48 protein-coding genes (1 of these 48 running past the window's edge) are annotated in these 57,671 nt (G+C 40.4%); 22 read left to right on the top strand and 26 right to left on the bottom strand.

Annotated features, from left to right (window positions below):
- Both flgG and flgF read right to left on the bottom strand, forming a co-directional pair.
- On the bottom strand, nt 1–470 hold the 5' portion of the coding sequence (gene flgG, locus MSI_RS07475) for a flagellar basal-body rod protein FlgG (protein ID WP_009105404.1). It extends 325 nt beyond the left edge of the window; only the first 470 of its 795 coding nucleotides appear in the window; the start codon lies at nt 468–470; its stop codon lies off the left edge, out of view.
- 12 nt (nt 471–482) lie between these two features.
- The gene (gene flgF, locus MSI_RS07470) at nt 483–1,286 is read right to left on the bottom strand and encodes a flagellar basal-body rod protein FlgF (protein ID WP_009105402.1); all 804 of its coding nucleotides are present in this window, start codon (nt 1,284–1,286) and stop codon (nt 483–485) included.
- A gap of 570 nt (nt 1,287–1,856) precedes the next feature.
- On the opposite strand from flgF, the gene MSI_RS13995 reads away from it, so the two are divergent.
- Genes MSI_RS13995 through MSI_RS07450 form a run of 4 tightly spaced genes read left to right on the top strand, consistent with a single transcriptional unit; the run spans nt 1,857 to nt 6,863 of the window.
- On the top strand, nt 1,857–3,488 hold the full coding sequence (locus MSI_RS13995; RefSeq protein WP_009105400.1) for a hypothetical protein: 1,632 nt from the start codon (nt 1,857–1,859) through the stop codon (nt 3,486–3,488).
- A gap of 24 nt (nt 3,489–3,512) precedes the next feature.
- Nucleotides 3,513–4,262: a hypothetical protein gene (locus tag MSI_RS07460; RefSeq protein ID WP_009105397.1), complete on the top strand. Its 750-nt coding sequence runs from the start codon at nt 3,513–3,515 to the stop codon at nt 4,260–4,262.
- 14 nt (nt 4,263–4,276) lie between these two features.
- Nucleotides 4,277–4,651: a BMP family ABC transporter substrate-binding protein gene (locus tag MSI_RS07455; RefSeq protein WP_039924537.1), complete on the top strand. Its 375-nt coding sequence runs from the start codon at nt 4,277–4,279 to the stop codon at nt 4,649–4,651.
- Nucleotides 4,638–6,863, top strand: a complete 2,226-nt coding sequence (locus MSI_RS07450) for a C13 family peptidase (RefSeq protein WP_009105393.1) — start codon at nt 4,638–4,640, stop codon at nt 6,861–6,863. Before MSI_RS07455 ends, MSI_RS07450 begins: the two co-directional genes overlap by 14 nt.
- Here MSI_RS07450 and MSI_RS07445 read toward each other — a convergent pair.
- The 4 genes from MSI_RS07445 to MSI_RS07430 form a co-directional block, all read right to left on the bottom strand.
- Complete coding sequence (locus MSI_RS07445) at nt 6,855–8,183, bottom strand: DUF1302 family protein (RefSeq protein WP_009105390.1); 1,329 nt, start codon at nt 8,181–8,183, stop codon at nt 6,855–6,857. The two genes, MSI_RS07450 and MSI_RS07445, sit on opposite strands and share 9 nt — an antisense overlap.
- Before the next feature lie 84 nt (nt 8,184–8,267).
- Nucleotides 8,268–9,056, bottom strand: a complete 789-nt coding sequence (locus MSI_RS07440; protein WP_009105387.1) for an outer membrane lipoprotein-sorting protein — start codon at nt 9,054–9,056, stop codon at nt 8,268–8,270.
- Nucleotides 9,057–9,058: 2 nt separating this feature from the next.
- A complete protein-coding gene (locus tag MSI_RS07435; RefSeq protein ID WP_009105385.1) occupies nt 9,059–11,449 on the bottom strand; it encodes an RND family transporter in 2,391 nt (796 codons plus the stop codon).
- Between the two features lie 109 nt (nt 11,450–11,558).
- A complete protein-coding gene (locus MSI_RS07430) occupies nt 11,559–11,900 on the bottom strand; it encodes a helix-turn-helix transcriptional regulator (RefSeq protein WP_009105383.1) in 342 nt (113 codons plus the stop codon).
- A gap of 191 nt (nt 11,901–12,091) precedes the next feature.
- Between MSI_RS07430 and MSI_RS07425 the strand changes: the two genes are divergently transcribed.
- The 7 genes from MSI_RS07425 to MSI_RS07395 all read left to right on the top strand — a co-directional run bounded on the left by MSI_RS07425 (nt 12,092) and on the right by MSI_RS07395 (nt 26,355).
- A complete protein-coding gene (locus MSI_RS07425; RefSeq protein WP_009105381.1) occupies nt 12,092–14,923 on the top strand; it encodes an RND family transporter in 2,832 nt (943 codons plus the stop codon).
- A gap of 158 nt (nt 14,924–15,081) precedes the next feature.
- A complete protein-coding gene (locus tag MSI_RS07420; protein WP_009105379.1) occupies nt 15,082–15,873 on the top strand; it encodes an outer membrane lipoprotein-sorting protein in 792 nt (263 codons plus the stop codon).
- A gap of 139 nt (nt 15,874–16,012) precedes the next feature.
- Complete coding sequence (locus tag MSI_RS13990) at nt 16,013–17,575, top strand: hypothetical protein (protein WP_009105376.1); 1,563 nt, start codon at nt 16,013–16,015, stop codon at nt 17,573–17,575.
- A 187-nt stretch (nt 17,576–17,762) separates the two neighbouring features.
- Nucleotides 17,763–18,473, top strand: coding sequence for a hypothetical protein (locus tag MSI_RS07410; RefSeq protein ID WP_009105373.1), 711 nt, complete (start codon nt 17,763–17,765; stop codon nt 18,471–18,473).
- An 84-nt stretch (nt 18,474–18,557) separates the two neighbouring features.
- Entirely contained in the window at nt 18,558–20,465 is a 1,908-nt protein-coding gene (locus MSI_RS07405; RefSeq protein ID WP_009105371.1) for a hypothetical protein, read from the top strand.
- An 11-nt stretch (nt 20,466–20,476) separates the two neighbouring features.
- On the top strand, nt 20,477–24,898 hold the full coding sequence (locus MSI_RS07400) for an InlB B-repeat-containing protein (RefSeq protein WP_009105367.1): 4,422 nt from the start codon (nt 20,477–20,479) through the stop codon (nt 24,896–24,898).
- Between the two features lie 158 nt (nt 24,899–25,056).
- The gene (locus MSI_RS07395; RefSeq protein WP_009105366.1) at nt 25,057–26,355 is read left to right on the top strand and encodes a glucose-1-phosphate adenylyltransferase; all 1,299 of its coding nucleotides are present in this window, start codon (nt 25,057–25,059) and stop codon (nt 26,353–26,355) included.
- A 305-nt stretch (nt 26,356–26,660) separates the two neighbouring features.
- Here the strand turns inward: MSI_RS07395 and MSI_RS07390 are convergent, their stop codons facing one another.
- Genes MSI_RS07390 through MSI_RS07365 form a run of 7 tightly spaced genes read right to left on the bottom strand, consistent with a single transcriptional unit; the run spans nt 26,661 to nt 32,801 of the window.
- Nucleotides 26,661–28,004 (bottom strand): sigma-54 dependent transcriptional regulator, encoded by a 1,344-nt coding sequence (locus MSI_RS07390; protein ID WP_009105365.1) that lies wholly within the window; start codon nt 28,002–28,004, stop codon nt 26,661–26,663.
- Nucleotides 28,005–28,045: 41 nt separating this feature from the next.
- Nucleotides 28,046–29,275: a nitrogen regulation protein NR(II) gene (locus tag MSI_RS07385; protein ID WP_009105361.1), complete on the bottom strand. Its 1,230-nt coding sequence runs from the start codon at nt 29,273–29,275 to the stop codon at nt 28,046–28,048.
- A complete protein-coding gene (locus MSI_RS07380; RefSeq protein WP_009105359.1) occupies nt 29,260–30,234 on the bottom strand; it encodes a hypothetical protein in 975 nt (324 codons plus the stop codon). The genes MSI_RS07385 and MSI_RS07380 overlap by 16 nt, the downstream gene beginning before the upstream one ends.
- Nucleotides 30,215–30,490, bottom strand: a complete 276-nt coding sequence (locus MSI_RS13985; protein ID WP_009105356.1) for a hypothetical protein — start codon at nt 30,488–30,490, stop codon at nt 30,215–30,217. Before MSI_RS13985 ends, MSI_RS07380 begins: the two co-directional genes overlap by 20 nt.
- Nucleotides 30,490–30,972, bottom strand: a complete 483-nt coding sequence (locus MSI_RS07375; RefSeq protein ID WP_009105355.1) for a CvpA family protein — start codon at nt 30,970–30,972, stop codon at nt 30,490–30,492. The genes MSI_RS13985 and MSI_RS07375 overlap by 1 nt, the downstream gene beginning before the upstream one ends.
- Nucleotides 30,969–32,132: a glycosyltransferase gene (locus MSI_RS07370; protein WP_009105354.1), complete on the bottom strand. Its 1,164-nt coding sequence runs from the start codon at nt 32,130–32,132 to the stop codon at nt 30,969–30,971. The genes MSI_RS07375 and MSI_RS07370 overlap by 4 nt, the downstream gene beginning before the upstream one ends.
- Before the next feature lie 60 nt (nt 32,133–32,192).
- Nucleotides 32,193–32,801, bottom strand: a complete 609-nt coding sequence (locus MSI_RS07365) for a hypothetical protein (protein WP_009105353.1) — start codon at nt 32,799–32,801, stop codon at nt 32,193–32,195.
- Nucleotides 32,802–32,929: 128 nt separating this feature from the next.
- Between MSI_RS07365 and MSI_RS07360 the strand changes: the two genes are divergently transcribed.
- The 3 genes from MSI_RS07360 (at nt 32,930) to MSI_RS07350 (ending at nt 35,731) form a co-directional block, all read left to right on the top strand.
- On the top strand, nt 32,930–33,937 hold the full coding sequence (locus MSI_RS07360; RefSeq protein WP_009105351.1) for a hypothetical protein: 1,008 nt from the start codon (nt 32,930–32,932) through the stop codon (nt 33,935–33,937).
- Between the two features lie 25 nt (nt 33,938–33,962).
- On the top strand, nt 33,963–35,222 hold the full coding sequence (locus MSI_RS07355) for an alpha-amylase family protein (protein ID WP_009105349.1): 1,260 nt from the start codon (nt 33,963–33,965) through the stop codon (nt 35,220–35,222).
- 275 nt (nt 35,223–35,497) lie between these two features.
- Nucleotides 35,498–35,731 carry a hypothetical protein gene (locus tag MSI_RS07350; RefSeq protein WP_009105347.1) on the top strand — a complete coding sequence of 78 codons (234 nt, stop codon included), beginning with the start codon at nt 35,498–35,500 and terminating at the stop codon, nt 35,729–35,731.
- Between the two features lie 6 nt (nt 35,732–35,737).
- On the opposite strand, the gene MSI_RS07345 is transcribed toward MSI_RS07350, so the two are convergent.
- Nucleotides 35,738–36,115: a VanZ family protein gene (locus tag MSI_RS07345; protein WP_155815531.1), complete on the bottom strand. Its 378-nt coding sequence runs from the start codon at nt 36,113–36,115 to the stop codon at nt 35,738–35,740.
- A gap of 120 nt (nt 36,116–36,235) precedes the next feature.
- Here MSI_RS07345 and thiI point away from each other — a divergent pair, with 120 nt between their 5' ends.
- Genes thiI through priA form a run of 3 tightly spaced genes read left to right on the top strand, consistent with a single transcriptional unit; the run spans nt 36,236 to nt 40,242 of the window.
- Complete coding sequence (gene thiI / locus MSI_RS07340) at nt 36,236–37,435, top strand: tRNA uracil 4-sulfurtransferase ThiI (protein WP_009105345.1); 1,200 nt, start codon at nt 36,236–36,238, stop codon at nt 37,433–37,435.
- A gap of 3 nt (nt 37,436–37,438) precedes the next feature.
- A complete protein-coding gene (locus tag MSI_RS07335) occupies nt 37,439–38,227 on the top strand; it encodes a uracil-DNA glycosylase family protein (RefSeq protein ID WP_009105344.1) in 789 nt (262 codons plus the stop codon).
- A gap of 5 nt (nt 38,228–38,232) precedes the next feature.
- Nucleotides 38,233–40,242, top strand: coding sequence for a primosomal protein N' (gene priA / locus MSI_RS07330; protein WP_009105343.1), 2,010 nt, complete (start codon nt 38,233–38,235; stop codon nt 40,240–40,242).
- A gap of 82 nt (nt 40,243–40,324) precedes the next feature.
- Here the strand turns inward: priA and truA are convergent, their stop codons facing one another.
- The 8 genes from truA to MSI_RS07290 form a co-directional block, all read right to left on the bottom strand.
- On the bottom strand, nt 40,325–41,116 hold the full coding sequence (gene truA / locus MSI_RS07325; protein WP_009105342.1) for a tRNA pseudouridine(38-40) synthase TruA: 792 nt from the start codon (nt 41,114–41,116) through the stop codon (nt 40,325–40,327).
- A gap of 2 nt (nt 41,117–41,118) precedes the next feature.
- On the bottom strand, nt 41,119–41,988 hold the full coding sequence (locus MSI_RS07320) for a DUF2225 domain-containing protein (protein WP_009105339.1): 870 nt from the start codon (nt 41,986–41,988) through the stop codon (nt 41,119–41,121).
- Nucleotides 41,979–42,392, bottom strand: a complete 414-nt coding sequence (acpS, locus tag MSI_RS07315) for a holo-ACP synthase (protein ID WP_009105337.1) — start codon at nt 42,390–42,392, stop codon at nt 41,979–41,981. Before acpS ends, MSI_RS07320 begins: the two co-directional genes overlap by 10 nt.
- Nucleotides 42,389–43,423 carry a YbbR-like domain-containing protein gene (locus MSI_RS07310; RefSeq protein ID WP_009105336.1) on the bottom strand — a complete coding sequence of 345 codons (1,035 nt, stop codon included), beginning with the start codon at nt 43,421–43,423 and terminating at the stop codon, nt 42,389–42,391. The genes acpS and MSI_RS07310 overlap by 4 nt, the downstream gene beginning before the upstream one ends.
- Complete coding sequence (gene cdaA / locus MSI_RS07305) at nt 43,401–44,216, bottom strand: diadenylate cyclase CdaA (RefSeq protein WP_009105334.1); 816 nt, start codon at nt 44,214–44,216, stop codon at nt 43,401–43,403. The genes MSI_RS07310 and cdaA overlap by 23 nt, the downstream gene beginning before the upstream one ends.
- Before the next feature lie 7 nt (nt 44,217–44,223).
- Complete coding sequence (dxs, locus tag MSI_RS07300) at nt 44,224–46,122, bottom strand: 1-deoxy-D-xylulose-5-phosphate synthase (protein ID WP_009105332.1); 1,899 nt, start codon at nt 46,120–46,122, stop codon at nt 44,224–44,226.
- Between the two features lie 218 nt (nt 46,123–46,340).
- Nucleotides 46,341–47,312 carry a tRNA (adenosine(37)-N6)-dimethylallyltransferase MiaA gene (miaA, locus tag MSI_RS07295; RefSeq protein WP_009105329.1) on the bottom strand — a complete coding sequence of 324 codons (972 nt, stop codon included), beginning with the start codon at nt 47,310–47,312 and terminating at the stop codon, nt 46,341–46,343.
- 5 nt (nt 47,313–47,317) lie between these two features.
- On the bottom strand, nt 47,318–47,515 hold the full coding sequence (locus MSI_RS07290) for a DNA-directed RNA polymerase subunit omega (protein WP_009105325.1): 198 nt from the start codon (nt 47,513–47,515) through the stop codon (nt 47,318–47,320).
- A gap of 65 nt (nt 47,516–47,580) precedes the next feature.
- On the opposite strand from MSI_RS07290, the gene recO reads away from it, so the two are divergent.
- Genes recO through MSI_RS07270 form a run of 4 tightly spaced genes read left to right on the top strand, consistent with a single transcriptional unit; the run spans nt 47,581 to nt 52,179 of the window.
- On the top strand, nt 47,581–48,360 hold the full coding sequence (recO, locus tag MSI_RS07285; protein WP_192807746.1) for a DNA repair protein RecO: 780 nt from the start codon (nt 47,581–47,583) through the stop codon (nt 48,358–48,360).
- Between the two features lie 3 nt (nt 48,361–48,363).
- The gene (gene recJ, locus MSI_RS07280) at nt 48,364–50,511 is read left to right on the top strand and encodes a single-stranded-DNA-specific exonuclease RecJ (RefSeq protein WP_009105321.1); all 2,148 of its coding nucleotides are present in this window, start codon (nt 48,364–48,366) and stop codon (nt 50,509–50,511) included.
- A 36-nt stretch (nt 50,512–50,547) separates the two neighbouring features.
- On the top strand, nt 50,548–51,528 hold the full coding sequence (locus tag MSI_RS07275) for a M23 family metallopeptidase (RefSeq protein ID WP_009105318.1): 981 nt from the start codon (nt 50,548–50,550) through the stop codon (nt 51,526–51,528).
- Between the two features lie 27 nt (nt 51,529–51,555).
- Complete coding sequence (locus MSI_RS07270) at nt 51,556–52,179, top strand: hypothetical protein (protein ID WP_009105316.1); 624 nt, start codon at nt 51,556–51,558, stop codon at nt 52,177–52,179.
- On the opposite strand, the gene ligA is transcribed toward MSI_RS07270, so the two are convergent.
- The 4 genes from ligA to MSI_RS07250 form a co-directional block, all read right to left on the bottom strand.
- On the bottom strand, nt 52,176–54,077 hold the full coding sequence (gene ligA / locus MSI_RS07265; protein WP_039924533.1) for an NAD-dependent DNA ligase LigA: 1,902 nt from the start codon (nt 54,075–54,077) through the stop codon (nt 52,176–52,178). The two genes, MSI_RS07270 and ligA, sit on opposite strands and share 4 nt — an antisense overlap.
- A 53-nt stretch (nt 54,078–54,130) precedes the next feature.
- Entirely contained in the window at nt 54,131–54,754 is a 624-nt protein-coding gene (gene trmB, locus MSI_RS07260; protein WP_237706492.1) for a tRNA (guanosine(46)-N7)-methyltransferase TrmB, read from the bottom strand.
- Nucleotides 54,755–54,919: 165 nt separating this feature from the next.
- Nucleotides 54,920–55,585, bottom strand: coding sequence for a hypothetical protein (locus MSI_RS07255; RefSeq protein ID WP_009105309.1), 666 nt, complete (start codon nt 55,583–55,585; stop codon nt 54,920–54,922).
- Between the two features lies 1 nt (nt 55,586).
- Nucleotides 55,587–56,750, bottom strand: coding sequence for a hypothetical protein (locus tag MSI_RS07250; protein ID WP_009105306.1), 1,164 nt, complete (start codon nt 56,748–56,750; stop codon nt 55,587–55,589).
- Nucleotides 56,751–56,841: 91 nt separating this feature from the next.
- Between MSI_RS07250 and MSI_RS07245 the strand changes: the two genes are divergently transcribed.
- Nucleotides 56,842–57,671: hypothetical protein (locus MSI_RS07245; protein WP_039924531.1), on the top strand; the 830-nt coding region annotated here is incomplete at its 3' end.

The raw sequence follows: 57,671 nt of genomic DNA, 5'->3' as shown, positions 1-57,671 counted from the left end.
CCAGTCTGAGTAATTGTCATAGTAGAAACATCGTAACCTTCCGGCAAAATGATTTCCGGCATTACGCGAAGACCGTTGTTTGTAACAAGCTGGCCCTGAGAGTCAACCTTAAAAGAACCGTCGCGGGTGTAGGCATAGCTGCCGTCGTACTGCTGAACGCGGAAAAATCCTTCGCCAACGATGGCAACGTCAGTATCAACGCCGGTATTCTGAAGGCTTCCCTGATTCATAATACGCTGTGTTGCTCCCACTTTTACACCGCAGCCCATCTGAACGCCGACTGGAGTTACTGTATCTTCTGTTGCAGGAGTTCCCGCAAGCTTTTTGTTCTGATAAATTAAATCTTCAAACTCAACGCGCTGCTGTTTGTAGCCGGTTGTGTTTACGTTTGAAAGGTTGTGAGAGATTGCGTCAATGTTTGACTGCTGTCCGTTCATGCCAGTTGCGGCTGCCCAAAGTGATCTTACCATTTACGCGCCCCCTTATTTATACTGAGCAAACTTTGTCCAGAGAGTCTGCATCATTGAATCTTCGCTCTGAATTGTCTTCTGATTAGCTTCGTAAGCGCGGTTCACTTCAATCATCTGAACCATTTCATTTACAACATTTACGTTAGAAGTTTCTGAATAGCCCTGAAGGAAAGAAGGACGCTCGTCGCCTTCCGCAATGTGAGCCGGACCTGAAATTTCTGTGTCGATATAAAGGCTTGAACCCATTTTTTTCAGGTAACGCTCGTTATCAAAGCGGACAACCTTAAAACGGTCAATTTCTTCCGAAGTTTCCTGACTGTAAATTACACCGTCCTGATTTACAGTGAATTTATCATCTTCTACATATATAAAGCCCTTTTCGCCAAGAACGGGATAACCTTCCTTAGTTTCAAGAATGCCTTCTTTTCCAATGAAAAAATCTCCGTTACGGGTGTAGCGCTCGCCGTAAGGAGTCTGAACAGCATAAAAGCCTTTTCCGCTCAAAGCTGTGTCTGTCTGTGTGTTTGTATATTTGAAAGAGCCCTGCTCAAAATCAGTGTAGTTTTCGTTAGTTTCTACACCAAGCCCGATTTTTCCGATTACAGGAGCCGCATCAGCGCTGCCCGAACCGTTAGGAATCTCATAAACGCCGTCGTAATTTGTGCGGCGCAGCAAAAGCTCTGGAAATGACTTACTTACTGTAATGTCCCGTTTGAATCCTGCAGTATCAACATTGGCAAGATTGTTAGATATGGTGTTCAGTCTGTTCTGCTGAGCATTCATTCCTGAAGCACCCGTGTACCAGCCTCGGATCATAATTCCTCCAAAAAATATTTTTTACATCTATATTTTTTATCGGAATCTGAAAAATTTAGTTAAGGATTTTAATTAAGAATTCTGGGCGAGTCGCCCTTCCAACTCGCGTTCCGCCACTCGCCTATCCGGCTCGGTTTCGCTGCGCTCAACCGCCTTCGGCGTGGCTCCATGCTCGCGCCGGGTGGGAATTACAATTGAAAAATAATCTTCCCTATTTTTAATATTTCTTACCCTCCTCTTATTTTTTTTCTTTACAATTCAAATTTTCACTATTACAATTTGTTATATGTTACAAGCCATAACTTGCAACGAAAAAGGAATTATATCATACTCTATTGACATAATTTCTGAGACATATCAAAATTCGCAATTCGCAATTCGCAATTCGCAATTCGCAATTCGCAATTCGCAATTCGCAATTCGCAATTCGCAATTCGCTTAGGCGAATATTTTTCTATTTTAAAATTCAAGCAAAAATCTCGATTTTTCTCTCTGGTACAATCTGGTTCTGCGGTCAAATTGTCACTGTAGGCCTGTAATTTATATTATTTTGTAATTGGAGGAACCATTATGAAACTAAAAAACAAACTTTTTTGTGCCTTACTATGCAGTCTTACGGCACTTTTTATGATTGCCTGTTCAAATGGAAGCAGCGATGAAGGTGGTCTTGTAGGAGAGCCAGAACTTATATCTTCTATTTCTTATGATGAATTAATCACAGAACTCACAAAAGCTGCTGGAGAGACCAACGAAGATAGCGATACCTTTAATTCCTTAATTGAGAAATTAAATGCTCAAAGGGATGAAATTAACGCTAATATTCAAACTGAAATTTTAAACGACCTTGATAACATAAATGCCTATGTAAAAAGCGTAGATCCAGATGCCTCTGACATAACAGAATCTGATGTTACCGGGCAAAACGGTGTTGGAGACATTCATGTTGAAACCTACAAACTTACATGTAAAACACGTAGCATGAATGGAGAATGGATTAATGTAAGCGGAACAGTTTCATTAAGCTGTATTTCAATAGGTTTTCTTAGCGGCCTTACACAAAAATTTTCAGCAGCCTTGCATTACAGCACTGCAAAAAATATTGTCCTTCATAACCACGTTACAATTACCAGTAACAAAGAATGTCCTACAAATGCAAGCCTTACTAAAACAGACAGTTTCCTTGTCCGAGCCCTTGCTTTCAATGATTATTTTGTAGTAAGTCCTGATTACGAAGGCTATGGCGACACAAAAGACCGTGTACATACATATCTGATTCAGGATGATACCGCAAGACAGTGCGTAGACTTCCTGCGTGAAGCAATTAAATGGAAAAACAGTAAGAGTAAGGTTTACGGAACTTATGGTGGACTTGCAGAAAACTTTGGAACTTATTCAATCGGTTATTCACAGGGTGGTTCTGTTGCCCTTGCAGTACACAGACACATCGAAAACTGGAATTTAACAGATGAACTACATTTCCATGGTTCTTATTGTGGAGACGGCCCTTACAGTCCTCCAGAAACCTACAAATGGTATATTAAAAAGAATGAAGTTTATATGCCTGTTGCTGTAGCACTTATTCTTCGTTCATATCTGCCACATTACGGTGACAGTATTCTTAAAGGATACAATATAGATACATATTTTTCAGAAACATTCCAGAACGCACTGGCAGGCTCCTCTGTAAAGGGAATTCTTCGAAACACATGGTATGCTATTGATGGAAAGGATAAAGATACAACAGAAATTAACAAATTAGTATTCTCATGGTTTGGAGGCGATGCCGGTGCAGCAAGAAGAGGTTACTGTACAGCTGAAGAATTGTTTAAGCCAGATGCAAGAGCAGAAAATTTTGACTCAGCACCTGCACAAGCTTTACTTACTGCCCTTGAAAAGAATGACTTAACAAAACCTAGCAACTGGAAAAACGGCAAAGGTCCTGTAAAAAGAGCTGTTATTATGCATTCCTATACAGACGAGGTTGTTCCATATGTGAATATGTGGGCCTTAAAAAATCTAAGCGGTAATCTAAAATACTATGTACCAAATGGAGAAGACCCTTCACGTGAAACTGAATTGAAATATATTGACCACAATTGTAAAGTAACAAAAGGCAGACATGAAGGTTTCGGCACAACATTTTTTGCATGGTATATTCTTGCTGCAAAAGATTTCAAAGAGAAAATAGATGCAACGGACTAGACAAAATATATCGTGAAAACATTCATGAAGCTAAGCAGACTGTGCAAAGCATTAGCCCTTACAACTTTGCTCTGCACAGTTTCCTGCACACAAAACAGCGATGATTCCTCTTCTTCTGGAATAATTCCCAAATCAAAGGCGGGAATCCTCGCTGTATTTTACCAGCCTGGCTCACTGGGAGACTTATCTTACACAAATATGCTTTCTACAGGAGTAAACAAGGCTGCCTTAAAACACAATCTTCTGCTTGCCCAGTATGAGCCGGAAGCTTTAGACACTATTACCCCTTACTTTAATCAATCTCTTTCACTCTGCGACAGAATGCTTAAAGATAAAAAGAAGGCTCTTATTATTTTTGCAAGTCCGGACTACAAAACTTTTATTTCAACCAATTCTTCAAAAATATCAGAATACACAGAAAAAGGCGTAACTTTTCTTTTAGGCGAAGCAAAAGAAAATTCAGATTCTAATATACATACCTTTTACATGCCTTTTTACGGCGTTAATTACGAAGCTGGCATTGCCGCAGACAGTCTTCTTCCTGCTGATCAGAAAGCTCTGCTTCTTCTTGAAGATGCAGAAAATACTTCTCTAAAAGAATATTCAAAAGCATTTCTTTCCGGCTTTTGTGCATCAAAAAAACACGGACAAGAAAGCGATGCACTCTGGGGCACTCTTCTAAAAGACCTTCTTGAAGACGAACAGACTAAAGATAAAATCAAGAATGCCCTTATAGCCCCGCTTCAGGAAAAAAAGACGAATTCGAAAATATAACTGATACCTTATATATGTTTGCAAAAGTCGAAGGAGACAAAATGCTGGGAGTCAATTTGATTCTTCCTTATTGCGGAAAAGCTGTCCACGGACTTTTGCTCTATAATCGTGAAAATACAGATTCTTACTATACTGTTGGTACGGATGTTGATATGCAGGCCTATTCAGATCGGGTGCCATTTTCTATCGTAAAGCATATCGACAAAGTAATTGAAAAATGCGTAGACCAGAGCCTTGAAGGAAGTCTTCCAAACCATCAGGATTTTGGATTAAAAGACGGCTACACAGAACTCCTCATTTCTAAAGATTATGAAGAAGAACTTTCAGAAGCGGTAAAAAACATACATCAAACTGCCATAGAAAAAGAGGAAGCATATGAAAAGCAATAAACTTTCTTTAATTCTCCTTTACTTATGTTTTCTCATTTCCTGTAAACAGGCTTCTGATGACAGCACAGGGGAAATCATTTCTTCCAACGATCTGGTTCTGGCAGTATTTGCACCCCTGACTTCAGAACAGGCAACTTCCCAGCGCTTAAAACGAACTGCCGACTGGTTCATAAATGAACTTGAAAGTGCAAAAACTCTTTCAGAATCTTCTCTTTCTATCAAACTTAAATGGTATGATGAAGATGCCGCAGACCTTTCTTCAATTACAGCCTCTCTTGCTGCAGACAGCAATATCAAGGCAATAGTTGGCCCTATAAAAACAAATCATATTCAGATTGTTGCAGATGCCTGCCGCAGAAGTACAAAACCTCTTCTTATACCAGCAATTTCTTCAGAAAATATTCTCAGGAGCTGTGCAGTTGCAGAAACTGGAAATGTAAAAAAGCCCTTTTTATGGTCTCTTTCCGAATGTGATATTGCCCAGGGAGAAGCCCTGCTTGCAAAACTGAACAACTATTCAATCAGTAAAGTTGCCGTTATTTCTTCGGCAGATCAGTACGGAAAAACTTTTTTTGAATGGCTCCCTTTTCAGGGAACTCAACTTGGTGTAGATATTGTCCAGAACGTTCGTTTCAAAACTAAAGATACTCCGGATTATGACAGTTCTACGGTTGGAACTCAGGCTCTATCACTTGATGATGCCATACAGACTGTCAGCACAAGTGATGCAGAATGTATTATCTGTGCCGCAGAAAATACAGAAGACATTAAAAAAATTGTACAAGGCCTTGCAGCCTGCAGTAAAAAGATTTTCTTTACAGGAAGTGCCTTAACAGAAACTATTCTGAAAGATGTTCCTCTCGTACAAAGCGGCAATCTTGAAGGAATTTCTGTTTACGCAGACCCAGCAACAGGTTTTGAGGTAGCCTACAAATCAAGATTTGACTCCTCCCCTATGCTTGCAGAAGCTCAGTTTTACGACTGCCTTCTCTTAAGCTGCCTTGCCGCAGAGTATTGTCTTCAGGATAAAAAAGAACTTTCAAACGTAAATATCAACAACGCCCTAAAAGACCTTACAAGTGTTTATGGCCTAAAACTAACCGCCTGGGATGCTGTTGGAATGGCACAGGCCTTTTCTACCTTTAAAAACGGACTTTCCCTTATAGGAGCCAGCGGTTATCTCAACTTTGCAAGCGATACCCTTACAACAGTCACCTACAGTAATTATTTACACTGGGGAGTTTACGACGGCGAAATCATTAGCATTGACTATATGAGTGCAGATCCAAACAGAAGAACTTCTGAGTCAGTTTCCGTCTGGAATTATGCAGCAAGTCTTGAAGATTTTGACAGCCCAACAATTACATATGAAGAACAGAAGAGTAAATGGGCGCTTCTTGTTGCAGGTTCTGCCCGCTGGACAAATTACCGGCATCAGGCAGATGTCCTTAACGTTTATCAGTTCTTAAAGAAGCAAGGCTTTGATGATAACCATATCATTCTGATTATGGCTGATGATATTGCAAATAACTCAAGTAATCCTCATAAGGGGCAGATTCTAAGCCCGGAAGGCAATAACTTATATCAGGACGTCCTGATTGACTATAACCTTTCTGACCTGCTTGCAAGCGATATCCGGGATATTTTAACTGGTGTACAAAATGACCGCTGCCAGACTGTATTTGATGATGCAGCTACCAGCTGGAAAAATGCCGATATCTTTGTTTTCTGGTCAGGTCACGGTTCAAACACAAACGGAGACCCTAAAAACGGAAAATTTGAATGGGCAGGAAAGAAAGACATAAAACTGAGTAATGCAAACTTTACTACAGATTTAATGAAGGAAACTCTAGAAAAGATGAAAGAAACGAAGCACTACCGGAAGCTGATTTTCTTTGCAGAAACCTGCTATTCGGCAAGTGTTTTGAATGTTGCAGAAGGTTATGACGGAGTTCTGGCTTTTACGGCTGCAAACGGTGTAGAAACCTCTTTTGCAGACGTTTACAGCTATGATTTACACGCCTGGCTTACAAACCGCTTTACCAGAAACTTCCTAAACTCACTTACAGACAGTCTGGGAATAAGTTACATCGATTTATACAAGTCTATTCAAAGACAAACACTTGGCTCTCATGTGCAGGTAATAAATTCTGGAAAATTTGACCTGCACGTAAGCCTTAGTGAATTTTTCGGAAGCGATGAACTAGAATGAAATCTTTGCTTTAAGTGTTCCGCAGCTCAAACTTTCATAGGCGCCGTACTGCCCTTCCTTGCCGTCAATACCTTTTAAGAAGAGGTCTACAATGGCACTGAGGGTAATTGCGTCACTGAAGCTGTAGGCACATTCAACTTCGGCGGTGGAGGAAAGTTCGTTTAAGTCCAGAGCGCCGGTCGCTGAAAGGGTCAAAGTTTCGTTTATAAAGGACTTTTCAAGGCTCAGAGTCATCTGATGCTGGTAAAGCTTTCGCTCAAGGTCGTCCTTGTAATCGCAGATCAGATCTGCAAAATACTGGGCGGTAATAGTCCAGCCGCCGCTTGGTGTCCAGTCAAAACCTGCAAGGGCAATTACCTGATGGGCTTTTTTGCCAGCATCAAGGATTTCTCCTGTCGCCTGCTTTTTACTATCTGTCTGAATGCTTCTCTGCGGGAAGTAAGCGGCTTCAAATCGGAAAACAAAATCCCCTGCAGGAATTGCTGCGTCTGCACCAAGCATTGCCATGCGCTTATATTCGCCGCCAACTGTAATACCACTGTTATCAATAGAATATGCCATAAAAGGATTATCATCCCAGCCGTAAAAAGCGTAGAAAGACAAATCCAGGGCACTCAGATAAGTGCTGGCACGCAGGGCATATTCTCCGTTGTAAATTGCCTTTTTGGGTAAGTCAAAATCATCGTATTTTTGTGGGCCATTAACCGGCACCCCATCATACGAATCCGGCAAAATGCACTTTCTAAGAGGATTGTTTTTGGCAAGCGGCAACAGACTTGGTGTAAAAATCGGAATCCAGTAGGCATCAAACTGAGCCTTGTCTGTAAGCAAAGAAAGGCGCACTGCATCAATTCCAAGTCGGGAATCTTTGTAGGTGCTGGCAATCATTTTTGAATCGTCTTTTGGACACAAAACGTCGGCAACCTGAATGCCGTCTGCCTTACCCCAGGCCGCAATCTGCCTTCCAACGCGGAGGGCAAACATTTCTCCACGCCAGTCCAGGTAAGCCTCTTTAAGATGCAGGGCAAAGTTTCCGTTATCAGAGGCAAAAGCCGAATAACCGTTTGTAGACTGGCTTCCGATTGCGTCAAAAATTACCTGACCGTTAACGTAAGCCATACTTTCGCCAAGGTAGGACTTCATTGTACCGTCAAAAACCGTCTGTCCGGTAAGAAAATCCCCCTTATTATCATCAGTATTTGGAAGACCAATTCCCGCCTGTGTGGTAAGGCTTCCTGTAAACTCAATTTCCTGAGCAAAGGCCGGCAGACTCAAAGCAAAAAGGCCCGCCGCAATCATATTCAAAACACTACGCTTCATAAGACACTCCAATTCCGCCCGTTAACTGCACTTGCATGCCGCTAACTGCACTAACACCCGCTAACAAGCCCTGTCACTTTCAACCTACTTCACCATCTCTCTTTCAAGCGCGCTTACAGTAAAATAGTTTGTATCAACAGGAATATCAAACTTAATATTCTGAAGTTCATAAATCGTCTGATGGTTAGTCTGGACGTTTTTCATAGTCATTTTCTGAATAGTCCAGTAACCGTTCACCTTTTCAATATTTTCGCAGGTCAAAACCTTAAAAAGATTGTTCTGGCGGTCGTAATATTCGCCCTTCTGAACAACATAATTATCTTTGCTAATCCAGCTTACCCGGCGGCTAACCTTAGCCTTTTCATCCTTTGCCTTGGCTTCCAGAATCCAGCAGTTAACGCCGTTTACAGCCTCTTCCCCTAAAATCGTAAAGTTATCTTTAGAAAGGCTTCTGTTACCTATATCATCATAAGAAAAGTCAGTTCCCTGAAAGTCATCATCCTTGTTTGAGCCCGAAACGCGGCGGACTTTTTTCATTGCAGGAAGATAAAGCCAGCTGTCACTGTCTGTCGGAGAGCCATCTTCTTTATCAGGATAATCAAAAGAAAGATAACTTACCCCCGCTACATCCTTTGGAGTTCTGAAAACAAGAACTGTTTTATCAGTTTTTCCTTCCTTCATCGTATAAGAAGCCATTTCACGCGAACGGGTCTTTCCGGCCTTATCAATTAAAGTTACCGCAATAGTACAGGAACCGGTTTTTCCGCTAGGCAAATCGTGTTCAGCCTTTGCAATATCATAAGCAGACTGGGCAAATCCGCTGAAGCCAGTCACCAGCATAACTAAAGAAAATACAGTTTTTTTGTTAATCATAACTAACACTCCTTATTTTCACTATACTCTTTTCCAAAAGGTTTTACAAGATAAAGCAGCGCCGGTGTAATGGTGTAATCAGCAAGCAGGGCACCAGAAAGTCCCGTAACTGTAAGCACGCCAATTACCAGCAGAATGTGCATAGGGCTTAAAATATAGACTCCAAACATAGCACACAAAATCAGGGTTGTAAGGAACATAGAAGAGCCAATTTCGCGGAAGGAATCTTCCATTGCAGTCTTATAAGACCCATGCTTTTCAATTCCCATCTTCAAATGCGTTGTAAGATGGATTGTATCATCAACAGCAATACCAAGAATCATAGGCATTACGGCAACCGTTCCAAAGTCCAGAGAAAACTTGCAGTAGCCCATAAGACCGCCTACAAGAATAACCGGCGCCACATTCGGAATCATACTGATTAAACCAGTTCTTACGCTTGAGAAAGCCAGAATCAGCATGAATGCAATAATTACAAAAGAAAAGGCAAAGGATTTAATACCCCCGCTTACAATACGCGAACTCATCTCCGCATACTGAATCATATCACCTAAAAGCGTGCACTTAGCTCCTGGCAAAACTTCAGCAACCTTAGCCTTAATTGCCGCCATATTTTCCAATGCTTCAATTTCGCCGTAACCTGTCATATCAACATTTATAACGGAAATCTTAAAATCATCATCCATAAAGTCCTTAAAATCATCGTGCATCTCTATAGAAGAAAGCTCTAAAAGTTGAGCCAGCACATAATCATCTTCAGGCACCTTATAATAATCTTCATCACCCTCGTTCAGTGCCCGGTACATCTCTTTAAGAATATCCGTTACAGAAGAAACGCGGGCCTTATTGCCAGACCACTTGGTAAGGGAAAGTCCGCCAATAAAATCTTCCAGCTCCATAAGCCCCTGCATATTTTCCGGCTGCTTAAAGGCATCCTCCTCATCAAAAGCCAGCATAACCGTGTAACTGTACTGGTTACCAAGTTTTGCAGAAAGCATCTGCCTTAAGGTCTGAACATAAGGCATTTTTTCACCCGCAACAGAAGCAAAATCAACAAGAACGCGGATTTTGAAAAATCCCGGAATAAAGGCCGCAAGAACCAGAACAGAAACAAGAATAATAAGGCCTGTCTTTTTCTGAACCACATCAGCCCAGCGGGCAAACTTCATATCAATTTTAGTCGCACCCTTTTCACCAGCCTCACCAGCCTCCGCAACAGGCGCCTTATCCTTACCAAAAGAAAGCAGAATCGGAACAAGAACGGCAATATAAAGATAAACCGCAAAAACAATCAGACTCGTAACCCGTCCCATCCATTCAAGCGGTTTCATTCTTACAAACATAAAGCTCACAAAAGAAGTCATCGTAGTCAAAACCGTAAACAAAACCGACCAGCCGCACTCTTCAACGCAAGCTACAACGCTTTCCTTACGCTTGCCCGTACGGCGGAAAAAGATTTTAAACATATTGATGTAGTGCACCGAATAGCCCACAGAAAGCGCCATACCAAGAATAATAGGCACCGTTACAAGAGTAGAATCCGCCTTAACACCAAAATAAGACATTGCGCCAAAAACAGAGGCAATCGCCCCCACCGTCGCCACAGCTGGAACAAGAACTCCAAAAGGATTCCGCAGGAATACAGCCAGAAAAATCAGCATGACAAGAAAGCCCAGCGCCACACGTTTGTAATATTCAGGAATATCATAACGGTCTTCGTTAGCATCCTCGAACGGCATGCCAACCCCGTAAAGTTTATAGGCTTCCGACTGAAATTCCGGGCCTTCTATAATATCAATGAATTTATAGCCAATCTCAAGGGGAATATCCTCGTCCTGCCCGTAAGGCAAAAGCGAAAGGAAAATCCAGGTCTCCTTCGCATCATCACTGATCATGGAATTAATCAGGGCATTATTTTTTTCCGAGCCCCTCATAATAAAGTCCCGCTTTTTTTTCAGTTCAGCCGGGCTAGAAGGAATTCCGTTTTCAAAAGGCTTCACAACCTCAAAGCCCTCGTCATTACCAACCGGAATATCAACATTTATAATAGAAGTAAGTCTGTCAGCATAAGGAATTTCATCCCTCAGCCGCATACCAATTTTATCAATAACATTCAGCATGTCTTCAGAAAAAAGATCCTGCCCGTCCTGCCTTACCACCAGAACGCCAAGACCGTTGATATTTCCAAAAACCTCTTCGTATTTTCTCTGATTGATTTTTATTTCGTCATTACCGCCGTACCAGCCGTCATCGCCCAGCGCAAAAGCAAATTTCGAAAGCCCGCCACAGCAAAAAAGCGTAAGCCCGATAAATACCGCAAGAATAGCCCAGCGAAACCGAACCTGAGCCTCCCCCACCTTCTTAAAAAACGCGTTAAAACTACTGACCTTCATCCGCAAGCCTCCGTATAATTACTTTAAGGGTACAACGAAATTCTGCAGATTACAACAAATATTTATGAGCGAGTTAGAACTGTTAAATGGCATTGCTCGCGCCGGATGCCTACTTTCTATTTTTAATCTTCTCTACTACAGCCTGAATTTCCTTTACCAGTTCCGCAACTTCATCCAGGTTCTTGTCCAGCGAAAGCTGGTAAAAAATCTGAGTTCCTTCTTTTACAGGCTTAATAAGCCCGCAGTCCTTCAAAACCTTCAGGTGGTGCGAAATAGCAGGACGGCTCAATTTTGATTTGGCAGACAGGTTTGTAACATTAATTCCTTCTTCCCCGCCGTCTGCAATATCCAGAATTAGTTTCTGGCGAACTTCATCTCCAAGAGCAATAAAAAGAGGTGCACAAGTATTAAATAAAAGATGAATTCTGTGTAATGCTTCTTTATCAATCATAAAAAATCCTCTTCACCAATAATGTAAATATAATTATTTGTTTTGTCAAATAAAATTAAACATTTAAACGTTTAATCGTTTAATTTTTTAAACATTTCTTCAAAAATTTATTGACTTTAAACGCTTACGATAATATATTGTTATTGATTGGTTTAATTATTTGAACATTTAATCTAAAGGAGTTTGTTCTTATGAACTTTGTAAAAGCTTTTTTCAAAAGACCATGGATTATCATTGCACTTACAGTAATCCTTACAGGTCTTTTCGGCTCTTTCATTGTGACACTTGTAATTGATAACTCAATCAGACAGTTCATGCCACAGAAAGACGAATCTTACAAGCGCTTAAACGACACAGAAGATGTTTTCGGCTCTATGCTGGTAATTGGTGTCAGCGTTGCCGACAATAACGGCGACATCCTTACACCAGAAAACATCGAGGTAATCAGAAAAATCACTGACCGCTGTATCGATGTAAATGATGTAGAAGAGGTTGATTCCCTCACCCACATCGATTTTGTCTGCAACCACGACGGTGCAATTTCTGCTACACAGCTTATTCCTGAAGAATACACAGGCAGTGCCCAGGATATCGCAGAACTCAAGGCAAAACTTGTAGGCTGGGAAGATATGTATAACCGCGTTATCATCAGCGATGACGGCAGTGCAACTCAGATGCAGCTTTCAATTAAAACCTGGAGTGCAGAAGACCGCGAAAATGCCCGCAAAATTGCAAAAGAAAACCACACAAAGGTTGTAACAGATGCAGACCGCCAGCAGGGCATTCTTGACCAGATCCGCGCAATTGTAACAGAAGAAACTGCAGACCACTCTAACCTTACATTTAAGGTTTACGGAGACCCTGTTGTTACAGAACAGTCAAGAAAATTCATGCTTTCAGACCTTATCAAACTCATTCCTCTTGTAACAATTGTTGTTCTTCTTTCACTTTATTTCAGCTTCAAAACTGTATCTGGAACTTTGCTTCCATTGATTAACGTACTTGTTTCTACAGTAATCACAGTAGGAATTATGGCAGTAACAGGCCGCGCATTTACCCTTGTATCTTCGGTAATTCCGGTTGCCCTGATTGCAGTTGGTTCTGCCTACGGTATTCACGTGCTTACACACTACTATGTAGAACTTACAAATCAGGCAGGCATTGAATTTACAAAAGAAAGTTACGAAGAAGCAATTTTCCACGGACTTAAAGAAGTATTTAAGCCAGTTATTCTTTCTGGTATTACAACAATCATCGGATTTATCTCTCTTGTAACAAGCCCGATTGGACCTCTTCACGACTTTGCAATCTTTACCGCAATCGGTGTAGGACTTTCTCTGGTTCTTGCAATTACTTTTGTTCCTGCAATGCTTTTTGCAAAATCTTACAAAAAGATTAACGAACAGAACAAACGCAGAAACGAAAAACTCAACGAAATTGCAGATGAAAATATTAAGAATAAAAAGCTCCACCAGCTCAAAAAACGTGTTCAGCAGATGACAGGCCGCGTTTCAGCCCAGTCAAGTGGAACTTCTTACAATATTTACAAGTTCTTCTGTGGTTCTAAACCACGTATGATTATCTTCTCTCTGGTAATCGTAGTTTTCTCAACAATCGGAATCTCTTTCCTTAAGATTGATACATCACTTGTTGGATACTTCCCTAAAAAAACTCAGATGAGACAGGATATCGACTATGTAAACGAAAACTTTGCAGGTTCAAACAGCGTTTACTTTACAATCACAGGCGAAAATCCTGGAGACATCAAGAATCCTGAAATCCTCAAGGCTGTTGATGACATGCAGAACTACCTTGAAAACAAATACGACAACATTGGTAAAATCGTATCTTTCACAACCTTCATTAAACGTATCAACCAGGTTTGGTTTGCTCCGGGAAGTTCAGTTGAACAGGCTGACACCTCAGTAGCAGCCAGCGACACTTCTGACTTTGATTTTGATGCAGGCTTTGACTTTGGCGAAGACGACGGCTTTGGTTTTGATGACGATTTTGGCTTTGACGAAGAAGAAACAGCAGCAGCCCCTGCCACACCGGTAGACTGGGTTGACCCAAATATCGAATACAACAGACTTTTGAACGGCGAAGTAACAGTATTCGACATGCTCAAGATTTTGAACGACGCTTACGTAGAAGCAGGTGGTGAAAAAGCTCATTTTGCAGAAATCATGAACGTACTTGAGCGCAAGTTCAACTTTGACGGAAAAGCTTACTACGAAGTTCCTTATGATCCAGCAAAATACCCTGTTGCAAGCCGCGAAGACCTTGCAGGCGTTGTAAACGGTTACCTCACACTTCTTTCTGGATCTCTTGACCGCTTCCTTGACAGCGACCTGAATCCAAAAGTAATGCGCGTAACCTGCCAGCTCAGAAACTTCTCTACAATCGACACTGGTAAAATCATCAATGATGCAAAAGCCTATGCCGCAGAGCACTTTCCAGCAGGCTATACAATCGAAGCAACAGGTTCAGGCGAAATGGAATACACAATGACAAACCTTGTAGTTTCAAGCCAGATTTCTTCTCTCTTGATTTCACTTTTGTCAGTATTCATCATCATCACAATTTCCTTCGGTTCAGGCTGGGCAGGACTTTTGGGAACAGTTCCACTTGCCTTCACAATCCTCTTGAACTACATGATTATGGGATTTGCCGGAATCAACCTTGACCTTGTAACTTCTATCATCGCATCTGTAGCAGTCGGTGTAGGTATCGACTATACAATCCACTTCCTTTCAACTTACAAACAGGAACGTGCCCTTACAGACGACCTTGAAGCCGTTACAAAAACAACCTTCCTTAAGAGCGGACACGGAATCATCACAAACGCTCTTGCCGTAGGACTTGGATTTATGGTTCTCTGCTGCTCAAAATTCCTTGTACTCCGCTACATCGGTATTCTGGTAGCAATCGTAATGTTCTCTTCATCAATGCTTGCCATGACAATCATTCCTGGAATCTTGAACATTTTTGATCCGAAGTTTATACGACCTAAGAAGGAATAGATTATCGGGTCAAGCCCTATAAAGACAGTCATCCCGAACTTGTTTCGGGATCTCAGCACCACATATAGTGCAGATGCTGAATCAAGTTCAGCATGACAGGTCTAATTAGACACCCCAATCTATTAAACAGTTAATTATTTTATTTATAGGAGATATATATGAAAAAGACACTTTTTGGCACATTCGCCGCACTTATGCTTCTTTCTTCAGCAGTTTTCGCTGACGAAAAAGGTTACAAAATCATGAAAGACGTAGCAGATTTCAAAAAACCTGCTTTCTCACAGGCTCAGCTTTTTATTTCTTTGTACAGCAAATCTGGCGACAAAGAAGAAGAATGGGGAGCAATCGAATACGGCCGCGATGTAGACGGACTTGCTTCAGTTGTAATGGACTTCAAGACAGGTTCTAAAAAAGGAACACGCTTCCTTCAGATTGAAAACGAAGGCAACAAACCAGATGACAAATTCATCTATCTTCCAGAACTCAAATCATCACGCCGCGTAAACTCAAGCGAAGGTTCAAAATCATTCCTTGGTACAGACGCAACATACGATGACCTTTCAACACGCGATGTAGAAGAAGACGAGCATACATATCTTAAAGATGAAACAAAGAACGGATATGACTGCTACAACATCAAAGAAGTTCCAAAGGATCCAAAATCTAGCCAGTACGCTTGGCGCCTTACATGGATTGACAAAAAGACAATGTACCCAATCTACACAGAAATGTACGACAAGAACGACGCTCTTGTAAAAACATTGACAGTAGAAAAGATTGAAAAACACGGTGACTACGATATCCCAATGACTAACACACTTGTAAACGTAAAAACAGGTCACAAAACAGTTATGGATATCCGCAAGGTTCTCGTAGACAACGAAATCGGCGGCGGAAAAGGCCTCCCAGCTTCAATCTTCACTCAGAACTTCTTGAATACAGGAAAGTAACGTTTAAATGTCAACTTCGCTGAAGCGAAGTTGATGTTCAGCATAAGGGCACTGAAACATTTAGTTATCATTTTTATGCTGAACAGGGGAAACCCTTCCCCTCACTCCAGCCTACCACTTATTAAACTTAGAGGCATTTATGAAAATTTCAAAAATTTTACTTACAGCCGCAGCACTTTCCCTTGCTACCGCTTCTCTTGCCGCCGACGATTTCGACGACTTCGGTTTTGATGATTTCGGTTCAGAAGGTTCTTCTTCCAGCGGTTCATCTCTTCCAATTGAATTCAGCGGAGATTTGACCCTGGACGTTCGCGATTATTTTATGGTTGATGATCCAAAGGGAATCGGCGAAACAAGCATTGAAGCAACACCACAGGCAAAACTCGGAGTTAAATACGACGGAGGAAAAGCCGCTGCAGACCTTCAGCTTAAAATTGACGAAACAACAATCAAAGAATACCCGATTGATGTAATCGATGAACTCACCCTTTCTGCATACCTTGGAAACTTTACCCTTTCTGCAGGTAAAATGAAGGTAGTATGGGGAAAAGGCGATAAACTCCACGTAATCGACAACTTCAACGCTGATGATTACACAGACTTTATCATTCCAGATTACCTTGACCGCCGTATCTCAACCCCAATGATTCGCGGTGTTTACGCAGTTCCACTCAACAGCCGCACAGTTTCAAACGTAATGATTGAAGGTGTTTACACACCTATTATGCCGGTTGACCGCTTTGCAAGCGATGGTGTTTGGAAGCCAACTAAAGTTTCTGAATTAGAAGAAACTGTAATAGAAGCAGTAGGAACTAATCTGGGATTAAAACAAGCAGCTGTAGATGCAGTTGTCGCAACATCAACTGGAGGTGCAGCAGGAGCAGCAATTGTAACCACAGCAGCTTATCAAACAGCATTAAGAGATTACATTGAGTACCAATCATATGCATCATCTTTTTCTGCAAGCAATTTATATCCAGATACAAACAAATTTAAATATGGTCAGGGTGGTGTACGTGTTACAGGTTCAATTGGTCAGGTTGATTTAGGATTAAGTTATTACTATGGACACTATAAACAACCATCGGTAAACCTTGAAAAATATGCTATATCAAAGAAGGCTCGTTTACTAGGAAGCAGCTCAACTCCTTACGCTCTTCCAGAACTCGCTTACGACAAAAAACAGACTTTTGGTCTTGAATTCTCAACAATTCTCTGGAAGTTCAATCTCCGTGGCGAAGGCTGCTTCAACCTTACAGACGACGTAGCCGGCGACGATCCATGGGTACACAACAACTCTATCCAGTGGCTCGGTGGCTTCGACATCGATCTTCCATTCTGGGACGCAAACCTCAACGTTCAGGAAACAGGAACTTACATCCTTAAGAACAACAAAATTGAAGACAGCATCTACAAGACTCTTGATGTTGACTATGCAGAAACAGGCTACACAAACAACAAACTTGTAGTAAACTTCACAACTTCATTCTTGAACGGAAAACTCGCTCCAGAAGTTACAGCCCTCTACGGCTTTGAACACAAAGATTTAGTTGTAATGCCAAAAGTTACTGTTAAACCTGCTTCAAGCTTCAAAATCATCGCATCTGGCCTTGCAATGTGGACAGCTGATGAAGAAAAGAGTGAATTCGGCTTCTGGCACAAAAACAGCTTTGTTCAGCTGGGTGCAGAAGTTTCATTCTAAAAAATCATAGTTAAACCTTTTAGGGATGTCCAGTTTGAACTTACTGGACATCCTTTTTTATTCAATCTCTACTAAAATCTTTCTAATTTTTCCCTAACATTTTATTAAGAATTTCCTTGCCTTTCACTATATATATATATATACTATATACATCATAAAGATTTGTTATTTAATCAATGGAGGAATTATGAAAAAACTAATTGGAGCAACTTTATGCTTATTTCTGGCTTTCTCTGCATTCGCAGGTGAAAAATTTGAAAACATTGTAGGTGCAGGTCTTACACTTCCAGTATCTGTAACTAAATACAATTCTTCAAGTGATTCAAGAGGCTTTGATGGTAAAAGCTTTACTCAAGTTGGTCTTGGTGCAGATCTTTTCTGGGTTGGAGTTATGAAAGACATGGGTCTTGCCTTTAAGGCAGATTTTGCAATCGACGGTTTTCTAAAAAGCGAGTATGACGACCTTGAAATGGACATTGCACCAGAAAAACCAAAACTGAGCAGCTTATTTGATAAAAAAACATTCGGAGAAATTTCCTTTGATGTAGGAGCAGGTTACGCATTTATCCGTAACGACAAATTTACTCTTGCAGCATTCGGTGTCATCGGAGTAACTGCAACTGCGAATGAATATGAAGCAACTCATGATGGCAACACTGCTAAAATGAATTTTAAATCAGCTTCCTTTGATTTTGGAGCAGATATTTTTGCAAACTACAAAATCGTAAAAGGCTTTGGAGTTTTTGCTGATTTAGCATTCAAGGGAATGGCTGGCTCAACAACTGTAAGCGTTGAAATTCCAGAAGTAACTCCAGGAGTGTCATTTGAAAATTCAACAACAACGTCAACAATCGGATTTAAGTTTGCACCAACAATCGGTGCGTCATTCGCATTCTAATTAATCAAATCTGGGGATGAATACAAAGGCTATTCATCCCCTTTTATCATTTATGCAGTTTACAGCTTTCTCAGGAGGCAAAAGATGAAAAATCTGCTGAAATCCATTTTATTTCTTACCGCTATTTCAATTTTTACACTAACATCTTGTGCAAATGGTTCTTCTGGAGGCGGCAACGATAATTCAGAAGAAATTAATCTAGCAAGATCAATTACAATTTCAGATATATCTTTTGATTCCTTTAATTACACCCTTGAAGCAAATACAACCGCCCCTGACGGAACCAGCATTGCAGCCGCTGCCAACAATCATGCGACTACTGCCGTCGCCAGCAAAGGAAAAATCAGCTGGAACATGGCAGAATCTTTCCACAACGGCATTCTTGGCGGAAATGACTACGAGGTTTATTTTTCTTACGAAGGAGCCTCAATCAGCAATACAACAGTTTCTTACTGGCCGGAAATTAAATACGAAATCAACTGTCCTGAACTTGTTTATCTTTACAACGGTTCAGGCCAAACATATCAGTACCCGGAAATTATCATAAACAATTACAATCAGTCAGACATAAAAATAGAAAAGAGTTTAAGGACTACGGGAGCTCTTCTCGACTTAGAACAGTTCAAAGAATTTGTAGACAATAAAGACAATATTATAGAAACAGATGAAAACGGTAAGGTAATAGAAAGCACAGCAAAATCTGCCTACCTTAATTTTAATATTTACCCTGTAAAAATTAACGAACTGGAAGATGCCGGTCGTTTATGGGAGACAGGTCAAATAACCTACCTTGTAAAACAGGAAGTAGAAGTTAAATATGTACAGGCGGAATACAGTGCCGGTTCTTACGAAGCAAAAACCTACACAGCAAACCCAAATGAAAATTCAACAGAAGCACTGGAAGCCGGTGGTAAAATAGCTTACCAGTGGCAGATGTCAGATACTGGAAACAGCTGGCAAGACGTAAGCGGTGCCACTTCCCGTTTCTATAAAATTCAGGAAGCAGATACAGGAAAATATCTTCGCGTAATAATGACTCAGACAATGCAGGCAGCCAGCGGAGAAAAAACTCTTACTCCACTCACCTCTAAATCATCAGACAAAATTCTAAACGGCATAAAGGCCGCAAACCTTTATTACGACTTAGTCACAGTTACAGGAGGAGAATTCCTTCCATCATGGGTAAAAGGAACTCTAACAACAATTTTTGATTCAACAATTGATCTGGATGGTAACTTTAAAACTTCAATAAACCCCAAATACGCTTCAAATAAAAGTTTTAAGGACCTGCAGGTTTCTCAAAATGTTGATATAACAATTACCCGCGCAAATTTTCAGTCTTTCGACACAAGCGTATATGTGCCTGTAACATCAAAACTAAAAGATGATGAACTTCCTTCCCTTTCAACAGATACAAAAAAAATTACAGACGGTTATGTAAGCTTTAACACTATAAATGCAGACCTTGAATTTTCAAACGACAACAAAAAGACCTGGACAGAAATGCCTATAGAAGAATTCGCTGCCAATGCAGGAGACCTTCTCTACTTCAGAAAAAAAGCCTTTGGAACTCCTAATACAGAAGGTTATATAAAAGAAAGTTCTCCTTTGTCTATAACAGTAAAAAGCGAAAACCTTGGAAAACTTGTTGCCGGCAGCGGTGCAATAAGCAGCTTAAATATGATGGATTTAAAGCTTGTAAAGAGCACAAAAGGCGGAGCAACAATACTTACACCAGTCATAACACATAAACAGCCTTATTACTTCGATTATAAAATTGATTACGAAATTGACGGACTTGAACTTTCTATGTGGCAAACCAAAGGTGCTTATAAAAACTCTGATGACTGCTTTGTATTAGAAAAAGACAATTCTTTTGCTAAAGATAACTATCAGATTAACTGTGTAGTCAAAGTATATACAAAATCAGATGAGGATGGAACTGAATGCGTTCTCATACTTTCAAGACAGATTTCTTTGAAGATTGAATAAGGAGAAAGATTATGAAAATTAAGAAGCTTTTATACATTTTTGCCACAAGTCTTATTTTTGCAGGCTGTTCAAACCTTCTGGAAGATAATTTTAATAGCTCTTCTTCCGTTAGCAGTTCAAACTCAGAAACAAAAGGAGAAGCAAGCCTTAAAATTGCCCTTGCAGACGATAGCTCAAGAACTGCACTCCCTCAGTACTCAAAAAGCGACCTTACCCTGCTTACCCTGCGCTATGCAGAGAACTATTCAGACAGTGTATTAGACACTACAACTTCAGATGAAGTTACCGTAGGAGTCTGGAAAAGTGAAGCCGAAATGTCAGAGCAAAGCCTTGCCTTCCAAACAGGAACCTACACCTTCAGATTGGTTGTAGTAGCAAAAGGCGGCGCTGTTTTTGGCGACGAACAGAGAATTACAATCAATAAGGGAGAAAATACACTAACCTTCTCTCCTACTATGGAATTCTTTCTTACAGATTATTCTGGAAACGGAAATCTTTGCATTAAAATGCGCTACAACACAAAAAACGTTGCAAAAGTAACAGCAGGCATTTACTCAATAAGAGGAGAAGAAATTCCAGGCTTTAATGATGAAGAGCTTACTCTAACAAGCAGCGGACAAACGAAATACGAAAAGACAGACATTCCTGCCGGAAACTGTATTGTAATCTTTAAATTCTTTGCAGATGAAGCAAAAACCCTTTTGTTAGGAACCTACCGTGAATACGCTTCTATTGTAGACGGTTTAACAAGTACTTCTGATTGTGTCGTAAATTCACTGGGAAATCTTTTTAGCATTACACTTGAAACTAATGGAGGAACTTTAAAAAACGCATCCACATTCCCAGGTTCTTACACAAGACAGTCTGCTGACATTACTTTACCAGACGCCTCAAATATTGAATACGAAAACCATGATTTTGCAGGCTGGTACACGGATCCAGATTTTACTGGAAGCGAAATGTCTTTTATTCCAAGCGGAACTACAGGAGACCTTGTTTTATATGCAAGATGGATTCCAAAAATTATAATCTCCTACTCTCCAAACGGAGGAAGCATTAAAACAGACCGCCAGATTGCAACACCAGATTCAGATGGTACAATAACCTTGCAAACACCTGACGAACTTGGACTTACCCCACCAAAAAGCGGAATAAAATTTTTAGGCTGGGGTCTTACAGGTACAACAGTCATTCCTTCAACTGCTGTATATCATGAAGAAGCCTACGACTTTACACCTTTAGCAGACAGTGAAGACACCACTCAAAAAGAGTCCTTTGTTATTTACGACAAAGACAGCAGCGATACTGAAATAACAAGTGCAAAAATTTTAACAAAAGAAAACCTTGTTCTTTACGCAATCTGGACTTTATCTCAAATAAATCCTGATCCAAACAATAAAAATGCAGCAAGATCATTATTAGATTTTGATGGCGACGGACTTACAGACTGGGAAGAAGTTTATCAATATCATACAGACCCTATGTGTAAAGATACAGATGGCGACGGCTGGACAGATAAACAGGAGCTTACCTTATATAATCAAGATAAACTATCCTTCAGTCCTCTTATTGCAGACACACCTTTTGTTGATGTAGAAATTACCGGAAAACCAGAAATTTACTATGTTTACACGAATACACAGGGTAAAAATATAACAGAAATTCAAACTACAACAGAAGGAACAACTGGTAGCCATTCCGAAACCAACACAAACACAAAAAGCTTTAATATGACCCATGGCTGGAATGCCAGCACAAGCCACAAATGGGGGACGAAAACTACACTTAGCGCCGGCGGCGCAGGTCAGTTAGCTGCAGGCTGGCACAAAACTGAAAAAACTTACGAAGGCGGATTTACTATCGGTTTTTCTGGCAGTTACTCCTCGGGAGATACCTACACCTTTGCAAATTCTGATACAGCAGGCTGGTCAAAATCCTGGCAGAACGGCCGAAATATAAGTGAATCTAACAGTAAAACAATTACGGGCGGAAAAGTAGTAATTCCTGTAAAACTTAAGAACAAAACCGAAGTTGGCTATACAATAAAAGCCATAACCATAGCAATAAACAAATTGCCTTATGGAAAAAAGAATCTTAAAGTTCCTATTGGCAGCTATTCTACAAATTCAGCCATGACTCTCCGCCCTAACTCAGAAACTGGTCAATTTAATATTACCCTCAACCTTACTACAGGAGAAACAGAGCAGCTTTTAAAATATTCAAATACAATTCTTGTAGAAATTTCAGGCTTTCAGATTACAACATTTAAAGACAGCCAGTCCGGCAACAACGACTTTACAGAAGCACTTACAGAAGTTCGTGCCCGCACGGCAGCAGTCTACATAGACTGCGGTTTAAATAACAAAAAAAGAATACCAAAAACCTATAACGTTGCTGTAAAAAACAAATTTAATCCTGAAGCAACAAGTTTAAATGACCAGTACCAGCCGGTGACATTAAAAGAAATTTTTAATGAAATCCTTCAACTGGAAGAAAATTCCACTTCTAAAAATGGTTACGAGCTATACACCCATGCAAATGGCAAAAAGACTTTAAAAACACTTTATGGCGTTACTAACGGAGCTACACCTAAAGAAGGTTCCTGGTACATTGATCACACCCGTATGGATAACGGAATATTAAAAAAGGATAATTATCCATCTTTCTGGGACGGAAATAAACTGGATGCCTGGAATTTTGAAGACATTACTGTAAATGCAGGTGATGAAATAAACATTTACTTTGATGTAGATATGGATGAAGATAATGTTCCTCTTAATGTAGAAAAAATACACGGTATAAGTGACTATAAAAAAGACACAGACGGTGATTACCTTACAGATTACCAAGAAATTTACGGCTGGTATAAACCTGGTCTTCATAAAGAAGCATACCGAAATGAGATTCAGGATTATGCTGATAATGAAGATAACCGGGTTTATTCAAATCCTGCTCTGAAAGATACCGACGGAGATGGTCTGGATGATTACTCTGAAAATGGTATAGTAGACCCTGATCCTATATTCTCTTATATAAGAAACGACAGAAGAATAAACACCGCTAAATGTTTTTACACTACTAACCTGCTTTCAGAAAAAAAGGAAAAACTTGATCTTACTGAACACGGAAACGAAGATGAAGCAAATCCTGCAACCATGTCTGTTCCTATAGAAACAGACATGGATACAATTTACCTTGATATTACACCAAGAAATGATTTTGCCGTAATTCAATATCAAACAACGGTAAAAGATGAACATGGAACAGAAACATATGAATGGCGCGATTTAAAGTCAACCTCAAAAATAAGCCTGAATATGGGAAAAAACATAATTAAGCTTAAATCATACGTTACAAACTATACACCAGAAAATGAAAGTGAAAAAACAGAATATTTCTGGAATGTTGTGGTAATCTCTACTTTTAAAGACTTAAAGAATTTTAATGTTGAACCTTTGAAAAATGAAGACGGGGCTGTAATTATTTCCTGGGATGCCTATTCAGACACAAGAACAGACGCCTCTACCGGCGGTTACGTTCTTTACGGAAGGAAAAGCAATACAGAACCAGCAGACATTGACAGCTACCTAACTCAGACAAAACTTATGGGAGCAGGAACCAGTACATCAAATCTGAAAGAAAAAGATGAATTCTTTATAAAACTATCATCAGACCAGATTGGCTCTACAAATACAGTTACACTGAATCTTGAATCTCAAAAAGATTACTGGATATATCTTTACGCTTATGCCCATAAATCAACTGCAGACACCTTTATCAAAAAGCAACTTGCTAAAGACAGTTTTAAAACAGAATTAAGCAGAAAAACAAGGCTCTGCTTTTATGCCCACTATGTAAAAGATATAGAAGATGAAGACGGTGGCTGCGACCCTCAATACTACTGGTCATTCTCCGGAAATAACGACTGTATAGATTTAACCAAATGCGAACTAAAATCAAATCGAACTCAGGATTTTGATGTTAAAGACGAGGGCGATGCCTTGTATTATACCTTTGGAGGAGAGGGCAACTTTGTTGACTATTATGCATCAACCCCTGTAAAGTTTTCTACCAGTACTAAAAAAGTAATCAGCGAAGTTTCCCGCGATGAAGAACATATTTTTACCCTTTACTGGAACGCCTGGGAAAAGGATCCTGGAAGTTCTGATGACTACCTTGGTTACGTAAAGGCAGACTTCCATTACTCCCCTGCAGAGGATAAATGGACTTGCACATGGGAGCCAGGAGGAGGTAAAGGAAATGGAGTACTTACAACATCTTTTGGTGGTTCTAGTACAATAAAAAAAGGACAAAAAACAAATGGAAATGTCTGGAAGTTATATAACCCAAGTTATGGTGAAATCGAAATGCACTGGGACTGGTCATGGGATGTTGAAACTGAAGACGACTTGAAAAATAATCAGGGCAAGTAAGGGACTCTAATTTTTTCAAGATTATATTAATCACCTTCCAAAGCGGAAGGTGATTTTTTTGGTTTAAAGTAAACGAAACTTTTTGCCTTTTGTAACAATCAGATATATAATTAATTAAATAGAATATTTTAATCGTATACAATTTTAAGGAGACAACTATGGCCGATTATGAAGAGCCTCGCGTACTTGCAATTATCTTAGGCGGTGGAAAAGGAACCCGTCTTTACCCTCTTACAAAAGAGCGTTCAAAACCAGCAGTTTCATTCGGCGGTAAATACCGAATTGTAGATATTCCAATTTCAAACTGCATCAACTCTGGTTATAAGAAAATTTACCTTCTTACCCAGTTCAATTCAGCTTCACTCCACCTTCACATTTCAAATTCCTACAATTTTGACCGCTTTTCTAACGGTTTCGTAGAAATTCTTGCCGCAGAGCAGACACTTGAACATTCAGGCTGGTATGAAGGAACTGCAGACGCCGTTCGCAAAAACTTCATCCACTTTAAGACTCAAAAGCCTACTCACTACATCATTTTGTCTGGAGACCAGCTTTACAAGATGGATTTGAAGGCATTTATGGATGCCCACATCAAATCTGGCGCAAATATCACTATTGCCGCTACTGCAGTAAACCGTCAGGATGCAACCGGCTTTGGTATCATGAAGATTGACAGCGAAAACAACATCAAGGAATTCATGGAAAAACCAAAGGCAGATTTGAACATCGACGCATGGAAGATTCCAAAAGAAGCCCGCGATCCAGCCCTTCCTGAAGAAAAAGAATACCTTGCTTCTATGGGTATCTACATTTTTGATGCTCAGACAATGGAAGATATGCTGGGTGGCGAAAATGAGCGCTATACAGACTTTGGTAAAGAGATTATTCCGCTTGCAATCGGCAAGAAAAAGATCTGCTCATATACCTTCGACGGCTATTGGGAAGATATCGGAACTATCCGCAGCTTCTATGATGCAAACATTGAGCTTACATCTGACCAGCCACGCTTCAACTTCTACAGCGCTGTAAAACCAATTTACACACATGCCCGCAACCTGCCACCTTCAAAAATCAACAAGGCCGACATTGACCACACTTTGACTTCTGAAGGATGTATTATTTCTGACAGTAAGCTTAAGAACAGCGTAATTGGTGTACGTTCTGTTATTAATGAAGGCTGTGAGCTGGATGGCGTTATCATGATGGGTGCCGACTATTACGATACTCATGAAGAAAAAGCCGCTTATAGAAAGGAAAAAACACCTGTTACAGGTATCGGAAAGAACTGTAAGATTGCAAAAACAATCATCGATAAGAACGCAAGAATCGGTGATAACTGTAAAATCGGTGTTTCCGGCAAGAAATACGAAGACGGTGACCACGGAAGCTTCTACAGCGCAGACGGAATCATCGTTATCCGTAAGGGTGCAGTAATTCCAAGCGGTACAGAAATCTAAAGAATAGAAGAATAATACCGATAATTAAAGCGATGTCTAAAAAAGGCATCGCTTTTTTTTATGTCTCAGGCAAGTTTTATGCATTTGAAATTGCATAAATATACAGTTTTTATGCATAAAGATTTCAAAACCACTATACATAGTTCCTAAAGTGTATAATTTCGTATTTTTTGCGATTTTCGGACTTATAAATTTTATTATACACTATTTTCACCCGCCTCTTTTAAATAAAAAAAAGACTGTATTAAATACCTTACATGTAAAGCAAATAATACAGTCTTATTTTGTATACAATTTAAAATCAGCTAATCTTCGTCATTTTCGCCTAATTTTCGGTGTAAAGTCTTACGTCCTATACCCAGAATATCAGCAGTTTTACTCTTATTTCCGTCATTAAAGGCAAGATTTTCTTTAATAATAATAAGCTCTGCTTCTTCCATTGGCATACCAATTGGAATTGTAATTACCTTTTCATCGCTCTTTTCGCGCACGCTGGATGGTAAATCATCAATTTTGATTTCTTCTCCGTTACACATAACAACTGCACTTTCTACGCAGTTTTTAAGTTCACGGATATTTCCAGGCCAGCTGTATTTTAGCATTGCAGCTTTTGCCCTGTTATCAAAGCCCTTGATGTTCTTTTCGTTTTCGATGTTGAACTCGCGCAAAAAGGAATGCATCAAAAGAGGGATGTCATCTTTTCGCTCTCGAAGACTTGGCATTTCAATTCTTACAACGTTCAAGCGGTAATACAAATCTTCGCGGAATTTTCCGTTCTTAACTTCTTCTTCAAGATTGCGGTTTGTAGCAGCTACAACGCGAACATCCACACTGATAGTTTCTGTTCCGCCTACCCGTTCAAATTTCTTTTCCTGCAGAGCACGCAAAAGCTTAACCTGAGTTGCCTGATTAATTTCTCCAATTTCGTCCAAAAATAAAGTTCCGCCGTCTGCAAGTTCAAAGCGTCCTTTACTCATGGAATCGGCTCCGGTGTAGGCTCCCTTTTCGTGACCAAAAAGTTCGCTTTCCAAAAGGGTCTCACTCAGGGCTGCACAGTGGACAGAAATAAAAGGCTTATCTTTTCGCGGTGACTGATTATGAATTGCGTGGGCAACCAGCTCCTTACCAACACCGCTTTCACCGGTAATCAGAACACTGGCTTTGGCAGGGGCAGCTTTTTGAATCATGGTTCGCACGTGATTAAGCTCGGAAGATTTTCCAATCATCTCATCAACCGAGTCTGCCTTGTTGAGCCTTGCCAGAAGTTCCTTATTCTGGTTTGCAAGTTCCTTTCCGCGAAGGGCATTTTTTACAATCAGGTTCAGGTGATCAAGATCAAGCGGCTTGGTCAAAAAATCATAGGCACCGGATTTAATTGCATTGGTTGCGTCTTCAATGCTTCCGTGGCCTGTCAAAACAATAATAGGAATTCCGGGATTTTCTGTCGTAACACGACGCACAACTTCCTCGCCCGAAATGCCGTCCATGCGAAGGTCGGTAATTACAAGGTCAATTCCGCCTTTGGCAATCAGGGCAAGACCTTCCTTTCCGCTGGCAGCTTTTTTTACCTCGTAACCTTCAAGTTCAAAATTGTCGGCAAGTCCATTACGGATATTTTCTTCATCATCAATAGTAAGTATTGTAAACATGTTGCCTCTCTGTAAGGCGGCCGATCAGAGCCGCCGGAGTTTTATTTCAAGAGTTTTGTATTGTCCTGAGGGAGCGGAAATGTAAGGGTAAAAACACTGCCCCTTCCTTCCTGCGACTGCACCTGAATCTCGCCTGAAAATTCCTTTACGATTTTATAAACCATGGTCATTCCAAGTCCGGTGCCGTTTGCTTTAGTTGTAAAATATGGCTCAAAAATACGGCTTACAGTCTGAGAATCCATTCCAATTCCGTTATCGCTGATTTTTATTACGTATTTTATGCCGTTAGTGCCGCATTCAATCTTAAAAAGTCCCTTAAAAGCAGAATCATCATCTGCTTTTCGCTCAATATTACATTCCGGGAATTTAGATTTAATTGCCGCAAGCGCGTTCTGTGAAAGATTCATAATCACTTCGCGCAAAAGCTTTTCATCAATCATAATTCGCTGGCTCGAATTAGAAATAACTTCCACTCCAACATTAAAGCGGTTGAACTCGGCCTTAAAAAAGTCTGCAATGTTTTTTATCAGAAGAGCCGGGTCTTTTAGCTGCAAAGTGGCATTTACAGGGCGGACTGCAAACAAAAAGTCCATTACAAGGCGGTTTAAGTGCTCAATTTCTTCATTTACAACATCAATATGGTCTTCTACAAACTTTTTTGCAGGTAAAAGGTCATTATTTGCGCGTGCCTTTTCCAGCGCCTTCTGCACCAGCTGAATGTGAATTGAAATTGCTCCCAGCGGATTTTTAATGTCGTGAGCCATTCCTGCAGCAAGATTTGTAAGATTTGCCAAATTTTCCATGCGGTGAGCAAGCACATCCTGATTTTTTTTGTCGGTTACATCGCGGATAAGGATTACCCGGCCGCATAAATCGCAGTTTTTAACAAGAGGATTAATCTGAATGTTCAAAAAACGCACGTTTCCGGCTTCATTTACCACAGAAAAGTCTTCCGAAGAGTTTGTTGTACCCTTCTGGGCGCAGTTTTTAATAAAAGCTGCAATATCAGCGTCATCAATCAGCTCCCACAAAGGCACTGTACCGGGATTTGTATCATCAAGATGGGCAGAAAAGTTCAGCTGATTTTCTGAAACCCGGTTACTCTGCAAAAGCCTGTAATCTTTATCTACAATTATGATTCCCGCCGAAAGGGATTCCATAATTGAATCATAATTTTCAATTTCACTTGCCATATCCCCCAAAAGAGAAGCAAGCTGTTCCCGAGAAAACTTATCGATTTTCTGAGTTACTCGTTTTACATAACCGCGCATTTGAAAATATTTCCGCCTCTTGCATTTAATGCCGCAAGGTCACGAAGAAGAATTTCCAGCGCCCCCTGCGGAGTCTGATTATAAAGAGTTATGTTATCCCAGGTATTTCTGAGGATTTTTGTAGTTTCAAAAGCCGCTTCTGCCCCTTCAGGAGTATTTTTGAGCGGTCGCTGGCGAAGCATTATGTTTTCCAAAAAGATTTTTAATTCAACACGAGGGTTAAAGTTCCCGCATTTCTTTACAATATCAGAAATTGAAGGATAATTTTTCTTTACAATGGAATCAAAAAGCAGATCCGACTGAGCCTTAATGTCTTCCGGCTTTACAGGAAGGAAGGTCAAAAGATATTCGTTTATGGAGCCGCTAAAAGCGTCGTTGTGGAAAACGCGGGTAATTACATCTTTCTGCTCGCTAACTGAGCGGTCTTTAAAGTTATAGGTTCTTACACGCGAAAGAATTGTCTGCATGATTGCGTTTCTTTTAGAAGTTAAAAGAATAAATACTACATCAGCAGGAGGCTCTTCAAGAATTTTTAGAAGGGCGTTACGCACACTGGACTGCATGCGCTCTGCATTTTCGATGATGATTGTTTTTTTGCCCTCTTCGCTCTTAATATGAGCCCAGGCTTCCATGTTACGAATCTGGCTTACAGGAATTGAATCGTAAAGAAAGTCTGTTTCCAGGTCTAAGGATTTTTTTTCCAGTCCATCGCAGATTTTTTCCAGCTCTTCATAGTCAGGAAGTTCGCGGGGAAAGTCCAGTTTTTCAAGATTTTCGTTTATATCAGCAATTATCGTGCCGATTTTATTAAGGTTTTTATCGCCCTGCCACAAAATGTCGCTAAAGCGGAGGGTTAATTTTCTTATACTTCGCAAAAAAAGATAGCGGGCAGCATTCAAAAAAGTCGCATTAGAAGATACTGCATTCAAAAAGGTCTTTTTAGAGGCAGAGATTTCCAAAAAAGCAATCCCGTGGTCCCAGTAAAAGGATATTTGTACAGGTAAGAGCCTTATGCTGCAGGCAGGAAGGACAGGTACAGTCAAAACGGCGGCTGCCCCCCTGGTGGCAGGAAAGAATACGGGCTGTTTCAAGCGCCGCAGTTAATTTTCCGCTTGCCTCTGAGCCTGAAAAAAGCACAGCACCCGGCAGGAGCTTATTTTTAATATCAGAAATTAAGTCTTTTGAAACAGACTGATTAACAAGATTTTCGTACATTAGGCAGCCTCTACAGTTTTTTGAAGCAGTGGCGAAGAAAATACAAGCCCCATCAGATGAGCAAAAAAGCTTTCTTTAAGAAGATTTCCCAGGTTTACAAAAGGCTGCACATTCAGAATGAAAATAATGAGGCAGACAATTGCAAAGCCTTCTACCAGCCCGAATAAAAGTCCAAGTCCCCGGTCAAGGCTTTTTAAGAGCGTAATCTGAAAGATTTTTTCCAGAATCATTTCGCAGATTTTTACAAGAAGAAAAACTGCAACAAAAACAATTAAAAATCCAAGTACATTGCAGGCAAGCGGACTATTGATTTTTGCAAGCAGGGCTGCTGCAACCTTTTTATAAAAGAAAACACCCCCGATAATTCCAAGTACCCAGGCAGCTTTTCCAAATACCTCGGCTAAAAAGCCCTTGCAGAAGGCAACGAGTCCAAAAATCACAATCAAAATACAGAAAAAATAATCAACTGGCACAAAGGTCATTTTGTTTCCTCGTATATAATTTCGGCAATTTTCTGCGCAGGCTTTTGCTCTCCGCAAAGTTTTTTAAGTTCTGCGGCAAAGTTTTCGCGAACAGAAGGCTCCAGCATTTTTGTAAGTTCTGTTTTCATGTTTTCAGAAGTTGCAGCATCTCCAATCAGAACAAGGGCAGAATGATTTTCTTCAAAGAATTTTGCATTGTCTACCTGATCACCGCGGGTTCCACTTCCGCACAAAGGAATTAAAAGCATTGGCTTATAGAGAACCGCAGCCTCCCAGATGGAGTTTGCGCCGGCACGGGAAAGAACTACATCGGCTGCCGCAACAACATCAGGCATTTCCTTGTAAATAAACTGATAAGGCTTGTAGGAGTCGCCGTATTTTTCTTTAAGCTCCCCTTCCCTGTTTTCATCATTATTCAATAGTCCAGTCTGGTGAACCACAGTAAAACGCTGGCATAGCCAGTCTAAATTATCAAAAACAAGATTATTTATCTGGCGGGCACCTGACGAACCTCCCAAAACCAGAAGCAAAGGCTTACCGCTTGTCTGGATGCCTAAAAAACGCCTGCCCTGAAGGCCATCAGCCTTATAAAATACCGGACGGACAGGATTTCCGCTTACAATAACCCGTTCTTTATCAGCCTCAGAAAGCAGATTTTTTGTTTCTTCAAAAGAAACAAACATTTTTTTAGCAGATTTAAAATTAATTCTGTTGGCAAGGCCCAGCGAAAAATCACATTCATGAGTATAAACAGGAATATGCAAGAGACGGGCCGCAATACATGGAGGAACGCTTACAAAACCACCCTTAGAAAAAAGTACGCAGGGACGGTTCTTTTTAAGGATGAAAAAGGCAGAAACAAAGCCTGCGAAAATCTTAAATAAATCAAAAAAATTCTGAAGGGAAAAATAGCGGCGAAGTTTTCCGGAAGGAATACCGTAAAACTTTTCTACAGAAGGCTTACCAGACTCGCTCACGGCACTTTCTACGATTTTTTTATCCATACCTTTTGAACAGCCAAGCCAGATTATTTTCAGAGTCTGGTCTGAGCCAGACGCTCCTGCAAATTTTTTTATTTCATCGGCAACGGCAAGGCCCGGGTAAATATGCCCCCCGGTACCGCCGCCTGTAAATGCTACAAGATTTTTGTTTAATTTCATACTATATAATATAGCATAAAAAATGAGTTTGCGCTATTTGGCACAATAAGATGCCTGAGCCTAGTAGACAAAATTGCTGTCTCGTAATTGTGTAAGAAGTTCTATTGTTTCTGCTTTATTTTTTTCAGAAAGAGTAGGATTAATTTCTTCAAAAAGAGCCCTGAAATTCTGGTCATTCTTGGCTGTGCTTTCCGGTAGCACTAGATTATATTTTTCTGCAAGCCCTGTTCTGATACGGTTTCTGTGCTCTATACAGACAACAGTTTCAAAAAGTGTACCAAAATCTGTAAGGTAAACATTGCTTCCGTTGTCATTAAAAATTACAGTTCTATCATATTCTTTTAAGATAGCCTTTGATTTTTGACCGTTTTCTTCCTTTACATCACATTCAATGCGCGAAAGCATCTGCCCCTGAACGTATACCATACCAAGAATAACTTCGCCATCCTCATATTTTTCTGAATAATATACTGCAAAATCATCACTATCTTCGGATTTAGCAATCCACATATCAGAATAATTTTCTACAATATACATACCAAGCTGCTCAGCAACCTTTGCAACGCTCTTAAGATTACGTAGTTTTTCTGACTTAATTGTGATAGTCTTTGCAAAAGTAAGATTTACCAGAGCAAAAAGGGCTAAAATTAAAGACGTAAGTTTTTTCATGTGCTGCCTCCAAAAGTATGATATTTAATTATATGTCTGAAAGAGTCAAAAGACAAAAAAAAATCAGAAATCCTTTTTATAGTTGAAGTATTTTTCTGAAATAATAAAAACTTTCCGATAATAAAATTATGAAAAAGTCTGCTTTTATTTTGTTTTTCTTCTTTCTATTTAATTTTTGTTTTTCACAAAGCCTTCCTTCTTCCCTATATGGCATCTGGGAAGGGAAAGACCGCATTGTTTTTTTTGAAGAAAGTGAAGATGAGAGTGGAAAGCCACAGGCAGTGATTCTTCTTAAGGAATATTACGGCTGGTATTATGACAGAGCCGTTGAACCTAAAGAGTATGATGAAAAGGAGCCGAGAGTTCGTAATACAGGAACTACTAAAAAAGCCCAGCAGATTTACCTTGATGTAAAAAATTTGAAAGAAAAGGAAGGTCAGTTTACTGCTTTTGAGCTGGAAACAAGGCTTTCTCACCGGCAGAAAAATCTTGTTCCACTTTTGATTGCAGACGACAAAATCTTCCTTGATTTTTATCTTCAGGATGAAAATGATAAAAATATGTTTGTCGGACATTCCCTTTCCCGCGGAATTACAATGAATGAAGAGCCTTTGAAGGAAAATATCGGAGTTTTTTATCTGACAAAAGAAGGTAATTCTTATTACGACGTACGCTACTGGAAATCTGATATGGATTATGAAAGCCAAAAGGTTAATTTTATCCGTGATGATGTCAGTTTTATGATCCCAAAACACATAATTTCGCAAAATCAGAATTATTCCTGCGTAAGCGGGCGAAGTAAAAAAATCAGAAATCCCCAGGGAGCAATCTCTTTTGAAAAACGGGGCGTAAAGTATATGGGTGGAAATGCCGCAGACTCTCCTTTTTTAATTCTTGATAAAGAGCCTTATCTTGTCCGCCTGGCTGATAAAAAGACCTTGGAAGATTTAATGAAGATAGTAAAAGGGGCTAATTCACGCCGTAAGTCAGATCCCCCGGCACTTTTCCCGCCTCATGATCCTCCTCTGGACTGGCACTGGGATTTAATCGACGCCCTGGAAAAAAATAACCCTTATATTCAGGCTGTGCGTCAGCGCCAGAAGGATTTTGGACTTCGTGCGAAAGATTTACAATAGTTTATTATATAGAAGGATTTTAATTATGAAAAAAGTATTTCTTGCTTTGATGGTTTTAAATTTCAGTTTTCTTTTTGCAGTTCCAAAAGCAATAATTAAGGACGGTGCAATCTTACACTGCTGGTGCTGGTCATTTAAAACTATAGAAGAAAAACTTCCGGAAATTGCAGCAGCCGGTTTTACTGCAATTCAGACTTCTCCTATAAATACCTGTCTCCCGGGCGAAAATGGCGGGCTTGAACTTTTTGGCCGTAACGGGGGCGGAAAGTGGTATTACCAGTATCAGCCGATAGACTGGAAAATAGGAAACTATCAGCTGGGAAATCGCGAAGACTTTGAGCGTATGTGCAGAAAGGCAGAAAGTCTTGGAATCGGCGTGATTGTAGATGTCGTTCCAAATCATACCACACCTAAAAAAGAAGCACTTAATGCAGATTTTGTAAAGGCCTGCGGAGGAATGGATAAGCTTTACCATGCAAACAGCAGTCAGTCTGTAAAAAGTTTTGCAAACAGACTTCAGGCAACAAGCCATTCTATGGGCGGTCTTCCGGACGTAAACACAGAAAATCCCCTCTTTCAGACTTATTTTATGACCTTTATGAACGATGCCATTGATTGCGGTGCAGACGGTTTCCGTTTTGATACTGCAAAACATATCGCCCTTCCTGATGACCCGCTTGACCCTGCTGCAACAAAAAATAACTTCTGGCCTGTATTCACCGGGCAGGAGGCGGTTAACGGAATTAAACTTCATAGAGCCGGAGATTTGTTCTTGTACGGCGAAGTTTTGCAGGCAGAAAACACCCGCGAAAAAGATTATGCAAAGTATCTTGCAGTTACAGCAAGTCATTACGGAAAAACTCTTCGCAGTCAGGTAAAAAGCGATTCTCTTTCTGCAAAATATCTTAAAAACTGGCGCAACGATGCTGGTGGAGACCGTCTTGTAACCTGGGTTGAATCTCACGACACTTACGCAAACGAAGGAGAAAGTGCAAAGCTTACAAATTTCCAGCTTCGTGCAGGCTGGGCAGTAATTGCGGCACGAAAAGAAGGTACACCTTTGTTTTTCAGCAGGCCAAAGGGCGCAGAAGGAGTGCAGTTTCCGGGGGCATCAAAAATAGGAGATGCCGGAAATGATGAGTTTAAAAATCCTGAAGTAATTGCAGTAAATAATTTTAGAACTGCAATGCGTGGCGAAGATGAAAACATTTTTAATGCTGATGAAGATGGCGGAACTAAGATTTTATGCATTGAACGCGGAAAAAAAAGGGCTTGTAATTATTAACGCAGGAGAGGGAGTTAAGTTTAAGGCAAATACCTCTCTGCCAGATGGTGTTTACACCGACAGAGCTCACGACCTGCAATTCAAAGTAAAAAAAGGCATTATTACTGGAAAATTGAACTCTCAGCAGATATATGTAGTCTACTAATTTATAAAATATTTAAGAAATTTCTTAATATTTTTAAATAATTTTATTTACAACTATTAAAAAATGTTATATTATAATTTTCGGTTATAGTTATAACAAAAAGATATTTTTAAGAAAGGGGGCAAAAATTATGACAAAAGAACGTTTTGTATGTGAGTCTATTGATAAGGCTCTGGCACAGTGTTTTAATCCTGAAGTTTCCTGCGAAAAATACAACAAGTATCTTTTTAAGCTTGAAGGCAAGTTTGTTGATCTGGTTAGAAAAAACAAGATGTCTTACAACGAGTTTGCCCAGACAGACGACATTCTTGTTAGAATGAAGCATAAAAAGGTCGAAAGAATTGCAAGAGCAAAAGCGAAATAATTAATCTTAATGTTTCGCTTTAAGCCAGTTACTTACAAGGCTTACAAATTTAACATAAACTAAAGCTCCCAGCAGAGCTCCCAATGTATCTGCCATCCAGTCAAAAACTGATGCAGATCGTCCGGGAACAAAGCTCTGATGTATTTCATCACTTATTCCCCATAAACTTATAATTAAAAGCGGCAGCCAGACCTTTTTATAGGATTTTATATTGCAGGCAAAGGCTGTAAAAAAGCAGAATCCCGAATAACAGAAAAAATGCACCACCTTATCAGCATTCCAGAAGGAAGGCATATGTTCAAGATGTTCTTGTGAAGAAAGATAAAAGCTGCAGCTGGCAATAAAGATTGACGGAATCCATTTTAATATTTTTTTAAGCATCATATTTTCCTTAAAGTAAAATCATAATACTGTATTTGGCGAATTTTGGTCAAAGGTGTATTTTCTTCATCAATCTCATTTCCCCCGATTTTCAATTCCCCGTTTTTCCTCTATAATATAGATATGTTTACATATCTTGCAAAACTTGGCGAGCTTACTTTGAAGGGCTCGAATCTTCGCGATTTTGAAAATCTTCTGGCAAGAAATACCAGAAAGTGTCTTAGCGGAATTGATGCGCGCGTTGTTCTTCACGCGGGCCGAATGTATATCGAATGCGACGAAAAAGACAGCGAAAAAGTTGAATTCACATTAAATCATATTCTTGGAATTACAGGCTGGGCAAAGGCAGAGACCTGCGAAAAAGATATTGGAGCAATTAAGGCTACGGTTTACCAGATTGCCGAACGCCTGGCTGCAAAAGGCTGCAAAACTTTTAAGATTCAGGCAAAACGGGCAGAAAAGAACTTTCCTATGAACTCTTACGAAATCTGCTGCGAGGCAGCAGGCGACGTAGAAAAACTTATGAAGGTCGACGTTCACAAACCTGACTGCGTAATTTACGTTGAAGTTCGCGAAAAGGTTTTTGTTTATTCTGACGAAAACGTTGGCTGCCGGGGACTTCCTGTTGGTTCAAGCGGAAAAGGCCTTCTTCTTTTGAGCGGAGGCCTCGACTCCCCTGTTGCCGGCTACCGTATGCTACGCCGCGGCATGAAAATTGAATGTGTTTACTATCACTCATACCCTTACACTTCGGAGGAGGCACAGAAAAAGGTAGAAGACCTTGCACAGAAGCTGGCCTACTATGGAATCACTGTTTACCTCAATGTTATTCCTTTTACCGAAGTTCAGATGGAAATCAAAAAGAAGGCGCCGGAAGCCTGGTCTACCCTTATGCTCCGCGTCTGCATGATGAAGGTTGCAAACATTCTTGCAGCCCGCTGTAAGGCTCAGTGTATTATCACTGGCGAAAGTCTTGGTCAGGTTGCAAGCCAGACAATTGAAAACATGAACGTTACCGAGCATTTTGCAGACTTCCCTCTTCTTCGCCCTCTCTGCGGCCTGGACAAGGAAGAAATTATTGAAACTGCAAACTTTATCGACACTTACGAAACTTCAATTCTTCCTTACGAGGACTGCTGCGTACTTTTCAGCCCTAAGCATCCTGTTTTGCGCGGCCGAATTGAAGACGCCGAAGAAATCTATAAAAATCTTGGGGTCGACGAGCTTATTCAGAAGTCATTTGACGACAGAAAAATCATAAAGTTCACTTTTGGCAACGAGCCTGATGTCCGCACCGACAAAGACGATCCTAACGAGGCATAGGCAATGAAGGCAAGTGAAAAAGAGCTGATTTTTAATCTTCTCAAAAACGCCAGTGCGCAGGCTAACGGTGGCTTTGTGCCGTCTGCTTTTGCAAATAAGCCGATTTTTGAAGATGATGACACCCCTGCGCCAGAAATGCCTTCTAAAATCGAAGCGAGTGCCGGTTCAAATATTCAGGCAGCACCTTCCGCCGTGGTCTTAGGCGCCCAGTCAGACGCCAGCCCGCTCACAATCGAAAGCATCGCTTCAAAAATTTTAAAATGTACCCATTGTCAGCTTGCGCGAACCCGCACAAACGTTGTTCCAGGCGAAGGTGTTCCTCACCCGGAGGTTCTTGTTATCGGCGAAGGTCCCGGCTACGACGAGGATATGCAGGGCCGCCCATTTGTTGGAAAGGCCGGAATCCTGCTTGATAAAATGCTTGGTGCAATCGGACTTTCACGCACGACAAACTGCTTTATTGCAAACGTTGTAAAGTGCCGTCCGCCCCAGAACCGCGACCCATTTCCCGAAGAACAGGAAGCCTGTTTTTCTTTCCTTGAAGCTCAGATTAAAATCCTCAAACCTAAGATGATTTTGTGCATGGGACGTATTTCTGCCCATAAAATGCTTAATTCAGAAGAAGCAATAGGAAAGCTGAGAGGACAATTTTTTGAATTTTCAGGTATTCCCCTTATGGCAACCTATCACCCAAGCGCACTTCTCAGAAATCAGGATTTAAAGCGCCCGGCCTGGGAAGACCTTAAAAAATTCCGCCAGAAATTAGACACTCTTACAGGCGGCAATCAGTAATAAAAATGCTCTATCTGCAGATTATTATAAATCGTCCTGTAAACCAGCCCTTTACCTACTCTTATACTGCGCCGGAAGACGAAAAGCCTGAACTCCGCCCGGAGGTAGGAAAACGTGCTGAAATCATGTTCGGAAACCAGAAGCTTACAGGTTTTATAATGGAAATTACAGAACAGATTCCGCCCACCTGCCCGGTTGATGCTTCCAAAATCCGTCCTATAAAACGCATTTTAGATAAAGAGCCGCTTTTTGGTCCTGAACTTTTTGAAATGGCAAAATGGCTTTCGCACTATTATTTGTGTACTCTTGGAGAAGCTGTTTTTTCTATGATTCCTTCGGGAAGGCGCGAAACAAGTGCTGGCGGATTTTCTTTTGAAAACGAACTTACCGTTCCCCAGAAAAACATTCTGTCTGATGAGCAGAAAGCTGCGGTAGAAGAAATTCTTGCTTCTCAAAATACCGCTTCTGGCAAGGAAAAACTTTTTCACTATCTTTACGGACCGACGGGAACCGGAAAAACAGAAGTTTTTCTTACCCTCGCAGAACGCATACTTTCACAAGGAAAAGGAATAATCTATCTTGTACCGGAAATCAGCCTTACAGGTCAGGTTGCAACTTCTATTGCAGAACGCTTCGGGAACACAGCGGCAATCATTCATTCAGGTCTTACTCCAAGCCAGCGCCTTACCCAGTGGCATAAAATCATGCACAAGGAAGCGAGGGTAATTGTAGGAGCCCGTTCCGCAATTTTTGCACCGGTACCCGACTTAGGCCTTATTATTATTGACGAAGAGCACGACGGCTCTTATAAATCGGGAAACAATCCCCGCTATCACGCCCGCCAGGTTGCAATGAAAAGAGCTCAGAACTTAAAGATTCCTCTTGTAATGGGAAGTGCTACCCCTTCTGTAGAAGCCTGGTACGGTATGAAAACCGGCACTATTGTCCGCCATACACTTACAAAACGACTGGCCGGCGGAACTATGCCTCATATATCCTGCATAAACCTCAATCTTTACGGGACAGACGGCTGTATTTCAAAACCGCTTGAAGACGAAATTAAAAAGACACTTGATAATAAAAAGCAGACTATTTTGTTTTTGAATCGCCGCGGTTTTACCCACTTTTTCCGCTGCAATTCCTGCGGCTATGAACTTGTCTGCAAAAACTGCTCGGTGCCCCTTACCTACCACAAGGCCACCCACCGCCTGACCTGCCACTACTGCGGCTGGTCGATGACACCTCCACAAAGCTGCCCTTCCTGCGGCTCTCTGGATATTGGAAGTAACGGATTTGGTACAGAGTTTATAGAAGCAGAAACCCGGGCAAAATTCCCTAACGCAAGAGTTCTCCGTCTGGACACCGACGTAACCGGTAAAAAAGAAGAACTTCTTGCAAACCTGGAAGACTTCCGCCAGGGAAAATACGACATTTTACTTGGAACTCAGATGGTTGCAAAAGGATTAAACTTTCCTAACCTGCAGCTGGTCGGTGTTATTATGGCAGACGCAGGCCTACATATGCCGGACTTCCGCGCTTCAGAACGCACATTCTCACTCATAACTCAGGTTGCTGGCCGCGCTGGACGTTATTTCCCGGACGGAAAGGTTCTTGTACAGACTTATGATCCAAGCCGCGAACCGGTCTTATTCGCCTGCACAGGAAAAGTTATTGATTTTTACGAAAAAGAACTTGCCAACCGACAGCTTCTGGAATTTCCACCCTTCAGCCGCTTAGTGCGCATAGTATTCCGTTCCTTTAATAAGGCACTTGCCTGCCAGACCGCTAATGATGCTGCAAAAATTATAAGAGAAAACACTCCTCGCGAAGCTGAAATCATAGGACCGGCCGAATGTCCTATAGAAAAGATAAGTCAGAATTACAGATATCAGATTTTACTTAAAGGGAAATCTGTTATTCCCCTGCAGGCAGCAGCCCGTAAACTTGCTTTTGAATACACCCACAATCAGAATGTATATATTGAATACGACGTGGACCCTGTGAGCTTACTATAAAAATTAGCCACAGATACACACAGATTGACACAGATATTTTTTTATCTGTGTTTATCTGCGTCCCATCTGTGGCTATTAACTCTTATACATGCCGCCTAATCCCGTCAAACTTTATCTCATACAAAAAGAGTCCGGTCGGGGGCGCAGTTACCCCGGCAGAAACACGGTTCTTTGCGGCAAGAATTTTTTCCATGCTGTCCAAAGGCTTTTTATCGCGGTCAAGATTTACCAGGGTTCCTGTAAGTGTCCTTACCATCTTCCACAAAAAGGCGTTTGCTTCAATTTCAAAAACTAAAAGTTCCCCGCCCCACATATCTTTTTGCATAAAAAATCTGGCACCGTCAATATAACGGCTGGTAGAAACTGAATCGTCCCCGCTGGAAGCAAAGCTGGCACAGTCAATTTCGCCTTTAAGGCACTGGCAAAAATGATTAAGACGCTCTAAATCTGGCTGATAATTTTTTACATGCCAGACATAGCGGCTAAGGTTTGCAGGAACAGCCTCTGCAGTAGAAATAAAATAATGGTAAACCCGGCTGGTAGCAGAAAAGCGGGCATTAAAATCTTCAGGCTTTTCACAGGCTTCCAGAATACGTACATCCTGGGGTAAAAAGGCATTCAAAGCCCGCACATAATTTCCTGCAGGAATTGATTCTATTGGAGAAAAAAAGTTTGCGGCCTGGGCATAAGCATGAACCCCGCTGTCTGTTCGACCGGAACCGTAGAGAATTGTCGGTGCCTTATGGATTTTTTCAAGGGCTTTTTCAATTTCCCCCTGAACAGTGCGTTCAGCTTCAGTACCGTGCTTGTCCTGTCTCTGCCAGCCGCAGAAATCAGTGCCGTCGTAGGAGATTTTTAATAAAATATTACGCATGGCTAGAACTCATCATCAGCAACGAGCTTTGAGATTTTATCATAGAGGTCACGGGCGTGCTCAAGTAAAGGGCCCGGTTTACTTTTAGAAGATTTTCCAAGACCGAAGATACGGGCAATTGCAGTTTTTGACTCGGAAAGTTTTTTCATACGCAGCTGCATATCATCCTGCTGGCCGTATTTATATTCCAGAAGACCACAAAGATAAACAACTCCGTCCCAGCCGTAGTTTTTATCGATATCAGGTCCCATATTTCCTAAAGAAGAAGAGGCTTCTGTTTTATCTGTCTCGCAATACAAAGACTGCTGATAAAAATAAAGGGCCTTACTGTAAAAGACTTTTGAAACGATATCAAAGTTATGATCCGAACAGAGTAAATCCATATCATGAGTAAGCCAGGCAAGACGAAGGGAAAGAATTCCTTTTTTGAGAGTCGGAGTCATATAAACTCCAAGATCATCATAAGTCAAAAGTGCCAGATAATACATTGCGGCGCCGTCATAAAGAGTCCGCTCATGCTTGAGACTGAAATATGGAAAGATTGTTTCTGCCTTTTCCTTACGTTCTCTTGATTTAGAAAAAAGTAAATCTGTATCTTCTTTCTGAAACTTTTCCTTAAAATCACCCCAGAACATGGCTGTATAACAGTTAGGACAGGCTCCGATTTCATAAATCATAGGAAAAACGCGGCCATATTTTGCAGAAGGTTCAAAATTTCTGTGAAGTTCGTCTGTAAGTTTTCCGGCAATCATTCGTCCGTTACCGCTGCGCATGATTTCGCGGGAAAATGCCTTCTTACATACAGGACAGATAATCTTATCTTTAGAAAAATACGAAAGAGAAAGTTTCTTTGCTTCTTTAATTACAGCCATATTCCTTCATTTTCCTCTGCATCAGTTTTTATATCGGTCTCGATTATAACAAATGCAAGTGCATATTCTTTTTCATGACTCAAAGATACATGAATATTATACCCCAAGCCGGCTTTTTCTTCCAAAAGTTTTTTTGCAGTCCCCTGCACATTCAAAACAGGCTTTCCACCCGGCTCATTTGTAATAAAAACATCCTTCAGATCAAAGGCAATGCCTGTTCCAAGGGCTTTAGAAAAAGCTTCCTTTGCGGCAAAGCGTACCGCATAGTGCTGGCAGCGGGCGCTTATATTTCCGCCTTCCATAATTTCGGCAGAATTAAAAAAACGCATGAACATATCCGGATTTTTTACCCATTTTTCGAAACGGCAGACTTCTGCAATATCAGTTCCGATTCCAAAAATCATACAGCACCACCGGAAAAATCAACTCCCTTTACAGCCTCGTTTGCATTTGGAGAATCCTTTGAAGCATCTGTTTTTGATTCGCTGTTTTCAGGAATAAAATCAACCTGAACCGTAACAACATCATAGGATTTTTCCATAATCAGAAAAACCTTTGGAAAATTAAAGGTAAGAGGAATATCATAAATTCCAGGTTCAGTAATTTTGCTTAAATCGGCAGTAATTGCATTAATTGCAGGAGAATATTTTTCAAGATTAAGCATGGAACCTTTCAGTTTTACGCTTACAGAAGGAATTTCCTTTACAAGGGTCAGTTTTTTATTCAGGTGAACAGGAAGAACTGCAACATCATCATATACTTTTTCAAGTTCACTCGGTTTTACACTTACCGTAACCTTGTAAGGTCCCTTGTCTACAACATCCAGCAGCTTATTAACAACCATATATTCAGCTTCAGTAGAAAAGTCGCGGGTTGCATTGGAAACGAGAACCTTTGTAGTTTCAATTTCTTCAAGTTTATTTACAATTGATTCAGAGCCGATTACCTCGGCATAAGAAGGAACAACCTCAACATTGGAAACTTCATAACCATGAGCTACTTCACCCACAAGAGTCGGCTTGATTTTTACAAAGCGGGCCTTTTTAATTTCAATTCGGGTTGAAACAAATTCAGGAAAAACCCTGATTTCCATAGGATCAAACTCGCGCATACGGTCAGAAATTCTAATCTGAACCGGAATATCATAATTGCCAACTTCTGTAATATCATTTAAATCAAGACTGGCAGAAAGATCTGCAAGAGTTATTGTATTAATTGCAGCAGAATTTGCCCTTACAACTACAGAAACTGAACTTGGAACCTGAGATACGTGGGAAACCATTCCGTTTTCTGTAACCCGGAGAGGAACAACAAAAGATTTTTTTTCTACAAGCGAAATCTGATGAAAAACATAAAGAAAAATCGCCAGTAAAAAACAGATGATTTTTGCAGGCCATTTATCAAGGACTTTTTCAATCAATTGTCGTATGCTCATCTATGGTGTCCTCCAGATTTTTTTCTTCAGGTGTGATGTCCAAAAGATTTTCAAGAATTTTTCGGATTTCGCTGGTCGAAAGGTCATAATTTAATTTTGAATCGTAAGCAAGACTCAGTGCGCCTGTTTCTTCAGAAACTACCAGAACAACTGCATCAGAAACTTCAGAAAGTCCAAGAGCTGCACGATGGCGGGTACCAAAGGTCTTTTTGATTGTGTAGTTTTCACTGGTAGGCAAAAAACAGCCGGCCGCAAGAAGTTTTCCCGACTGAATAAAGCAGGCGCCGTCATGCAAAGAAGTATCCTTTCCAAAAATTGTCAGTAAAAGGCTTGAAGAAAGGTCTGCATTCAGTTTTGTTCCTGTCTGCATTATATTATCAAGCTTTGTATGGCGGACAAAAACAGCAAGCATACCGCGTTTCTGCTTTGAAAGCATTTCAGCCGCAATTAAAACAGCTTCGATATAGGTGTGCTTTGAACGGTTACCAAAAGAAAACCAGCTGGACTGTCCCATTTTCAAAAAGAGCTTTCGGATTTCAGGCTGGAAGATTACCGCAAAAGCGATGATAAGAACCGGGGCAAGGGTATTTAAAAGCCAGAGAATTGTTTTTAAATCAAGAAGAATTGCAAGGCCAAATGAAACTGCAACAATTACCGCAGCCTTAAGAATCTGAATGGAATTGGTCTTTGCAATAAAATCGTAAACCTTAAAGAGTAAAAAAGTCAGAAGTCCTATATCAAGAATAGGACGGATAAAATCGTAGATATGTAAAAGCCTGTCAATTCCAACCATAGATATATTATAACAAGGAATTTACTGCATTTTCAATGTCTTTTACGCTTAAGCCTGCCATTTCAAGAACGTCTGAGCGGGAACCGTGGCTGTAATATTTATCTTCAAAGGCAAGGATGCGGGTTTTATTATATTTATTTTCACTAAGCAGGCCTGCAAGATGCTCGCTGATTCCGCCGGTTTTTACTCCGTCTTCTACAAAAACAACTCCGCTATATGCTTTTGCCATTTCTGCAAAGGCTTCTTCATCAAAAGGTTTGATAAATCTAAGGATTAAAATATCTGCATAACCACCGCTTAAAATAATAGAACGAACGGCTTTCTGGACTTCTGAATACATTCCGCCGGTGGTTACAATAAGCACCTTCTTTTTACGCGACAAGAGTTCCTTTTCCGTGATATTTTCAACTACAAACTCTGTGCATGGAACAAAAATTCCCTTACCAGCCTGGACAGGAGATGAAAATTCTTCAATTTCTGTAGGACAGGAAAGCTTTGGATAGCGGATAACAAAGGCACCTTTATTATTAAGGGCATAGTCAAAGCAGAGACGAAGATCGTTTTCGCTGCAAGGAGAAAGAATCTGAAGGTTTGGAACAGGACGGAAAAGGGCAATATCAAAGCAGCCCTGGTGAGTTACACCGTCATTTGGAACTGCACCTGCCCTGTCCAGCATAAAAATTACGTGAAGGTTCTGCAAGGAAACATCGTGAATAAGCTGATCAACGGCGCGCTGAATAAAGGTAGAATAAATGCAGACAACCGGAATCATTCCGCCGGCTGCAAGTCCGCCAGCAAAGGTAACTGCATGCTCTTCTGCAATTCCCACATCAAAAAATCTATCCGGAAAACGGTGAGAAAAGGCTGTAAGGCCGGTTCCCTTTGCCATTGCGGCAGTAATTGCGGCAATCTTTTTATTATTTTCAGCCGCCTCTACAATCATATTTCCAAAGGCTTCTGTAAAGCTTGTAGTATCAAATTTTTCTACTGTTCCATCGCTGGTCTGGAAAGGTCCGATTCCATGAAAAACATCAGGCTTATTTTCTGCAGGACTGTAGCCCTTTCCTTTTTTTGTAATTACGTGAACCACAACCGGCTGATGCAGTCTTGATACCCGGCGGAAAACCTTTTCGAGTTCTTTTTCGTTGTGACCGTCAATAGGACCTGTATATTCAAAGCCCAGTTCCACAAAAAGATTATTCGTATAAAAAAGAGCCTTTACAGCCCGCTTAAAACGGAAAATCATTTTTCGTAAAAGGCGGTTAATAAAAGGAATGTGATTTACAATTTTATCAATATTATTTCTGAAACTCTGATAACGGAAAGAAGAAGTCATGCGGCTGAGGTAGCGGGACAAGGCTCCTGTATTGTGGTCAATTGACATCTGATTGTCATTCAGTACAACAATCAAATCATTGCAAAGCTGACCTGCATGGCTGAGCCCTTCAAAAGCCATTCCTCCGGTAAGGGCGCCGTCACCAATAACAGCAATTACCTTCCCTTCCTGACCGGAAATTCTTCTGGCGGTCAAAAGGCCCAGGGCGGATGAAATTGAAGTTGAAGAATGTCCGTTTATAAAAAAATCGTGTTCGCTTTCTTCTGTGTTGGTAAAGCCCGAAAGTCCGCCTCTTGTGCGGATTGTGCTGAACTGATTGTAACGCCCAGTAAGAAGCTTATGTGTATAACACTGATGACTTACATCCCAGATAATTGCATCGCGGGGACTGTTAAATACCCTGTGAAGGGCGATTGTAAGTTCTACAACACCAAGATTACTGGCAAGATGACCGCCGTTTTTTCCGACAACATCAATGATTGTCTTACGGCACTCTTTTGCCAGCTGAGTAAGCTCTTTTTGAGAGAAATCTTTTATGTCTGCAGGTGATTTTATATCTGGAAGCAGCATCCTGTATTAATTCCGAAAAAAAAGACCGCCTAGTATAAAACTAATGCGGTCCATCTGACACAAGTCTCGACTAAGCTGTTCTAATTATGAACTCTTATGTCGATTACGTCTAAGCATCTTCTTTCGCTTATGTGTCGCCATCTTCTGGCGCTTTCTTTTCTTTCCACAAGGCATGAGGTGGCACTCCTACTTTATAAAGTGTTCTTATTATTACAGAATCACGCTTTTAGGTCAATAGAAAAACCAGCCATACGGGCAAAATTCCCTATTAAACCTGCAATATTCTGTAAATCCTTATCAGTATTATTATAGCTGATTACGATACTTTCTGGAATATCCCGAATGTAGGTATATTGTTTTTTTGCATATTTACAGGAGTCATGCTTGATTGTCTGGCAGATTTTTTCCTTATTCCAGCCTTCTTCAAAAAACTCTGAATAGCCGATTGCCTTCATGCCGGGACTTTCTTTTGTGTAGCCCTTTTTTATAAGGCCCTGAACTTCAGCTTCAAGCCCCGCCAGAAACATCATATCTACCCGCTGACGGATACGCTCATAAAGGACTTCGCGGGGAGGCTCTAAAACAAGGAATAAAAACTTATATTGCTCCCGAAGCTTATTTTCCAGTTTGCAGTCAGAAAGTTTTTTTCCTGTAGTGTAAAAAACTTCCAGGGCCCGGCAGATTCTGTAGGCATCATTAACATGAATCTTAGCGGCAGTCTGGGGATCTACTATTTTTAATTCCGCATATAGGGCTTCGTTTCCTTCTTTTTCAATCCGCTCTTTCAGTTGGTTTCTGATTCTTTCATCTGATTTAGGGGTCTTTGGAAGGCCGAATAAAAAGTTCCGTATGTAAAAGCCTGTTCCTCCGCAGACAACAGGAAGCTTTCCCCGCGAATAAATATCGCGGCAGACAGCATCAGCCTTTTCGACAAAATCTGCAACCGAAAATTGAACGTCTGGGGTAACTAAATCAATAAGATGATGGGGAATTTCGCGGCAGAAGTCAGGCTCAGGCTTGGCAGTTCCAATATCCATTCCCTTGTAGACCGCCTGAGAATCTGCACTTATGATTTCTGCATTTAAAATAAAATGACTGCCCCTTCCGCAGAACAATTCGCGGGTCAAGGCAGTCTTTCCAGAAGCTGTAGGTGCAAAAATCACCACTACAGGAATCGGGTTTTCAGACATTAAAATTAATCCTTGTGCTCAATACGATATGTTACTCTTTTGTTAAAGAGCTGTTTAGCAGCAGCACAAACATCTTTATCCTGGTTAGCTTCAATTTCAGGGTCGTTTACACGAGCCATCTGATAAGCACGTCGGCTAGCAGCAACTGTAATTTCATAAATATTGTCTTTGAACTCAACTAACTTTTCCAATGGAAATACCATTACCTACCCCCAAAATGAATTATTATTATAGTGATTTTATTCGTAAAAATCAATATTATTCTTATATGAACCGTTCCTATTCAGATTCAGCAACAGTAATTTCTCTCAAGCCTCTGGGTGAAAACAATCAGTCGGTTACCCTGCTCACAAAATCAAAAGGAATAGTTTATGCAACCCTTTACGGAGGCCCTAAAAGCCGCCTGCGTTCCCTTGTAAGCCAGTGGCATAGCGGAACCATCTTTCTCTACGATAATCCTGAAAAAAATCAGATTAAGATAAGTGACTTTGACGTAAAAAACTACCATGTATCTTTTGGTCAGAATCTTTTTAAAAACTACGCCGCAAGCCTTGCCTGTGAACTTGCCATTAAAACCCGCTGCGCCGGAAGCCCTGAAAACTGCTGGCACCTGATTAACGGCTTTTTAGACGGCCTTGAACTTGCAAACGAAGAACAGGGAAAGGTCGGCTTAATCAGATTTTTATGGCGCTTTCTTGCCCTTTTAGGACTTCAGCCCGAAGTTCACTGCTGTGCCCACTGCGGAAAATCTTTTTTGGAGCCCCTACTACCCCCTGACAGTAAAACCTATTATAATATTATGGAAAACAGTTTTATCTGTTCAGACTGTTTTTCACAAGACAATGCCGGTCATAACTTTGTTTTTTCACTTGAGCTTTCTGCCTTACGGTATTTAACAGGTATTACGGTTTTAGAGCCGGCAGAAGCAAGAAAACTGAAAATTGACAGGCAGGAATACAATCAGCTTAAGGAGCTTGTATTTTTCCTTATAGAAAATGCAGCGGGAACTAAGCTTAATACAATTGAAATTGGTGTGGGAATTTTATAAATCATGACTGAATGGACAAAAAAAAGTGTTACAAAGCAGCAGATTGAGCCGCTCTGCAATAATTATAAAATAGATCAGATTCTGGCTTCGATTTTTGTAAGGCGGGGAATCACTTCCGGAGAGGATATTCTTTACTTTCTTGAAAAGGATTTACGCTTCCAGCACGAGCCCTTTCTGCTTCCCAATATGGAAGATGCCGTTGAACGCATTTTACAGGCGGAAGAAGAAGGCGAAAAAGTTCTGATTTTCGGAGACAGTGATGCCGACGGTGTTACAAGTACTGCCATTCTTTATGATTACCTTAAAAGCCGAAATATTGACGTAAGCTGGCGGGTTCCCCTTGATGAAGAAGCCTATGGTCTTTCTATTGAAGCGGTAGATAATTTTTACAATCAGAATGGAAGTCTTATCATAACCGTTGACTGCGGTATTTCCTGCTTTGAAGAAGTCCGCCACGCAAACCAGCTTGGAATTGATGTGATTATCACAGACCATCATAACCCTCAGGAAGAAGTGCCTGAAGCAAGCGTAATTGTAAATCCAAAGCTAAATGAATCTGAATATCCATTTAAAGACATTTCCGGAGCGGCAGTTGCCTATAAACTGGTAAGTGCCCTGCGTTTTGCCCATACAGATTTTTATAATTCCGAAATTACCATCATAGAAATCAATCAGGATGAAAAGAAAGAGGCGCTTTTAATTGACTGCCTTAAAATCAAAAATCTTGTGAAGCACAAGGAGCTTCACGAAAAACTGCTTCTGGGAAAAACTTCCATCTATAATACAAGGCTGATTTCCTTTTTACAGGGACAGCTTTTATACGCCTGGGATTCTCAGGCTGTAAAAAATCAGCTTGCAGCCATGTTTGGAAGCGGCATTGATTTTATGATTAATGACCTGCGTTCAGAGATTTCAAAGGTAATTCCTCAGATAAAAAATAAATCTTCCCAGGAGCTTACAAAGCTTTCTTCAATTGCAAAATACCTTCAGACTCAGGGCGGAGCTTTGGACAGTATCTACAATCTTTATGTTACTTACTGCAAAAAAATCATTTCTCAAAAGCATGCTGAATTCCTTCAGGGGGAAACAAGAGACCTTCAGCTGGTTGGACTTGCTGCCCTTGCCGACATCATGCCGATGAAAAATGAAAACCGTATTTTTGTAAATAACTGCCTTGCTTCAATCAAGAAAAATAAAACCCGTGAAGGTCTTTCGGAGCTTTTTTCTAAATCCCGCATTATTGCAGATGTGGCAACTTCAATCGACCTTTCCTGGAATATTATTCCTGCTATTAACGCTGCCGGCCGTCTTGGAAAACCTGACGTTGCAATCAATCTTCTTTTGAGCCAGAATCCAAAAGAAAGGGAAATGCTGGCAGATAAAATTCTGCAGCTGAATGAAGAGAGAAAAACTCTTGTTCAGAACGCAAGCTACAAGGTTTCGGATGAGGCTAAAAAAAGCATTACCGAGCACAATAATAACTTCTGCGTTGTTGTAAGCGAGGAAATTCAGAGCGGTCTGACAGGACTTTTTGCGGCAAAACTGATGAGTGATTTTGGAGTACCTTCCTTTGCCATCACCTTTAATAAGGATATCTGCATTGGCTCTGTAAGAAGTAAAAGAGGCTTTATTGCTACAGACTTCCTTGATAAAATGGGAGGCTTTTTCCTGAATCACGGCGGCCACAATTATGCGGCAGGCTTCAGTTTTGAAAAAGAAAAGCTTCCTCAGTTTTTGACTTATCTTAAAGACGCTTCAAAAAGTATTGTACTTACAAATGACCAGCCGGAATATGAAATTGATGCAGAAATTCCTTCGGGCTACCTTACTCCTGATATTTTTAAACTGGTTGATATTTTTGAACCTTACGGAAACGAAAACGCAGAGCTTCTCTTTATGACAAAAAATGCAAAGCTCTGTGATGCAATGCTTGTAGGAAAAAAGGAACCTCTTCACCTTAAGTTGACTTTTGACTTTGGAAAATACAAATTCCCTGCAATGTTCTGGGGGCAGGGAGATAGAATAAAAAAAGATATCACTATAGGCCAGTCTTATGATATACTTTATTCACTAAACAGAAATTATTTTAATGGAACAGTAACAAATCAGATGGTTATAAAAGAGCTGCAGCTTTCAAATAATGGAAACTGAGCTTTTTAATTTTGATTTCGGGGGCAGATAAAAAAAATGAAATTAAAAATTGGAAAAATAATTGCAGCATTTCTGGTACTTCTTTCAGCTTTTCCACTTTTTTCAGAAAGCGCAAGTTTTCAGTCTGAAAATTATACAATCAACGTAAAATATAATAATGAAGTAAGTCCTGGCCACGCAGTTTTTGTAAGGATGAATGTGATTCCTGCAAAAAACGTAAAAAAGCAGGCAAACGGACTCAAGGCAGAGCTTCAGCTTTTAAATCTTGGAAAAAAACTTGAAACTTCACCTTTTTACCAGATTAATCCAAAGAAAAACAGAAATTCCTGGGAAATGCTTAGCGGAGTTCCGGTTACAATCTGGAATGACACGGAGCAGCCTTATCAGGTAAAGGTAGTTTTCAGTCTTAACGGAGAAAAGCCTCAGGAATTTATCTTGCCGACAGTATTCAAGCCTTATACTTTTGAAAAAGAAGATATTCCGCTTAATCAGGCAAATACAGACATCAGAACTGATACAAGCGCTGAAAGAATGGCTCAGATTGAAAAACTGAATAATATATTCTTTTCAACCTCTTATCAGGCTGTTTATCAGACAAAGCCCTTTACGTCTCCTACAGATTCTACCCGCTACACAGCCCGCTGCGGAGACAGACGAACCTTCATTTATGCAAACGGAAAAAAATCTACAACCCTTCACTTTGGAAATGATTACGGAATTCCTACCGGCAGTGATGTAAAGTCTTGCGCAGAAGGAAAGGTTGTGCTTGCAGAAAACAGAATTACAACTGGCTGGAGTATTGTAATTGAACATCTTCCTGGTCTTTACAGCGTTTACTATCACCTTAGCGAACTTGGCGTAAACGAAGGTGATATGGTAAAGCAGGGGCAGCTTATTGGAAAGTCAGGAGCGACAGGACTTGCTACAGGACCGCATCTTCACTGGGAAATGCGTCTGAACGGCAGTGCAATTCTTCCTGAATTCTTCTTGAGAGACTTTACTTTTGAAACAGAATAAAAGGATTTAATTCTAAGGATTTGCTTTTTGGTTATTGATAAGGCTTATGTAAAAGCAAAAATCGCGTTTTTAATTCCCGTAATAATTGTTTTTTACATTATTTACTGGGGCTTTACCCTTTCAAAGGTTTACATCGCGGCAAAATCAATTCCAGACTCAACAGAAAAAGAACTTTTAAGAATAAATATCTTTGGTAATAGCCAGCAGGAAGGTGAAAATACCGTGAGCGCAAGCTTTTCCCTTATTGATTCAAGCGGAAATGAAATTGCGGTTATTGAGCGTTCCTGGGTGGGAAATTATCTTACCATTGATTTTTACAGAGTTTCGATTAACAAAAAGATTTTTTATTTTCCTTCGGAAATCTGTTCAAAAGACCAGATATATGAAGGAAGCAGACTTAAGCATAAAAAAGGAACAGAACTTTCCCGCTATTATGATGAAAACGGCCAGTGCATGCTCTTAGGCTTTGCCTCTACAAAAAAGCAGAGGCACAAGCTCTATGATATTTCTTCCTTTGCAAACGGACATTTTAAGGTTCCCCGCTTTTTCTCTGTAAAAAAAATCGGGATAGACCTTTCTTTCTGCAGAACCGGACTATATTATTCAATTCGGGCAGAAAAAGACGGAAACCTGAAGCTGGCCCCTCTTTAAGCTTCCAGCAGTTCCATAAAGGCTTTTTCATCAATAACAGGAATTCCAAGTTTTGCAGCCTTTACGTTTTTACTTGAACCACTGCCTGTGTCATTAGTAACAAGGTAGCTCAAATCTTTTGTTACGGAAGATTTTATTGATCCGCCGTTATCCTTTACAAGCTTTTCTGCATCTGCGCGCTTCATGGAAAGCTCGCCTGTAAAACAGAAGGATTTGCCTGCAAGTTTTCCGCCGCCTGCTTCTTCAATCGTAATAATACCGCTGTTAACAAGAGCAAGCATTTCTTCGCGGTTTTCTGCAAGACCTTCTGTAATTATTCTGGCAGTAATTTCTGCAAAGCCGTAAACAGAGGCAATCTGGTCTGTGCTGGCATTGAGCATTTTTTCAAGAGATTCAAAACCGCTTGAGGCAAGCTTTTCTGCTAAGGTTTCGCCAAAGCCTTCAATATCAAAACCGGCAAGAAAAACCGGCAGCTTCATTCTGCGGTGATTCTGAATTGAAGCATAAACCTTCTGGGCTCCCAGTGATTTTTTTTCTGCTTCAATGCTTTCTTCATTCAAAAAGTATGGAACCAGCTGGTCTGCAGTAAGCTTATAGATATCTGTAATTGAAGTTACAAGTCCGTCATTAAAAAGCGAGGTTATAAGGGTTTCGCCAAGGTCACGGATATCAACAACATTCTGCCACTTTAAAAGCTGATGAAGAACGCGTTTTTTACATTCCTTATTAGGACAGAAAAGTCTGCTGCCTTCATCTAAAAGCTTTGTTCCGCATACTTCACAGGTGCAAGGGAATACAACATCTCTTTCTTCTGCCGGATTTTGGGAAGGCAGAACCGACATGATTTTTGGAATGATTTCCCCTCGCTTTACAACTACAACATGGCTTCCGATTCGCACTCCAAGCTGTCGCATTGTATCAGGGTTTGCAAGACTTGCCCTCTGAACCTTAGTTCCGTTTAATTCAACTTCATCAAAAATTGCAACAGGGGTATAAGTTCCGCCGTTTTTACTCCATTCAACCTCTCTTAAAACAGAAACAGCTTCTTCCAGGCTGAACTTAAAGGCAATCTGGCGGTCCGGACGGTTACGGAAGGCATCATCAAGATTAATTGCCCTTTCCTTTACAACAAGGCCGTCTATATCATATGGAATGGAAGCCTTACGTTCTTCCATTATTCTTTCGCGGTATTTTATGACGTCTTCAGGAGTTTTACAGATCTCAAGGCGGACAGTCTGGAAGCCACATTTCTTAAGAAAGGCGATTTTCTCCTGTTCATCATTAAAATAAGTTTTTCCCCTAGTTTCGAGCGCATCATACACAATAAGATTAAGAAACTCACTTCCTTCACCATCCTTACGCTTCATAAGGCCGTTCGCAGCATTACGGCAGTTAGCCTTATCAGAAAAATGATTTTTGTGAACCTCGTGGGTCATAATTACTTCGCCACGGATTCCACCTGTAAAACTTATTTTTTCATCGTCAATTATAAGCTGGGACTTTACTCCGCCCATTTTGCGCGCGTTGGCCGTAATGTCATCCCCGATAACGCCATCTCCGCGCGTAACAGCCCTTACAAGCTTACCTTCCTCATACTGCAACTCCAGTGAAGCCCCGTCAAGTTTGTATTCAACAAGGTATTCGTCATATACGTGCTTTTTAGCCCAGTCAAGAAACTGCTGTGGGTCTGCAGCCTTTTCCTGGCTGCCCATAGGCATTACGTGGCGGATTTTTGCAAAGTTTCCGCTGTCTGCCCCAACCTTCTGCAAAATAGTATTTGCCGGGTCAAGAGCCTTTAATTCGTCCCAAAGCTTATCGAATTCACTGTCTTCAATTTCGGCCTCACCGTTATAATATGAGGCCTGATATTTTTTAATGAGTTTTTCCAGTTCTTTTATGCGGGCATTTTTTTTGAAAGCTCGTCAAGTTCCGAATCGTCAAATAAGTTCATTTATATTTTCTCAAAGAAAAGTTCAGTAATAGGTCTGTCGGCAGCAATTCCCTTACGCTCAAATTTTGTCTGCTTACGCCATTTTTGAGGAAGAGCAAAGCCTTCATACTTATTTTTCAAGGATTTAGTTTCATTTAATTCTTCAAGGGCAAATTCAGCATATTCAAGCCAGTCGGTTACAAAATAAAGGTAGCCGCCCTTAGAAAGCTTCTGTGCAAAAAGATTTGTTCGTGGTCTCTGAACCATTCTGCGCTTGTGGTGGCGCTTCTTTGGCCATGGATCCGGGAAGAAAATATGAAAACCGTTAACAGTATTATCTCCAATCATTTCGCGGAGAACTTCTACTGCATCATATTCAATAATAAAAAGATTTTTTAAATCACGTTTCTGGATTTCGTTTAAGAGCTTTCCAACCCCAGGTCTGTGAACTTCAATTCCAAGATAGTTGATGTCAGGATTTGCTTCTGCCAGGTCTGCGGTTGCATCTCCCATTCCAAAACCAATTTCAATAATTACAGGATTTGTGTTTCCAAAAATGTCTACAAAGTTCAGCTGTTTTTTTTCAAAGGGAATACACCAGCGTGGAGAAAGTTCGCTATAAGCCTTCTCCTGGGCTGCAGTCATACGTCCAATTCGAAGGACATAGGTCTTAATTTCACGCTTAAGGCCTTCAAGGGCGCTTTCATTTTCTTCCTCTGTACCACAGGACAGGGGAACCGGCTCACTGCTTTCTGAAGCAGTATTTTCTTCAAAAGAATCAAAATTATTATTCATATACCACCTATAAATTTAATCGTTTTCGTCAGGAACTACAAGTTGTTTTGGCAAAATACATATTACAGTATTGTCCTTTGTCTGCCAGATTACATTAAAATAATTTGCCTTAGAATAAACATTCCATATTTTTCGTGAAGAAGAAAGGTTATCCTTAAGCTCTCCGTAATACAAAAGAATATGATTTTCATCATAAATTGCAATTTTTTTTACGGCGCCAAGACTCAGCATTTTTTCTTCAACTTCAGCAGCCTTTAATTTATAAAAGCTGGAATCGTAGGAAAAATCAAATATTTCTTCTGCCTCTTTTTCGTCGGCATTCTGGATTAAAATTCTGTAGGAATCAAGGGGAAATGGCTGATTTTTCTGCATCAAAAAATTTGTATAGCCGGTCCAGAATTTATCCCCGGATTTTATGCGAACTAAAGAAGGTGCAGACCAGATAAAACCGTCTTTTTTTGTAGAAAGCTGCAAAAGTCCGCTTCGTCTGCTGTCTGAATCAGACTCAACAAAGGCACAGAGCCTTGCAGAAGGAAGAGTTTCTTCATCCTGATATTCAAAAACCACCGTCATTTCAGACTGATTAATATCTGCTGAATTCTGGGCACAAGAGAAAAATATAAAAAGAAAAACTGAAAAGAGTGAGAAAAATTTACTGAAGTTTCGTATGTGATAGTCCATGCTAGAAGTTGAAGTTCAAATTGATGACGGTAAGCTCACTTGCAGAGAACTGATTTACCAGAGATTCGAACTTTACGTTTACCTTTTTGCAGGCATCATCAAGATAAGAAAGATAGTAGAGGCCCAGATCTGTTCCTTCCTGCCCTTCCGGCAAATCGCGGTAGAAGTCTATAAGGGTTCTTTTTTCTGTATTTGATGATTTTGCAGTTTCAATGTTTTCCTTTACTTCCTGGAACTCATCGTCCTTGTTGTAAAGAGTAATGGAAAGTCTTCCCTGCTTACCTATAGAAGTAGAACCGCCGCCAAGCTTCCAGCTGAGGAATACAAGTTCATGCTTTCTCTGAAGCTCCTGAACGATTTTTGCGCGGATTTCAGGGTCGTAAATAAGGGCATCAATATCCTTGATTCCGTGATACATATTTTTTGCTTCTTTACGGATATTGGTATTTTCGTTATTAAGGGCAAGCTCCATCACCATTACCGAAATATATTCAGCAACCTTTGATTTTTCCATGTACTGACTCAAAATGTTACGGATTGCAATATACATTTCGTTTGCGCCTTCATTTTTTGCAAACAAAGTGATGATATACCAGTTCATAAGACCAAGACGGTTCATAAACTTTTCGCTCATCAAAAGATAAATGTTCTTTTCTTCTGATGAAAATTCTGCATTACCCATTACAGCCTTCCATACCGGCTCAAGAATCTGGCGGCGGGTTGTCTGAATGATATTTTCTTTATTTGAAAGGATTGCGCGCAGCTGGCGTTCACTCATTTCTGTTCTTTCATCAATCAAATGAGTAGGATTTGCGCGGTTATGTTTTCTTACACAGTCACACTGAATTAGGGCAGAATAAACTTCGCGGTCAAACTGCTTGTAAAGGATTGAAAAAACAATGACCTTTGAAAGATCCATTACTTCCTGGCGGGAAGAAACAAATTCAGACATGGAAATTTCGATTTTAGAAATGTAATCAACTAAAATCATGCTCTGAATTGACTGAGGAGAAAATTTGTTTAATGAAATACCGTATTCTTCAATATTATCTGCAAGTTTAAAACGAAGGAGCTTTTTATTATGACTAATAAAATTTGAAGCGCCGTCTTCAGTCAGGATAACTTTCAGAGGTAATTCAAGAATAAATTTTTTGTCAGACGCCATAATCCACCCAAAAAGTAACTTTTTATTTCCTATTAAAATTATAACCTATTGGACTTGCATTGTAAACACAAAATTCTTAAACTGAATTTACATGAAATTCAAAAAAAAGGCCTTTTTTCTTACAGTTCTGCTATCTCACCTCTTTTTCACAAGCCTGCCAGCACAAGAGCCGCAAAAAAGACCGGAAGGAAGTAATTTATGCCTTACTCTTTTCGAATTTCTTTCAGCAAATAATTTTAAGCCACAGGCTCAGCCGCTTTTAAGCTATAACCAGAACGACTTTCCCTACAATATTTATATAGAAAATATCGGCACAAAGCTTCAATCTGAAGAGTCAAAAAATGTGCTTTTCGTTTTTGAAATGCAGGGAGCCTTCCTCAAAAAGGAAACGATAAGAGAGTTTATCACTTTTCTTAAAAATACAAAACTCCCCTATAATCCAACCATTCTGTTTGCCTATGGAGAAGCTCCTGTCTTCACAAAGCAGGGAATGATTTATGGAAGCGATGTTTTTCTTGAAAACTACTATTTTGAAGATGATTTTACGGCAGTATTTTTTAACCTTGCCGCTGAAAAAACAAAAATAACTGCTTCAAGCAATCAGATTATTGCACCTGGAAACCTTATAAAAAACTGTCTGAATGCCTTTTTAAAAAATAAACTTCCCCTTACGAATTCCCTGATTTTTTTAAGCCAGCTTTATACCCTTTCCTTCCAGAAAGACAGAAACCTTGACCTTTTTTTTGAACGCGATATTCCCGCCATCAAGCTTGATTTTAAAACCGGAATTGATGAAAAAACTCTCTCTTCAACACTAAAAGATATTGCAGGCAGCATAGACAGCTTTAACTGGGACCAGCACTTTATTCTTTACAATTTCTGGGGAAGTTTTCATATTCTTACAGAAAAAAACATTCTTTC

Source organism: Treponema sp. JC4 (assembly GCF_000260795.1).
In the GTDB taxonomy this organism is placed as follows: Bacteria; Spirochaetota; Spirochaetia; order Treponematales; family Treponemataceae; genus Treponema_D.
Note: the sequence above shows the minus strand (reverse complement) of the source record. Positions and strands in the feature narration are given on the sequence as shown.

Coding starts and splice junctions, on each gene's coding strand:
- MSI_RS07290 (WP_009105325.1), bottom strand. CDS start 47,515: ATGGTATTTCCATTGGAAAAGTTAGTTGAGTTCAAAGACAATATTTAT.
- MSI_RS07395 (WP_009105366.1), top strand. CDS start 25,057: ATGGCCGATTATGAAGAGCCTCGCGTACTTGCAATTATCTTAGGCGGT.
- MSI_RS07440 (WP_009105387.1), bottom strand. CDS start 9,056: ATGATTAACAAAAAAACTGTATTTTCTTTAGTTATGCTGGTGACTGGC.
- MSI_RS07375 (WP_009105355.1), bottom strand. CDS start 30,972: ATGACCTTTGTGCCAGTTGATTATTTTTTCTGTATTTTGATTGTGATT.
- miaA (WP_009105329.1), bottom strand. CDS start 47,312: ATGTCTGAAAACCCGATTCCTGTAGTGGTGATTTTTGCACCTACAGCT.
- MSI_RS07310 (WP_009105336.1), bottom strand. CDS start 43,423: ATGAGCATACGACAATTGATTGAAAAAGTCCTTGATAAATGGCCTGCA.
- MSI_RS07255 (WP_009105309.1), bottom strand. CDS start 55,585: ATGGACTATCACATACGAAACTTCAGTAAATTTTTCTCACTCTTTTCA.
- MSI_RS07405 (WP_009105371.1), top strand. CDS start 18,558: ATGAAAAATCTGCTGAAATCCATTTTATTTCTTACCGCTATTTCAATT.
- MSI_RS07335 (WP_009105344.1), top strand. CDS start 37,439: ATGAAGGCAAGTGAAAAAGAGCTGATTTTTAATCTTCTCAAAAACGCC.
- priA (WP_009105343.1), top strand. CDS start 38,233: ATGCTCTATCTGCAGATTATTATAAATCGTCCTGTAAACCAGCCCTTT.
- recO (WP_192807746.1), top strand. CDS start 47,581: ATGAACCGTTCCTATTCAGATTCAGCAACAGTAATTTCTCTCAAGCCT.
- trmB (WP_237706492.1), bottom strand. CDS start 54,754: ATGACTGCAGCCCAGGAGAAGGCTTATAGCGAACTTTCTCCACGCTGG.
- truA (WP_009105342.1), bottom strand. CDS start 41,116: ATGCGTAATATTTTATTAAAAATCTCCTACGACGGCACTGATTTCTGC.
- MSI_RS07435 (WP_009105385.1), bottom strand. CDS start 11,449: ATGAAGGTCAGTAGTTTTAACGCGTTTTTTAAGAAGGTGGGGGAGGCT.
- MSI_RS13985 (WP_009105356.1), bottom strand. CDS start 30,490: ATGTACGAAAATCTTGTTAATCAGTCTGTTTCAAAAGACTTAATTTCT.
- MSI_RS07460 (WP_009105397.1), top strand. CDS start 3,513: ATGAAGCTAAGCAGACTGTGCAAAGCATTAGCCCTTACAACTTTGCTC.
- thiI (WP_009105345.1), top strand. CDS start 36,236: ATGTTTACATATCTTGCAAAACTTGGCGAGCTTACTTTGAAGGGCTCG.
- MSI_RS07455 (WP_039924537.1), top strand. CDS start 4,277: ATGTTTGCAAAAGTCGAAGGAGACAAAATGCTGGGAGTCAATTTGATT.
- flgF (WP_009105402.1), bottom strand. CDS start 1,286: ATGATCCGAGGCTGGTACACGGGTGCTTCAGGAATGAATGCTCAGCAG.
- recJ (WP_009105321.1), top strand. CDS start 48,364: ATGACTGAATGGACAAAAAAAAGTGTTACAAAGCAGCAGATTGAGCCG.
- MSI_RS07390 (WP_009105365.1), bottom strand. CDS start 28,004: ATGTTTACAATACTTACTATTGATGATGAAGAAAATATCCGTAATGGA.
- MSI_RS07400 (WP_009105367.1), top strand. CDS start 20,477: ATGAAAATTAAGAAGCTTTTATACATTTTTGCCACAAGTCTTATTTTT.
- MSI_RS07320 (WP_009105339.1), bottom strand. CDS start 41,988: ATGGCTGTAATTAAAGAAGCAAAGAAACTTTCTCTTTCGTATTTTTCT.
- MSI_RS07250 (WP_009105306.1), bottom strand. CDS start 56,750: ATGGCGTCTGACAAAAAATTTATTCTTGAATTACCTCTGAAAGTTATC.
- MSI_RS07430 (WP_009105383.1), bottom strand. CDS start 11,900: ATGATTGATAAAGAAGCATTACACAGAATTCATCTTTTATTTAATACT.
- MSI_RS07445 (WP_009105390.1), bottom strand. CDS start 8,183: ATGAAGCGTAGTGTTTTGAATATGATTGCGGCGGGCCTTTTTGCTTTG.
- dxs (WP_009105332.1), bottom strand. CDS start 46,122: ATGCTGCTTCCAGATATAAAATCACCTGCAGACATAAAAGATTTCTCT.
- MSI_RS07355 (WP_009105349.1), top strand. CDS start 33,963: ATGAAAAAAGTATTTCTTGCTTTGATGGTTTTAAATTTCAGTTTTCTT.
- MSI_RS07365 (WP_009105353.1), bottom strand. CDS start 32,801: ATGAAAAAACTTACGTCTTTAATTTTAGCCCTTTTTGCTCTGGTAAAT.
- MSI_RS07360 (WP_009105351.1), top strand. CDS start 32,930: ATGAAAAAGTCTGCTTTTATTTTGTTTTTCTTCTTTCTATTTAATTTT.
- MSI_RS07450 (WP_009105393.1), top strand. CDS start 4,638: ATGAAAAGCAATAAACTTTCTTTAATTCTCCTTTACTTATGTTTTCTC.
- MSI_RS07425 (WP_009105381.1), top strand. CDS start 12,092: ATGAACTTTGTAAAAGCTTTTTTCAAAAGACCATGGATTATCATTGCA.
- MSI_RS07385 (WP_009105361.1), bottom strand. CDS start 29,275: ATGCGCGGTTATGTAAAACGAGTAACTCAGAAAATCGATAAGTTTTCT.
- MSI_RS07345 (WP_155815531.1), bottom strand. CDS start 36,115: ATGATGCTTAAAAAAATATTAAAATGGATTCCGTCAATCTTTATTGCC.
- cdaA (WP_009105334.1), bottom strand. CDS start 44,216: ATGGTTGGAATTGACAGGCTTTTACATATCTACGATTTTATCCGTCCT.
- MSI_RS07410 (WP_009105373.1), top strand. CDS start 17,763: ATGAAAAAACTAATTGGAGCAACTTTATGCTTATTTCTGGCTTTCTCT.
- MSI_RS07370 (WP_009105354.1), bottom strand. CDS start 32,132: ATGAAATTAAACAAAAATCTTGTAGCATTTACAGGCGGCGGTACCGGG.
- acpS (WP_009105337.1), bottom strand. CDS start 42,392: ATGATTTTTGGAATCGGAACTGATATTGCAGAAGTCTGCCGTTTCGAA.
- MSI_RS07275 (WP_009105318.1), top strand. CDS start 50,548: ATGAAATTAAAAATTGGAAAAATAATTGCAGCATTTCTGGTACTTCTT.
- MSI_RS07420 (WP_009105379.1), top strand. CDS start 15,082: ATGAAAAAGACACTTTTTGGCACATTCGCCGCACTTATGCTTCTTTCT.
- MSI_RS13990 (WP_009105376.1), top strand. CDS start 16,013: ATGAAAATTTCAAAAATTTTACTTACAGCCGCAGCACTTTCCCTTGCT.
- MSI_RS07350 (WP_009105347.1), top strand. CDS start 35,498: ATGACAAAAGAACGTTTTGTATGTGAGTCTATTGATAAGGCTCTGGCA.
- MSI_RS13995 (WP_009105400.1), top strand. CDS start 1,857: ATGAAACTAAAAAACAAACTTTTTTGTGCCTTACTATGCAGTCTTACG.